At 49.8% G+C, this 57,671-nt stretch carries 51 protein-coding genes, 2 tRNA genes and 3 pseudogenes (2 of these 56 cut by a window edge); 37 read left to right on the top strand and 19 right to left on the bottom strand.

The window, feature by feature from the left end; all coding sequences use genetic code 11:
• The 6 genes from NZM05_03565 to glmM form a co-directional block, all read left to right on the top strand.
• Positions 1-772, top strand: partial view of an ATP-binding protein gene (locus tag NZM05_03565; protein ID MCS7012698.1) — the 3' end only. Its footprint begins 1,499 nt before the window's first position; the window shows 772 of its 2,271 coding nt (coding positions 1,500-2,271); its start codon lies off the left edge, out of view; it ends in the stop codon at positions 770-772.
• Positions 741-1,427: a response regulator gene (locus tag NZM05_03570; GenBank protein ID MCS7012699.1), complete on the top strand. Its 687-nt coding sequence runs from the start codon at positions 741-743 to the stop codon at positions 1,425-1,427. Before NZM05_03565 ends, NZM05_03570 begins: the two co-directional genes overlap by 32 nt.
• Before the next feature lie 6 nt (positions 1,428-1,433).
• Entirely contained in the window at positions 1,434-2,714 is a 1,281-nt protein-coding gene (hisD, locus tag NZM05_03575) for a histidinol dehydrogenase (GenBank protein ID MCS7012700.1), read from the top strand.
• The gene (locus tag NZM05_03580) at positions 2,711-4,174 is read left to right on the top strand and encodes an LptF/LptG family permease (GenBank protein ID MCS7012701.1); all 1,464 of its coding nucleotides are present in this window, start codon (positions 2,711-2,713) and stop codon (positions 4,172-4,174) included. The genes hisD and NZM05_03580 overlap by 4 nt, the downstream gene beginning before the upstream one ends.
• Positions 4,175-4,319: 145 nt before the next feature.
• Positions 4,320-5,396, top strand: coding sequence for an OmpA family protein (locus NZM05_03585; protein ID MCS7012702.1), 1,077 nt, complete (start codon positions 4,320-4,322; stop codon positions 5,394-5,396).
• Positions 5,397-5,471: 75 nt separating this feature from the next.
• Positions 5,472-6,884: a phosphoglucosamine mutase gene (gene glmM / locus NZM05_03590; GenBank protein MCS7012703.1), complete on the top strand. Its 1,413-nt coding sequence runs from the start codon at positions 5,472-5,474 to the stop codon at positions 6,882-6,884.
• A gap of 12 nt (positions 6,885-6,896) precedes the next feature.
• On the opposite strand, the gene NZM05_03595 is transcribed toward glmM, so the two are convergent.
• Together NZM05_03595 and NZM05_03600 are read right to left on the bottom strand one after the other, a co-directional pair.
• Positions 6,897-7,763: an ABC transporter permease gene (locus NZM05_03595; protein ID MCS7012704.1), complete on the bottom strand. Its 867-nt coding sequence runs from the start codon at positions 7,761-7,763 to the stop codon at positions 6,897-6,899.
• 37 nt (positions 7,764-7,800) lie between these two features.
• The gene (locus tag NZM05_03600) at positions 7,801-9,405 is read right to left on the bottom strand and encodes a DUF92 domain-containing protein (GenBank protein ID MCS7012705.1); all 1,605 of its coding nucleotides are present in this window, start codon (positions 9,403-9,405) and stop codon (positions 7,801-7,803) included.
• Between the two features lie 204 nt (positions 9,406-9,609).
• Here NZM05_03600 and NZM05_03605 point away from each other — a divergent pair, with 204 nt between their 5' ends.
• Positions 9,610-10,380 (top strand): GAF domain-containing protein, encoded by a 771-nt coding sequence (locus tag NZM05_03605; protein MCS7012706.1) that lies wholly within the window; start codon positions 9,610-9,612, stop codon positions 10,378-10,380.
• A 386-nt stretch (positions 10,381-10,766) separates the two neighbouring features.
• Here the strand turns inward: NZM05_03605 and NZM05_03610 are convergent.
• A pseudogene (locus NZM05_03610) lies at positions 10,767-12,143 on the bottom strand (phosphoglucomutase/phosphomannomutase family protein).
• 273 nt (positions 12,144-12,416) lie between these two features.
• Here NZM05_03610 and NZM05_03615 point away from each other — a divergent pair.
• Positions 12,417-12,755, top strand: coding sequence for a carboxypeptidase-like regulatory domain-containing protein (locus tag NZM05_03615; GenBank protein ID MCS7012707.1), 339 nt, complete (start codon positions 12,417-12,419; stop codon positions 12,753-12,755).
• A gap of 29 nt (positions 12,756-12,784) precedes the next feature.
• The gene (locus NZM05_03620; GenBank protein ID MCS7012708.1) at positions 12,785-13,969 is read left to right on the top strand and encodes a tetratricopeptide repeat protein; all 1,185 of its coding nucleotides are present in this window, start codon (positions 12,785-12,787) and stop codon (positions 13,967-13,969) included.
• Between the two features lie 125 nt (positions 13,970-14,094).
• Here NZM05_03620 and NZM05_03625 read toward each other — a convergent pair whose 3' ends face one another.
• Positions 14,095-15,078: an electron transfer flavoprotein subunit alpha/FixB family protein gene (locus tag NZM05_03625; GenBank protein ID MCS7012709.1), complete on the bottom strand. Its 984-nt coding sequence runs from the start codon at positions 15,076-15,078 to the stop codon at positions 14,095-14,097.
• 59 nt (positions 15,079-15,137) lie between these two features.
• Positions 15,138-15,881: an electron transfer flavoprotein subunit beta/FixA family protein gene (locus tag NZM05_03630; GenBank protein ID MCS7012710.1), complete on the bottom strand. Its 744-nt coding sequence runs from the start codon at positions 15,879-15,881 to the stop codon at positions 15,138-15,140.
• Between the two features lie 298 nt (positions 15,882-16,179).
• Here NZM05_03630 and NZM05_03635 point away from each other — a divergent pair, with 298 nt between their 5' ends.
• The 6 genes from NZM05_03635 to rho all read left to right on the top strand — a co-directional run bounded on the left by NZM05_03635 (position 16,180) and on the right by rho (position 21,338).
• Entirely contained in the window at positions 16,180-16,647 is a 468-nt protein-coding gene (locus NZM05_03635; GenBank protein ID MCS7012711.1) for a single-stranded DNA-binding protein, read from the top strand.
• Between the two features lie 151 nt (positions 16,648-16,798).
• On the top strand, positions 16,799-17,167 hold the full coding sequence (locus tag NZM05_03640; protein ID MCS7012712.1) for a hypothetical protein: 369 nt from the start codon (positions 16,799-16,801) through the stop codon (positions 17,165-17,167).
• A gap of 220 nt (positions 17,168-17,387) precedes the next feature.
• Entirely contained in the window at positions 17,388-17,690 is a 303-nt protein-coding gene (rpsT, locus tag NZM05_03645) for a 30S ribosomal protein S20 (protein MCS7012713.1), read from the top strand.
• A gap of 64 nt (positions 17,691-17,754) precedes the next feature.
• Positions 17,755-18,351: a Holliday junction branch migration protein RuvA gene (gene ruvA / locus NZM05_03650; GenBank protein MCS7012714.1), complete on the top strand. Its 597-nt coding sequence runs from the start codon at positions 17,755-17,757 to the stop codon at positions 18,349-18,351.
• A 48-nt stretch (positions 18,352-18,399) separates the two neighbouring features.
• The gene (locus NZM05_03655) at positions 18,400-19,701 is read left to right on the top strand and encodes a bifunctional folylpolyglutamate synthase/dihydrofolate synthase (protein ID MCS7012715.1); all 1,302 of its coding nucleotides are present in this window, start codon (positions 18,400-18,402) and stop codon (positions 19,699-19,701) included.
• Between the two features lie 362 nt (positions 19,702-20,063).
• Positions 20,064-21,338, top strand: coding sequence for a transcription termination factor Rho (rho, locus tag NZM05_03660; GenBank protein MCS7012716.1), 1,275 nt, complete (start codon positions 20,064-20,066; stop codon positions 21,336-21,338).
• A gap of 23 nt (positions 21,339-21,361) precedes the next feature.
• Here the strand turns inward: rho and ptsP are convergent, their stop codons facing one another.
• Positions 21,362-23,110 (bottom strand): phosphoenolpyruvate--protein phosphotransferase, encoded by a 1,749-nt coding sequence (ptsP, locus tag NZM05_03665; GenBank protein ID MCS7012717.1) that lies wholly within the window; start codon positions 23,108-23,110, stop codon positions 21,362-21,364.
• Between the two features lie 105 nt (positions 23,111-23,215).
• Between ptsP and NZM05_03670 the strand changes: the two genes are divergently transcribed.
• Positions 23,216-24,163 (top strand): hypothetical protein, encoded by a 948-nt coding sequence (locus NZM05_03670; protein MCS7012718.1) that lies wholly within the window; start codon positions 23,216-23,218, stop codon positions 24,161-24,163.
• A gap of 326 nt (positions 24,164-24,489) precedes the next feature.
• On the opposite strand, the gene NZM05_03675 is transcribed toward NZM05_03670, so the two are convergent.
• Together NZM05_03675 and NZM05_03680 are read right to left on the bottom strand one after the other, a co-directional pair.
• Positions 24,490-24,759 (bottom strand): YHS domain-containing protein, encoded by a 270-nt coding sequence (locus tag NZM05_03675; protein ID MCS7012719.1) that lies wholly within the window; start codon positions 24,757-24,759, stop codon positions 24,490-24,492.
• 81 nt (positions 24,760-24,840) lie between these two features.
• Entirely contained in the window at positions 24,841-24,978 is a 138-nt protein-coding gene (locus tag NZM05_03680; protein ID MCS7012720.1) for a hypothetical protein, read from the bottom strand.
• 153 nt (positions 24,979-25,131) lie between these two features.
• Between NZM05_03680 and NZM05_03685 the strand changes: the two genes are divergently transcribed.
• Positions 25,132-25,260: a hypothetical protein gene (locus NZM05_03685; GenBank protein ID MCS7012721.1), complete on the top strand. Its 129-nt coding sequence runs from the start codon at positions 25,132-25,134 to the stop codon at positions 25,258-25,260.
• A 25-nt stretch (positions 25,261-25,285) separates the two neighbouring features.
• Here NZM05_03685 and NZM05_03690 read toward each other — a convergent pair whose 3' ends face one another.
• Positions 25,286-25,519, bottom strand: coding sequence for a hypothetical protein (locus NZM05_03690; protein ID MCS7012722.1), 234 nt, complete (start codon positions 25,517-25,519; stop codon positions 25,286-25,288).
• Between the two features lie 114 nt (positions 25,520-25,633).
• Between NZM05_03690 and NZM05_03695 the strand changes: the two genes are divergently transcribed.
• Positions 25,634-26,389 (top strand): glycosyltransferase family 2 protein, encoded by a 756-nt coding sequence (locus tag NZM05_03695; protein MCS7012723.1) that lies wholly within the window; start codon positions 25,634-25,636, stop codon positions 26,387-26,389.
• A gap of 54 nt (positions 26,390-26,443) precedes the next feature.
• On the opposite strand, the gene NZM05_03700 is transcribed toward NZM05_03695, so the two are convergent.
• The 8 genes from NZM05_03700 to nagB all read right to left on the bottom strand — a co-directional run bounded on the left by NZM05_03700 (position 26,444) and on the right by nagB (position 35,163).
• The gene (locus NZM05_03700; GenBank protein ID MCS7012724.1) at positions 26,444-28,405 is read right to left on the bottom strand and encodes a methyl-accepting chemotaxis protein; all 1,962 of its coding nucleotides are present in this window, start codon (positions 28,403-28,405) and stop codon (positions 26,444-26,446) included.
• A gap of 47 nt (positions 28,406-28,452) precedes the next feature.
• Positions 28,453-30,252, bottom strand: coding sequence for a hypothetical protein (locus NZM05_03705; GenBank protein ID MCS7012725.1), 1,800 nt, complete (start codon positions 30,250-30,252; stop codon positions 28,453-28,455).
• A 42-nt stretch (positions 30,253-30,294) separates the two neighbouring features.
• Positions 30,295-30,906, bottom strand: a complete 612-nt coding sequence (locus NZM05_03710; GenBank protein MCS7012726.1) for a chemotaxis protein CheW — start codon at positions 30,904-30,906, stop codon at positions 30,295-30,297.
• A 31-nt stretch (positions 30,907-30,937) separates the two neighbouring features.
• Positions 30,938-31,306 carry a response regulator gene (locus tag NZM05_03715; protein ID MCS7012727.1) on the bottom strand — a complete coding sequence of 123 codons (369 nt, stop codon included), beginning with the start codon at positions 31,304-31,306 and terminating at the stop codon, positions 30,938-30,940.
• 14 nt (positions 31,307-31,320) lie between these two features.
• Positions 31,321-32,439 (bottom strand): response regulator, encoded by a 1,119-nt coding sequence (locus NZM05_03720; protein MCS7012728.1) that lies wholly within the window; start codon positions 32,437-32,439, stop codon positions 31,321-31,323.
• A 433-nt stretch (positions 32,440-32,872) separates the two neighbouring features.
• Positions 32,873-32,944: transfer RNA gene (locus tag NZM05_03725), tRNA-Gln, on the bottom strand.
• A 91-nt stretch (positions 32,945-33,035) separates the two neighbouring features.
• Positions 33,036-33,110 (bottom strand) — tRNA-Arg (locus NZM05_03730).
• Between the two features lie 100 nt (positions 33,111-33,210).
• A complete protein-coding gene (nagB, locus tag NZM05_03735) occupies positions 33,211-35,163 on the bottom strand; it encodes a glucosamine-6-phosphate deaminase (GenBank protein ID MCS7012729.1) in 1,953 nt (650 codons plus the stop codon).
• Positions 35,164-35,422: 259 nt separating this feature from the next.
• Between nagB and NZM05_03740 the strand changes: the two genes are divergently transcribed.
• The 4 genes from NZM05_03740 to NZM05_03755 all read left to right on the top strand — a co-directional run bounded on the left by NZM05_03740 (position 35,423) and on the right by NZM05_03755 (position 41,678).
• On the top strand, positions 35,423-38,485 hold the full coding sequence (locus NZM05_03740; GenBank protein MCS7012730.1) for a TonB-dependent receptor: 3,063 nt from the start codon (positions 35,423-35,425) through the stop codon (positions 38,483-38,485).
• 24 nt (positions 38,486-38,509) lie between these two features.
• On the top strand, positions 38,510-39,901 hold the full coding sequence (locus NZM05_03745) for a RagB/SusD family nutrient uptake outer membrane protein (GenBank protein MCS7012731.1): 1,392 nt from the start codon (positions 38,510-38,512) through the stop codon (positions 39,899-39,901).
• Between the two features lie 153 nt (positions 39,902-40,054).
• Positions 40,055-40,894, top strand: coding sequence for an acetyl-CoA carboxylase, carboxyltransferase subunit beta (accD, locus tag NZM05_03750; protein MCS7012732.1), 840 nt, complete (start codon positions 40,055-40,057; stop codon positions 40,892-40,894).
• Entirely contained in the window at positions 40,881-41,678 is a 798-nt protein-coding gene (locus tag NZM05_03755; GenBank protein ID MCS7012733.1) for a uroporphyrinogen-III synthase, read from the top strand. The genes accD and NZM05_03755 overlap by 14 nt, the downstream gene beginning before the upstream one ends.
• Positions 41,679-41,724: 46 nt before the next feature.
• Here NZM05_03755 and NZM05_03760 read toward each other — a convergent pair whose 3' ends face one another.
• Entirely contained in the window at positions 41,725-42,000 is a 276-nt protein-coding gene (locus tag NZM05_03760) for a BMC domain-containing protein (protein ID MCS7012734.1), read from the bottom strand.
• 161 nt (positions 42,001-42,161) lie between these two features.
• On the opposite strand from NZM05_03760, the gene NZM05_03765 reads away from it, so the two are divergent.
• The 11 genes and pseudogenes from NZM05_03765 to NZM05_03815 all read left to right on the top strand — a co-directional run bounded on the left by NZM05_03765 (position 42,162) and on the right by NZM05_03815 (position 53,314).
• Positions 42,162-43,340 (top strand): PLP-dependent aspartate aminotransferase family protein, encoded by a 1,179-nt coding sequence (locus tag NZM05_03765; protein ID MCS7012735.1) that lies wholly within the window; start codon positions 42,162-42,164, stop codon positions 43,338-43,340.
• Between the two features lie 81 nt (positions 43,341-43,421).
• Complete coding sequence (locus NZM05_03770) at positions 43,422-43,781, top strand: DUF3467 domain-containing protein (GenBank protein ID MCS7012736.1); 360 nt, start codon at positions 43,422-43,424, stop codon at positions 43,779-43,781.
• 236 nt (positions 43,782-44,017) lie between these two features.
• Complete coding sequence (locus NZM05_03775) at positions 44,018-44,530, top strand: NYN domain-containing protein (GenBank protein MCS7012737.1); 513 nt, start codon at positions 44,018-44,020, stop codon at positions 44,528-44,530.
• Between the two features lie 50 nt (positions 44,531-44,580).
• Entirely contained in the window at positions 44,581-45,324 is a 744-nt protein-coding gene (locus NZM05_03780; protein ID MCS7012738.1) for an HAD family hydrolase, read from the top strand.
• Between the two features lie 19 nt (positions 45,325-45,343).
• Positions 45,344-46,417, top strand: coding sequence for an endolytic transglycosylase MltG (gene mltG / locus NZM05_03785; GenBank protein ID MCS7012739.1), 1,074 nt, complete (start codon positions 45,344-45,346; stop codon positions 46,415-46,417).
• Positions 46,418-46,430: 13 nt separating this feature from the next.
• Positions 46,431-46,799 carry a histidine triad nucleotide-binding protein gene (locus NZM05_03790; GenBank protein MCS7012740.1) on the top strand — a complete coding sequence of 123 codons (369 nt, stop codon included), beginning with the start codon at positions 46,431-46,433 and terminating at the stop codon, positions 46,797-46,799.
• A gap of 54 nt (positions 46,800-46,853) precedes the next feature.
• The gene (locus tag NZM05_03795) at positions 46,854-47,189 is read left to right on the top strand and encodes a tetratricopeptide repeat protein (protein MCS7012741.1); all 336 of its coding nucleotides are present in this window, start codon (positions 46,854-46,856) and stop codon (positions 47,187-47,189) included.
• 33 nt (positions 47,190-47,222) lie between these two features.
• Positions 47,223-49,889, top strand: a complete 2,667-nt coding sequence (locus NZM05_03800; GenBank protein MCS7012742.1) for a hypothetical protein — start codon at positions 47,223-47,225, stop codon at positions 49,887-49,889.
• Positions 49,890-49,956: 67 nt separating this feature from the next.
• Positions 49,957-50,154, top strand: a pseudogene (locus NZM05_03805) (chaperone protein ClpB).
• Positions 50,137-51,282 (top strand): annotated as a pseudogene (locus NZM05_03810) (AAA family ATPase). Before NZM05_03805 ends, NZM05_03810 begins: the two co-directional pseudogenes overlap by 18 nt.
• Before the next feature lie 52 nt (positions 51,283-51,334).
• Entirely contained in the window at positions 51,335-53,314 is a 1,980-nt protein-coding gene (locus NZM05_03815; protein ID MCS7012743.1) for a M1 family aminopeptidase, read from the top strand.
• A 3-nt stretch (positions 53,315-53,317) separates the two neighbouring features.
• Here the strand turns inward: NZM05_03815 and NZM05_03820 are convergent, their stop codons facing one another.
• On the bottom strand, positions 53,318-54,604 hold the full coding sequence (locus NZM05_03820) for an NAD(P)/FAD-dependent oxidoreductase (protein MCS7012744.1): 1,287 nt from the start codon (positions 54,602-54,604) through the stop codon (positions 53,318-53,320).
• Positions 54,605-54,720: 116 nt separating this feature from the next.
• On the opposite strand from NZM05_03820, the gene NZM05_03825 reads away from it, so the two are divergent.
• From NZM05_03825 to NZM05_03840, 4 genes are all read left to right on the top strand, one after another.
• Positions 54,721-55,746 (top strand): glycosyltransferase family 2 protein, encoded by a 1,026-nt coding sequence (locus NZM05_03825; GenBank protein ID MCS7012745.1) that lies wholly within the window; start codon positions 54,721-54,723, stop codon positions 55,744-55,746.
• Positions 55,736-56,218, top strand: coding sequence for a hypothetical protein (locus tag NZM05_03830; GenBank protein ID MCS7012746.1), 483 nt, complete (start codon positions 55,736-55,738; stop codon positions 56,216-56,218). Before NZM05_03825 ends, NZM05_03830 begins: the two co-directional genes overlap by 11 nt.
• A gap of 84 nt (positions 56,219-56,302) precedes the next feature.
• On the top strand, positions 56,303-57,079 hold the full coding sequence (locus tag NZM05_03835) for an enoyl-CoA hydratase-related protein (GenBank protein ID MCS7012747.1): 777 nt from the start codon (positions 56,303-56,305) through the stop codon (positions 57,077-57,079).
• Positions 57,080-57,214: 135 nt separating this feature from the next.
• A protein-coding gene (locus tag NZM05_03840) for a glycogen/starch/alpha-glucan phosphorylase (GenBank protein ID MCS7012748.1) crosses the window boundary here: on the top strand, positions 57,215-57,671 show its 5' end (the start). It continues 2,069 nt past the right edge of the window; the window shows 457 of its 2,526 coding nt (coding positions 1-457); its start codon is at positions 57,215-57,217; its stop codon lies off the right edge, out of view.

The raw sequence follows: 57,671 nt of genomic DNA on the forward strand, positions 1-57,671 counted from the left end.
GATTGCGGCACACGACCTTAAAAACCCGCTGCAGGTCATTCTTGGCTTTGCGCAGCTGCTCAAGGGCAAGTTGGAGAATCCAGAACTGGCTGCTCAAATTGAGTCGGCAGCGCGCAAAATGCTAGCACTCATTAAAGAGTTGCTGGAGAGTACTGCCGTAGAAGCTGGACAAATCCAGTTAGACTTGCAGCCAACAAACATTGGGGCACTAGTAAAACTATCTGTCTCGTTCAATGAACCTGCGGCGGCGCAAAAAAATCAAACCATTCACTTTGAGGCCGCGCCGAACTGTTTTGCAAATGTCGATGCGAGGCGTTTTACAGAAGTCATTGATAACCTTATCTCAAATGCAATCAAATACTCCCCGTCGGGGGCTAACATCTACATAAGCGTAGCTCGGCTTCCGCTGCAGCACAGTCATCGACGCCGCAAAGAGGACTGGCCATGTGCGCTTCCTGAAAATGATGTGATTGAAATTGCCGTGCGAGATGAAGGGCAGGGGCTATCTGAAGAGGATATGAGAAAAATTTTCCGTAGATTCCAGCGACTTTCAGCTCAACCTACTGGCGGAGAGACCTCAACAGGCTTGGGCTTGTCCATCGCCAAAAGAATCGTCGAGCTGCACAGTGGTCTCATCTGGGCAGAGTCGGCTGGGCTTGGCAAAGGTGCAACCTTCTATGTGGCTCTGCCCGCCATGATGCCAATTGCAACCGATTCACCTGAACAACTGCAAGTGCAAAATGACCAAACCACGTCTTTTGATTGTGGATGACGATGCGGCACAGCAGCTCTTCTACCTTTCGGCTCTGTCTGGCTACAACCTCGAGATTGATGTGTCTTCCGACGGCTGGCAAGCGCTGCGCAAAGTCTCTGGGACGCAGTATGACCTCATCTTTTTGGACATGGCAATGCCAAAGATGTCCGGCATTGACTTTCTGAGTGCGGTGTCTGATATGCCAAATGTCGTGCTGCCTTTGACGATTGTCATTAGCAGTCTGAGTCAGAAAGAAAAAATGATGGAAGCGCTCTCGCTGGGCGCAAGTGCTTATTTGCTCAAGCCAGTTGAAGTGGCGCAGCTCAAAAGCCTTGTTGAAGACTATCTGGGCGCGATTGCGCCAGCTTCGCCTGCTGCAGACGTAGGGACTTATTCAAGCAAGCGGCCACTGCCGCAAAACCAAACTGCCTTTACGGCAGAGAACACAGCAAAAACCAAGCAAAGTCAATTTGATTCGCTCACGAAGGCAATGGCGACGATGGTGTTTCAGAAAATCACTGCCACGCTGGTCGTGGAAACACAGCTGGGCACCGCAGAGTTAAATTACTACCGTGGAAAGTTGCGCCATGTAAAGTTTCTAAACCAAACTGGCATTGATGCGCTAGAGACGCTGCGCAAACTACCGCCGATTTCCATTACCTTAGCACCATAGCCACAAGTGTTCAAAGTCATTGATTATCAATCGCCGGATTTACTGCAGGCGTTTCTTTCACGCCGCCACAGCTTTGACGTTGAAGCCGAGCAGCGTGTTAGAGGCATTATAGATGCTGTCCAAACTGAAGGCGATGCGGCTGTGCGGCGCTTTACCAAGGAGTTTGATGGCGTGGACCTGAGACGCTTTCGAGTTTCACCGAAGGCGCTGCAAACTGCCTTGAAAGCAGTGCCAAAGTCGCTCTTTAAGATTTTGGAGCAAGCCGCAGAGAATATCACGCGCTTCCATGAGCATGAGCTTGAAAAGAGCTTCTTCTATGATGATGGCGATGGCGTCGTAATTGGTCAAAAGGTTACACCAATTGAGCGCGCAATGTGCTACGTGCCCGGCGGCAAGGCCGTCTATCCCTCTTCGGTCTTGATGAATGTCATACCAGCCAAAGTCGCAGGGGTGCGTGAGATTTTCATTACATCGCCCGTAGGGGCATCTGGGCAAATTCATCCACACATTGCCGCAGCAGCAGCAGTCGTCGGTGTCGACTGCCTCTACCAAATTGGTGGCGCGCAAGCTATTGCAGCCTTTGCATTTGGCACAGAGCAAGTGCCAAAAGTGGATAAAATCACAGGGCCGGGCAACAAGTATGTCGCAATTGCAAAGCGGCTGGTATTTGGTGTGGTCTCAATTGATTCCGTCGCAGGACCGTCCGAGATTGCCATTATCGCTGATGAAACTGCTAACCCGACTTATCTTGTGCTAGATCTTTTTTCACAGGCTGAGCATGATGAAGATGCCTCCGCCGTGCTAATTACGCCGTCACGCCCACTGGCAGACGCTGTGCAAAAAGAAGCGGCACGCTGGCTTCCTAAAATGGCGCGTAAGCATATCATTCAAGCGGCTATCCAGCGCCACTCCGCAATTATCTTGGTAAAAGATTTGGCTCAAGCCTGCGATGCAGCTAACCAGCTTGCCCCTGAGCATCTTGAGGTGCAAACAGCGCAGCCATGGGAGTTGCTGCCACATCTCAGGCATGCTGGAGCAATTTTTTTAGGCGAACACTCGAGCGAACCCGTTGGGGATTACTTTGCAGGTCCAAACCACACGCTGCCGACCAGCGGCACTGCACGCTTTTTCTCAGCGCTTTCTACACGCGACTTTCTCAAACGCACATCGATTATCCATTACACCAAAGCACGCCTGATGAAAACAGGCGAGAGCATTGCGGCATTTGCCGATGCCGAAGCGCTGCAGGCACATGCTGAAGCCATACGGATTCGATTGCGCCAATGAAGATTCTAACCCGATACATCTTAAAGCAGCACATCGCGCCGTTCATCTTTGCCTTCTCTACGGTGATTTTCGTCTTCACGGTGCAATTTCTGACACGCACGCTGGATAGATTGGTAGGAAAAGGGCTACCGATTGAGACCATTGTAGAGCTGGTGGTGCTGCAAATGGCGTGGATGGTGGTGCTGGCTGCGCCGATGGCGTCGCTGGTTGCAACCTTGATGACCTTTGGCAACCTGACAAGTTCGCTGGAGATGACCGCAATTCGGGCGGGTGGCATCTCACTGTGGCGTGTGCTGGTCCCCGTAATGGTCGCAGGGCTGGTGCTGACCTATCTGGCTGAACGATTTGGCAACATTATCCTACCAGAAGCCAATCACCGTGCAAAAGTCCTGATGATGGATATCTCGCGCCAGAAGCCAGCCTTCGCCTTGAAAGACAATGTCTTTTCTGATATGATTTATGGCTATGCGATTATGGCACGCAAAACCGTGGACACCACGTCCAAACTTTACGGCATAACAATCTACGATTACTCTCAGCCGAACGTAACGGCGCTGATTACAGCTGATTCAGCGGAAATGGAATTTAGCAGCGATGGCAATCATCTGCTTATGACGCTCTATCAAGGTGAGATGCATGAAATTGACCGTGACACACGCCTCAGTTACCGCAAGGTGAGTTTCTACCTCCATCGTGTGCTCTTTGACGCTACAGGCTACAGCTTTGAGCGCTCTGATGAAAGCAGCGTCTCGCGTGGAGACCGTGAGCTTTCTGCCAGCGATATGCTTGCAATCTGCGATAGCCTAACCTTACACATCAAGGCGGCTCAGCAAACTTTCCAGCAAAACTTATCGGAGTTTTTGCGAGAGCTTATTTTGCCGAGTGCGCTTTTTCGTGATAGCTTGCGGGCACAGTTAGATGTCTCACCAGAGCATTTAAGCCGAGATGTGGACTCGGTGCTGACTGACCTCGCGCAGCACACAACCACAAATTTCTCATTGGATTCACTGGGCTATCTGCGCCGCATTGCAGGTGAGCGACGCGAGGCAGCTGTAGATTACGCCATCACGATACTGCGCAACAATATGACAGTAACATCCTCGGCGCTCTACACGATTGATAACCAAGAACTTGCAATTAGTGCCTATATGGTAGAAGTGCACAAAAAGTATGCGCTGCCGTTTGCGTGCTTTTTCTTCGTGCTGGTCGGCGTGCCGTTGGGAGTATTGGCTAAGCGGGGAGGCTTTGGCGTGGGAGCTGGTCTTTCGTTGATATTTTTTTTGCTATATTGGATATTCCTCATCGGCGGAGAGAAGCTTGCGGATCGGCAACTTATTTCTCCTGCTGTCGCGATGTGGAGCGGCAATGTTGCGATTCTTCTGGTTGGTATCGTTCTGCTTATTCGCGCTTCTGGTGTAGAACTAACAGGCTGGCGACGCACAAAATCCCAAACAATGTGATTTTTCACACAGCCTGACGCATGGCACTTTTGAATAGTCAGGCAAAATCGTCTATATTTGCGTTCGGTGTTAAGTCAGGTTAGTGCCGAAAGCCAATAAAACCAATACTTTTTCACATCTCCGTTAATACAAACGCGCAAAAACAATGAGTTACAAAAAACTCCTCTCATACTTCCTTTGCTCGACGGTGCTCAGCGCTATTGTAGCTGGGTGTGCTGCATGCAGTTCTGCGCCGATTCCACCACCCAGACCTGTTATCAAACTTTTTGAAGCAAAGTATAACATCATCGAAGAAGGAAAATCCACCACTATTTCTTGGGCAGTGGAAGATGCGGATACTGTAGAAATTAGCGAAATTGGATTTGTTGAAGCCTCTGGCTCTAAGACACTTCAGCCGTCTAAGACCACAACCTATACCCTACGCGCTTCCAAAGAAGGAATGGTTACTGAAATGCCAATTAGCGTTACAGTAACGCCACCGCCACCTGCACCCACCGTAACGCTATCGGCAAGCCCTACCAAAATCAAAGCAGAAGAAAAAGCTGTGTTGTCTTGGAATGCTCAAAACGCAGAGTATGTCGAGCTTCGTGAAGGCAATACGCTAATCGGTCTCTTCCAGCCAAAAGGCACATATGAGGTAGTCGGCAAAACCAAAGGCACATTGAACTATACCATCACGGCTTTTGGGCGAGGTGGAAAAGGCAATGCAAATGCTTCCATAGAGGTAACTGACTTTACAGTCGGCGATAAAATCGCTATCTCAATCAACTTTCCAACTGGTAGTGCGGTCATTCCTCGCTCTGAACTGCCAAAGTTAGACGAAGTAATTAACCTCTTGAAGCAAAAGCCCAACTTAGTGGTAGAAATCTCAGGCCACACCGATAACACGGGTGGTGGCAAGCCACCAGTTAAAGGCAAGAAGGAATCTGACGCTGCGTTTGAGAAGCGTCTGAAGCAGTTTGAAGAACGTCGCAAGAAGCAGAATCAAGCGCTTTCGCTGCGCCGTGCAGCGGCAGTGCGCACCTACCTTATTCAGCAGAAAATTGCAGCGCGCCGTATGACCGTGCGTGGGGCAGGTGAATCAGAGCCTGTTGCCAGCAATGATACCGAGGAAGGGCGAGCACAAAACCGCCGCATTGAGCTACGCGCTATTGGTACCCTGCAGGATATTGAAAAGCAGCGTGAGCGTGCAAAGCAGGTGCGCAAGCAAAGGGGGCAATAAAGTTCCTTAGGAAGGTGTCAAAGGCAAGTCATGCACTGACTTGCCTTTTTTGTTTCAACTTAGTGTTGGCGCAAGATGAGCTTAATGGTTAGCGTGTCGGGCATTCGTGGCATTGTCGGCGAAAGCCTGACGCCAAGTCTCCTATTGGATTATACCCAAGCTTTTGCCGCATGGCTCTATGAGCAGAAAAGTAGCGGCAAACTGGATTTGCAAGTCGGAGTGCCGAAGGTCGTCATCGGGCGCGATACGCGCCCAACTGGGCAAGCAATCCTTGACTTTGTGCAAAGTGTGCTGGTGCAGTGTGGGTGCAATGTAATCAATTTGGGCGTGGCAACCACGCCGACAGTTGAAGTGGCAGTGATAGCAGAACACGCCGACGGAGGAATAATTATTTCTGCTTCACACAATCCGCTGGAGTGGAATGCGCTTAAGCTGCTGAACCGCTCAGGCGAGTTTCTGACACCCGCTGAAGGAGCGCGTGTGCAAGCGCTGGCAGCCAGTCAGCAGTGCGTAACGGCACGCTGGAATCAGTTTGGCATTGCCGTATCCAACGCTGGGTATAGTGACTTGCACATTCAAAAAACACTCTCACTGTCCATCATTGACACGAAAAAAATTGCTGCGCGCCGCTATAGGGTGCTGGTTGATGCGGTCAATGGCGCAGGCTCAAGCATTGTCCCAATGCTGTGTGAGCGATTAGGTGCAGCAGAGGTCATCAAAGTGGCTTGCAACGGCAGTGGCATCTTTCCACGACCACCTGAACCAATTGAAGAGAACCTAAAAGAGACACAAGCACTGGTAGCGTATCACCATGCAGATATTGGTATTGTGGTAGATCCCGATGTTGACCGAGTGTGTTTTATCTGCGAAGATGGGTCGCTGTTTGGAGAAGAATACACACTGGTGGCCTGCGCAGATTTTTATCTCCATCACAGAAAAGGACCAGTGGTGAATAATCTATCCAGCAGTTTGGCGCTGCGCAGCGTTGCAGCAAAGCACGGTGTAAAGTGTTACAGTGCGAAAGTCGGGGAGGCAAATGTAATTGAAGTAATGAAGCAGGTAGGGGCGGTTATTGGCGGAGAAGGCAACGGCGGGGTGATTTTGCCTGAGCTACACTACGGCCGCGATGCCTTAGTGGGCATTGCACTCTTTTTGCAAGCTTTCGCTGAATATCAAGCTGATTCGCCGTCTAAGAAACTCTCAGACTTCAAGCGCACCTTCCCAGAATATCATATCGTTAAGCACAAGCTTTCATTTCCAAGCGGTGCGGATATTCAGCAGGCGTTTGCCCATCTGATTTCAGCCTCCCCAAATGCAAGGGTGATTACAGATGATGGGCTAAAGCTGGAATTTGAGCACGCATGGGTGCATCTTAGGAAGTCTAACACCGAACCTATTGTGCGCATTTATGCAGAAGCACCGACCCGACTGGAAGCAGAAGCGCTCGCACAACGATATAGCGGAATGCTCCAAAGCCTTGTATCATAAAGGCCAAACAGACTACTTACGGTAGGGCTTGCCAATTTCTTTCGGTGGAGTGGATTTACCAATAAAGCCAACCAGTGCAGCCAGCGTGATGAGATAAGGCAGTGCTTGCACCAGTTGCGTCGGCAGCGTTTCACTCTGAAGGTTCAGTTGCAAGGCTTCAGTGGCAGCAAAGAAAAGGCTGGCAGCTGCAGCACCGAGCGGCGTCCAGCGTCCAATAATCATCGCAGCAATTGCAATGTAGCCACGCCCAGCGGTCATTCCATCTGTGAAGCTGTGTTGCTCAAAGGCAAGGTATGCGCCAGCCAGCGCAGCCAACGCGCCTGAAATCAACACACCGCTGTAACGCATTGCGCTAACTGAAATTCCCAGAGAGTCAACGGTTTCTGCGCTCTCGCCAGTAGCACGCAAGCGCAAGCCAAACGCAGTGTGGTAGAATACGAAGTGAGAAAGTATCACCAGTGCGACAGCAGCAATCACAATCGGATTGAGAAGCGGTGTGGGCACATCAATCCCTGCAATGCGCTCTGAATTGGAGGCGCTGCCGAAGAGCAATTTTAGCGAGAACTTGGTCACCCCTACGGCAAGAATGTTAATAGCAATGCCGCTGACGATTTGGTTTGCCTTGAGCGTAATAGTAATGAAGCCGTGCAGCGCTGCAACCAGTGCACCGACGCTGATTGCAAAAAGCACGCCCCATACAGCAGAACCAGCGTAGTATTGCCCAATCACTGCACCAAATGCACCGAATAACATTAGACCTTCTACCGCCAAGTTAATCACGCCACTCCGTTCCGAGTAGGTCGCTCCTAATGAAGCAAGTAAATACGGCATCGCAATCCGCAGAACTTGAAGGAGAAAGATAGACGCAAGTTCAAGCATCGTTTTTCGATTCTACAGGCAGGGTTAATCGCTATTGCTACTTGAACAGAATGGCCAGGCCTGCGCCCGTTATGCCGCAGATGAAATTCACAAGGTCGTTATCCATCCAGCGGTATCCGCGTTGCAGTTCATTTTCAATGATGGTGCCATCTTCTCGGCGGCTATGCGTGCGTTCCGTGATTTTCTGGCGAATGGGGTCGTAGTATTGCGCTTGCATGGTAGCGCCTAAAAGGCTATCAACGAGACTGGCAAACAGCCCAGACCCCCCAACCAATGCAAAGGAATAAATGAGGCCTAATTTTTCCATCTTCTCGAAGTTTGAAAGCCAAGCGCTGGCACAAATGACAATAGCGCCTAAAAGCCCTCCCATTGTGCCAAGAAAAGTAATGCCGCCCGATGTGCCCGCAGGAACAGGCTTGAAGGTTAGAATTGAGACAGGTTTAGGATTGCGCACCATCGTGCCAATTTCGGTAGCCCATGTATCGGCTTGCACAGCAGCGATAGTGCCAAGGTAGCCAATGTAAATCACTTCGCGTAGGGCTTCGTCGGTTACAAAGGAATACCAAATCATCAGCAGCCAGCCGACACCGCCATTGGCGAAAACTTGCGCCATATCGCGCTGAGAGCCTTTTTCAAAGATGAGGTCGTATTTTTTCTTTTGCGCCTTGCCAATTTTGGAGAGAATTGAGGAGAGCACAAAAAAGGTCATAATCGGCACAGTCCAGACCCAACCGCCCATACTAAAAATGTTAGACGCCAAAAGAAAGGTAGCCGTAGAACCGCTGGCAGTGAGGAATTTGAGGCTCAGTGAAGCACGTGCCACAAACCCTGAAATTGCAACGCCCAAAATGATATTTGGCACAATCTCAGGACCCTGAATTTCTATAATTGCTAGCGGGTAGGCGACAGCCAGCGGCACAAAGAGGTTATCTGCGCCACCTGAAAGTAAGGACTCAGTTGCCGTTGCAATAAGCGCAAGTGCAATTGCAAACCCTAACACGCTGCCACTGTCCAAGACTTGCAACTTCGGCACATTTGGCATAAAGAAAAGCAAACAAAGGTAAATCGTCGCAAAACTCACAATGAACATGGTCAGCGACCCTTCAAGGGACTTGACCGTTGCAAACTTATACTGGTGCGGGTTTTTGATATTCTCACCCACAATGGCTGCAGCAGAATCACCCAAGCCTAAAACCAGCATAGCGGTCTGCATCATCCAAACATTTTTTCCCCAGCAAAGCAGCGTGAGCAGTAGAAATGCAATTGGAAAATACACTGTGCCGTAATTGCGTGACAGGTCGCTGGCCGACGCTCTCTCTTCGCCGTGCAGCGACTGCAACCAGCCAAAGCGGACCGCTAGCAAGTTAAACGGAATGAAAGCAGCAGGAATCAGTGCAGGAAAAAAGTTGGACTGAAAAAAGTACGGCGAAAAAAACACGAAGATTGCAGTGCCGATATGCACGATTTTTCGCGTGACTTTGGCAGGAATATGAAGCAGTTTTTTGAGCAATTCGCACACTGCAATAAGACCGACGATGAGACCCAGCGCAGTCAAAAATGCTGGCACATCTTCGGTAAGCGGTGAGCCAAGCGTCATACTTCCAAGCGATGTTGAAATGTCGTGTTCAGATGGTTTTTGCAAAGTTACTCGAACTTCCTGTGCTCACCAATTTGCACATAAAGTCAGGTACACTGGCGTGCTCTTGCCGTCCATCCCAGTTGTGCGCCTGCACCCTTACTTCTGTGCAAAGCCAATCGTAACACAATTGAAGCGATTTTGTGTAACTTCCAGCTTTCACTGTAAAACAGAAGAAACCACTCTGCCAATACTAAACAGACTTGCAAGATGCCGCACGCTATTCGCAGTGATTTGCTTAGCTCAGTTTATTTATTTGGGGAAATTGGCTGGGTAGAAGCCTTAGGGGTGCTAAGCCTATTAGGTGCGCTGATGTGGCTGTGTTCTCACCGCTTGACGAAGCTATTGCAGGAGAAACGCTCGTTAGAGCAGCAGATTGCTGAACGCATCACCGAGCTGCAAAGGCAAGCGCAGCACTTGCAAGCAGAGAACCAAGAGCTTCGTGCCTGTCTTGAAATCGGACATCGCATTTTGAGTGCAAACCGATTTGAGGTGTGCGTAGCCATTCTGTATGAACATCTAAGAAAGCTGATGGATACGGACGCATTTGGCATCGGTATCTACAACAGTGAAAGAGAGGAAATTACATATCAAGACTTTATTGATATGGGGGTTCGACTGCCTGCTTTGACTGTCACAATGAGCGATAAAGACCGCCCAGCAGTCTGGTGCATTCGACACCGAAAAGATATTTTGATTGGCGATTTTGAAAAGGAGTATCGTGCCTACATTGAGCAGCTACCCAAACCGCGCGCAGCAGGGCAGCCTAAGTCGCTACTCTTTTCACCTATTCTGGTTGGTGAGCGCGTGATGGGCGTGCTAACGGTGCAAAGCTACAAGCCAAATGCTTACACGCCTCAGAATTTGGAGCAGCTTAAGCGACTCAACCTCTGTGCCGCCTTAGCTATTGAGCGATGCGGTCTCAAGCAAGAGCCATCACCGGCAGTGGCGGCACTACTTGGTCAAAGCAAAGAAGCGTAAGCGTCTGTGCGACCAGTTCTGCAGGATAAGCTGAAGTGAAAGTGCGCTGCGGCGTTATCACACTGTAGTATAGGCAGCGTTTGAAAACCCCTCTCTGTTGCCCACACAGAACACTGCAAATTTCTCGCAGCAGCAAAACTTCACAGAGCAGAAATGCAGCGCGAAGCTCAATGCAGTTTGCGTCGCCTTGCGTTCTCAGCCATCTTCTCTTCTGTCTTTTGACCTTTTTGGGTCGAAGAGGGCTTTTTCGAGGTTGGCTTTGCGGCGGTTTTCTTGGTCTTCTTAGGCTTGGCTCGCTTAAATGAAACTTTCGCTTTCTTTTGCAACCCACTTTCCTTGTCTATGCGTGAACGCGAAGCCGATATCTGGGGTGAGAGGTTGCCAAATGCCAGAGCCGTAGCGAAATCCAACGCGCGTCGCACCTTCTCAGGGCTATCGGCTTCGCAGTAGAGACGCACGACAGGCTCCGTGCCACTTGGACGAATCAGCAGCCAGCCACCATTGAAGAAAAACTTATACCCATCGAGATTTTCGGCGTGGTGCACCGCCATGCCAGCAATCTCTTTAAGCGTGCCGTTAGCAAGTCTCTGCAGAAGAGCGGCTTTCTCGGCTTCCGTAAGTGTGGCATCAATGCGATCGTAGGTAAAGTAACCATACTCGGCATAAAGCTCCTCGACCAGTTGCGCAAGTGATTTTTGTCGCTCTGCCATAACCTGGGTGACCAGCAAGCCGATGTAGATACCGTCTCGTTCTGGTAGATGTGCAGTGATGCCAATGCCACCGGATTCTTCACCACCGATGAGAATAGGTCGCGTGGTCATCAATTTGCCCACATGCTTAAAGCCAATTGGCAGAGTGTGCAAGGTTAATTGATGTCGAGCGCAGATTTTACGGATCACCTCAGTTAGCGCATATGTGCGAGCGACTTCGCCGCGCAACCCTTTTTGCTCTACAAGGTGCTTAAGCAGAATTGAGAAAATTTTATGTGGGTCAACAAACTCGCCATGTTCATCAAGCATGCCGACTCTATCGGCATCGCCATCCGTAATGATAGCGACATCACAGCGAGATGACTTGTAAAACGGAATAAAGTCCTGAATGTAGTTTGGAATTGGCTCTGGGTTAATGCCATCAAAAGTGGGGTTTAGAGAGTTGTGATAAGTAACGACATTTGGAGGAGGCAACAGCTCTGCAATCAGCCCTTGTCCTGCTCCATACATTGCGTGGTGTGCAATGCGGAATCCTGCTTCTGCAATGGTCTGCAACGACAGTTCCTCTGCCAGACGGTTGCGGTAATAAGTGCGAATATCAACCAGCTCAATGCGTGCAGCAGGGGAGGTAGGCACGTTTGAATGTGCGTCAGTAAGAAAGCGCTCAATGTCTGCAATAGTCTCTGGAAGCGCAGAGCCGCCGTAGTCAGCCTTGACTTTGAAGCCATTGTAGAGTGGTGGGTTATGCGAAGCGGTGATAACAATGCCGCCTGCTAACTGCTGGTCGCGCACATAAAGCGAAACGGCTGGAGTAGGTGTAAAAGAACTGGCAAGATGTACCTTCAAGCCCTGCGAGGCAAAAATGTCAGCAGCAAACTGCGCAAATCGGTCCGACATAAAACGAGTGTCATACCCAATAGCGATGCCATTGTGGGCTTTTGGGTGCGTGCGAAAATATGCAGCGCTAGCCAGTGCTGCACGCCTTACATTCTCAAAGGTAAAATCTGCAGCAAGCACGCCGCGCCAGCCGTCTGTGCCAAATTTGATATGCATACAGGAATGAGCCAAGTTGAAAAAAGCATAGTAAATCTACGAAAACAAGTCGGTTTGTCTCAGAGAGTAACCTTACTGATGTGGAAACTGCATTAGAATCACCCTGCTCGCCCTTTGAGGAAGCAATGCAGAGCATAGTCAGTGCCTACCGTAAGACACACTTAGCGGTATGCTGCGGGCTGGCTTGAAAAGTTATGCCGTTCTTCTTATACTCTGCCGTCAAGCAACGCACTTTGGCAAACCTCTAACAACAACACAGCAAAGCAAAGGAAGATGAACAGGGTGCTTTTCATCGCAGGAACTTTTCTTGCTTTTATCTCAACTGCATCGGCGCAAGAGAGAACCATATCAGGGATTGTGACTGCCGCAGACGATGGCTGCCCGCTTATTGCAGCAACTGTAGAAGTCAAAGGACGCAACCTTTGCGTGAAAACCAATAAAAATGGCTGCTTTACAGTCAAAGTAGATGGGGAAGCGACGCTGGTGGTCAAATACAATGGTTTTAAGACTCAAGAAGTGCCAGTGCGCCATAGAACCTTGATTGAGGTGGTGCTTCATAGTGAAACTGAAGTCAATGAGCAGGCACTTCTGCTCCAAGAAAGCGAGCCGTAATGCGAGTTACAAAAAGCAAGCAAGGAGCTATGATGAGGGCAAGTGTGAAAACGGCGGTATGCATTCTGGTGATGTGGGTAGGTGGTGCAGAAGCAGTATGGTCACAAACTGAGGGAATGGTCCGCACACTCACGCCAGAGCAAAATCAAGCACGATTGGCACGCTGGCGTGCAATTCGTGACAGCCTAAGCATGGTGATTCGCCAAACGCCAGAAGAGTGGAGCGCTTGGGTCAATCGTGGATTTGCAAACGCGCAGCTTGCACAGTTTGAGGAGGCAATTGCAGATTACGATAGGGCACATCAGCTTGCACCAAATGAAATTAGTGTGCTCCTGCATCGTGCATCACTATACTTTTCGCTCGGCAAGTATGCTGAAGCGCGCCAAAATCTCGATGCAGCAATTGAGCAAGACCCGAAAAATGCGGAGCTGTTTTACTACCGCGGTCTCTGCAAAGCAAAGCTGAAAGATGACACAGGCGCTATAGACGACTTCACCAAGTCTATTCGTCTGAAGGCCAGTCCCCTAACTTACTATGAGCGCGGCCTTGCGAAGGCACGCTTCCGTCGGTATAACGAGGCAATCTATGACTTCGATAATGCCATTGAACTGGATAGAAAATTTGCTTTCGCTTACTACGCTCGAGCGCGTGCAAAGCTTGCGCAAGGTCAGCAAAGTGAAGCCGTGCTTGACCTCACACGTGCGCAACTTTTAGGCTGCGAGCCAGCCGCATATCTCCTCAGCCAGATCATTGAGAAGTCGGAAACGCTGGATTCGCTTCGTATCTACGTCAATCCAGAAATCACCATAACAGCAACCAAAGAAGAAATTCGGCGGGCGACAGAGAACACAAGAATGCTGGCGCAAATGAGCGTTACAGCACTAAGCACCACAAACTACCGAAACCCGCGCAGCAAACTACTCAGCACAGGCACAGCGCTATTTAACTCAGGCATTGCCATCAACGATAGCGAATGCAATGAGCAACTGGTGCAAACGCGCGGGGCAACGCAGGTGAGCATCTTTTGCCTCATTCATCTACTAAAAAAGCAGGCGGCTTATATGAACGATGCCAAAGTAACCAGCCTAATTAACCAACTCTCAACGCTGGTGGCGATGTTCGAAGACCGGGCGATTGACGAGCGCCAGTTTCTGACCGAAGTGCAGTTCTACATCACAGAACTGGATAACTACATGAAGAAAAAGAAAAATTAGCGAGTTGGCCTTTGTGAACAGAAATTTGGTAAAGGGTGCATGGCGGGGTAGGCAGTGCTGCAAGCTGAAAAAGCTCACGCCAATCTTCTTGCTTGAATCTTGACCTATCCCGCCATCAATTGCGTTTAGTGTTGCGAGAGCAGCTTTTTGAACTCTTCGGTCAGTTTCGGCAAAGTCTCCTCTACTGTGCCAACAATACCATAGTCGGCAACTTGAAAGATTGGGGCATCTTTATCTTTGTTGATGGCAACAATGACTTTTGAGGACGCCATTCCTGCCAAATGTTGAATAGCACCAGAAATGCCGCAAGCGATGTAGAGTTTAGGTGAAACAACCTTGCCAGTTTGTCCAACTTGCTCAGAGTGTGGTCGCCAACCCGCATCAACAACAGCACGGCTTGCACCTACCGCAGCGCCAAGCACGCTAGCCAGTGCTTCAAGGTTCTGCCAGTTTTCTTTACCGTCGCCTTTGGGGTCGCGTAGACCGCGTCCGCCGCTGACGACAATATCCGCTTCGGTAACATCTAACTTGCCAGCTGATGCCACAATCTCCTTGACAATTGCACGCAAGTCGGTCTCGTCTGGGTTGTAGGTTGATGTAACCACCTCTGCCGTGCGGTCTGGGTATGTGGCAATCGGAAAGACATTCGGGCGCAGGGTCAAAATCTGAATAGGAGTGTCTAACTGCACCGTTGCAATCGCTTTGCCAGAGTAAGCATATCGCTTAGCGAGAAGGCGGTCACCCTCAACTTGAATAGCAATTGCGTCGCTCACCAGCCCAGCCGCCAAGCGAATAGATAGGCGCGGAGCAAGGTCTTTGCCCATTGACGTCGCAGCAAGCAAGACGATTGAAGCAGATTCTTCCTTTACGACCCGTGCAAGAATCTTAGCATATGCAGTAGGCGCATAGTGTTGCAGGGAGGGATGCTCAAAGAGAAAAACCTTTGTAGCGCCGTATTTGCCTAAACCAGTTACCGCTTCATGCAGCGAGCTGCCTATTGCGACGGCATACACATCGCCTGCAAGTTCTGCAGCTTTTGAAAGTGCTTCAAGTGAGGCACGCTTTAGCACGCCATTTCGCTGCTCAATGAAGACAACAGCTTTAAGCATAGCGATTTTTAGTTAAGCGTTGAAAGTGATTGCAGAGTGTAATGTGGCAATTCGATTACTCAAACCACATTGGCTTCACGGTGCAATTTTTCTACCAGCTCTGCTGGTGAGCTTAAAATTTTTCCGGGCTGCTTCTCTGCCGGCTTCTCAAGGCGAATCAGGCGAACGCGAGACGACTCGGGCGGAGCAATTTCTACAGTCTCAATGGGTTTCTTTTTGGCTTCCATAATACCCTTCATATTTGCAACGCGTGGCGTGTTCAGCCCCTTTTGCGCCGTCATCACGAAAGGAAAGGCTACTTCCACGATTTCTTTCCCACCTTCAATTTCGCGCTCAATAATGGCGGTCTTGCCGTCAGTCTGCATAGAAACTGCGACCGTAACGGCTGGCAGTTCCAAGAGTTCGGCTAACATTGGACCGACCTGTGCATCATTGAAGTCGGTCGATTCCTTGCCCAGAAGAATAAGGTCTGGAAGCCCGCCGAAATGTCGTTTGATTGCTTCCGCCAGCACGCTGGCTACGCCAAAAGAATCTTTCACGGCTGACTTGATAAGCACAGCTTTATCTGCTCCCATCGCAAAAGCTTTTCGGATATTAGCTTGAAAGTCATCGCCCCCGACGCTAAAGAGCACAACCGTGCCACCAAATTTCTCCCTTAGCTTCAAGGCTTCTTCAAGAGCAAACTCATCGTAAGGGTTGATGACGAAGTTTACGCCTGTGCTATCAATCTGCTGCTGGTCGGAAGCAATCTTGACGCGAGTAGAAGTATCTGGCACTTGGTTTAGGCAGACTGCAAAATTCATAGCTGCTATAAAGTTTTGAAAAATGTTGAAAAATGTGCGGCGCAAAAATACATAAAAATCTGAGAGTGCAACGCGCTACCTGCACTGGAGAGAGCCAAAGGCAAGTAAGCCGCACAGCCCCGATGGCACGGATTTGCATATTGCAATTATGAAGGCAGGAGCACGCAAATGGCAACAAGTTCGCTTCGGACTCTGCCTTTGAAAAAGGAAAGTAAGGTATCCAAAGAACTATCATTGGCAAATTGTGGCAAAAAGTTTATTCTTCGCAATCTTTCCGAACAACAAATTTTGGACGACTATGGCACGGGGACTCAATAAAGTCATGCTGATTGGGCACTTAGGTAACGACCCAGAGGTGCGGACGACAAGAGATGGCACACTAGTAGCGAATTTCAGTGTGGCGACCAATGAATACTACAAAGAAAATGGCGAGCTGAAGGAGCGCACAGAATGGCATCGAGTGGTCGTATTTGGAAAATTAGCAGAGACTTGTCGCCAGTATCTCAAAAAAGGCAAGCAGGTCTACATTGAAGGACGCTTGCAGACGCGCAGCTGGGAAGACAAAGAAACGGGTAGAAAGAATTACATCACGGAAATTGTCTGCTTAGATATGCAGATGTTAGGACCGCGTGGCGATGGCAGCAGTGAAATGTCATCTGCAGAGATGAAAGAAGAGTTTCCACCAGAGACGACCGCGCCACTGCCGAAGTCTGTGCCACCACCTGACGTAGTGAGCACACCACAAGTCGATGATTTACCCTTTTAAGGGAATGCGCACCACTGCGCTTTGCTATGTTGGACTGCAAATTATAACCGTGCTTCTCTGCGCCTTGCCACTACGGGCGCAGCTCAAGCCCTGTTTTGTGATACACTCTCACGCTGAACAGTGTGCGCCTGAGCGGTTTGTTGCGTGTAATATGCTTGGGTCGCTTGAAAAGTGGTTACCAGATAGCCTAAGCGTTCAACCGCAGGGCGTGCGCACCTATATTTCATCTGCGGCATTGAAGGCATGGGCGTTAAAACAGGACTTTTGGTTTAGTCGTGATAAAGTGCAGCATGTGGCGGCATGTTTCTTTGTAACCTTCTCGACCCGCATTGCTGCAACAGCCGTGCTGAACGTGGAGCGCAAAGCGGCAAATGTCATGGCAGGTGGAATTGCGACCTTTGTAGGCTTTGTGCGCGAGGTAACGGACGATTACCAGTATAACAACATTTTCAGTGGCAAAGATATGGTTGCAGACTTGTTAGGCATGCTCTTAGCCATGTTGCTGCTGACACTTATCTAAGGCGGAGAGCAGCGCGACCAAAAGTGATGACAAAGCGTTTGCAGCAGGCGCTTGGCTGAAGCATGTATGTGAATGCACAAGCGTTGCATACTTACCTTCGAAAGAAGAAAGAGCTACCGCTGGGGAGGTTTTTGCAATCCGAGAAAGTTACTGTATTTTTGCCGCTCTATTTTCAAGGTTTGGTTTCTTCAACGCAAAACTGTCTTGGAAGGAAAAGTAGATGCCACAGCATAAATCGGCTGAAAAGCGCGTGCGTCAGTCGAAGCGACGCAATGCTTACAATCGTGCCCACAAAAGGGAAGCCAAGCAGCTGATTAAAGCGGTTCAGAGATTGGTGGCGGCAGGAGCGCCTCAGGCTGAAATCGAGCAAGCCTATCGTGCAGCAGCACGCAAGCTCGACCGTATTGCGTGCAAGGGAATTATTCACAAAAACAAAGCCGCACGCCATAAGTCTGCTTTGGCAAAACTGATTAACCGCCACACTGCATCAGTTGCGACGGCTGCGCCCGCATCACAATCGTAGGAACGTCGCCCACATTTCGATAAGAGGCATACATCGATGCCTGAATCTGAGCCGCTATGCGGTTATGCTTGCGTATCTGATTGGCACGCTAGTAGAAAAATCGCCCACTGAGGCAACGGTAGAAGTTGGCGACCTTGGCTTCAGCGTTCAAATTTCTGCAACAACCTATGCACAACTGCCTGACCTCAACCAGCGTGTCAAGCTCTTCGTGCATCTTTTTTTCCGAGAAGAAACATTTGTGCTCTATGGCTTCGCCAGTGAAGAAGAGCGTCTGATCTTCAAGCTACTGTTGGGCGTAAGCGGCATCGGCCCCAAAATGGCACAAACAATCCTTTCTGGGATAGAAGTGCCGCTCCTACGCGAAGCTATCATCGGCAATAACCTTTCGGCTCTAACAGGCATTGCAGGAGTAGGCAGAAAAACTGCTGAACGGATTGTGCTGGAATTACGCGATAAAATGCTCAAATTAGACCTGAAAGCCACGCCAGTTGCAGTTCAAACAGATTTGCAGCAAGCCCGCAACGACGCCTATTCCGCCTTGCTGGCACTGGGCTTTGCAAAACCAAGTGCAGAAAAAGCGTTGCGGGCCGCCATCGCAGAGAAACCCAATGCAAAAACAGATGAGCTGATTCGGCTGGCGCTAAGGCATATTCAAAAGTAGTGACTGGCAACCAAGTGAGAAGATTGTTTTTTTGGAATTGGTGAGGCAATGACCTATCAAGAGGCAATTGACTTTCTCTACCCACTGCACCGCTTTGGAATGAAAATGAACTTGGAGAACATTACTGCACTCTCCAAGTTTTTGGGACAGCCGGAACGGCAACTAGGCACAGTGGTTCACATTGCGGGGACAAACGGCAAGGGGTCAACGGCAGCATTTGTGGCATCAATCTGTCAAGAAGCAGGCCTAAAGACGGCACTTTACACCTCGCCGCATGTGGAGCATCTCACGGAGCGAATCCGTATCAATGGGAAAATGATCCCTGCAGAACGACTGGCGGAATACACTGCTCACCTAAGAGCCAAAATTGAGGAACTCGGCGCCACGTTCTTTGAAGCAATGACAGCGATGGCGTTCAGGTATTTTGCAGATGAGCAAGTCGACGTATCAGTGGTAGAGGTTGGAATGGGTGGTCGGCTTGATGCCACAAACATTGTGTCGCCATCTTACTGCTTGATTACGCCAATTGACTTTGACCATCAAGAATGGTTGGGCAATACGATTGCGCAGATAGCGACGGAGAAAGCGGGCATTATCAAGAAAGGGGCTAAAACGCTGGTAGCACGCCAGCACTTAGATGCAATGGAAGTGCTGGTAGCAACGGCACGAATGTGTCAGTCGCCAATTACCGTAGCGCCAGCCGTCTCACGCCTCGAGTATGCTGCCTCGACACTGGGCGAGTTGGGGGTGCATCTCTGGACACCTGTGCGCAACTACTTCGGACTGCGCACACCGCTTTGGGGAAACTATCAAGCAGAAAACTTGCGACTGGCAGTGCTCTGTGCCGAATCAATGGGAATTGCGGAGCGGCCGATTCGCAACGGTGTGCGAAATGTGCTCTACAACACAGGACACCGCGCACGCTTGGAAATTGTTTCACGCTCACCGTTGATTATCTTAGATGTGGCGCATAACCCCGATGGAATGATGAAAACCGTGCAAGCACTGGAGCAGCATCGCACAGCGTTTGGACACCTGCATATCGTCTTTGGGGCTATGCGTGATAAGGATATTAACGGAATGGTAGCAGCCCTAAAGCGAATTGGCTACAAGTTCTATCTTGCCTCGCCTGCTAATTCCCGTGCTGCTCACGTGGAGGAGCTGGCGAAAATCTTCTACGCCGATACGCTGCCATTTCGAGTCTTCGAGAGCGTGGAGCAAGCATTTCACGCAGCTAAAAGCGAAATGCAAGGCGATGATGCACTGCTGGTAACTGGTTCATTTTATTTGTCGGGAGAAGTAGCGCGTCTCTTGCACACTGAGCGCCTTGCAGCAAGCGAGTCGGCGTAGTGGAAAGCAACCTTTGCGTGCATTTTGCGAAAATAAAGCTTGGAAACTTGTTTGTCTCAAAATTGTGATTATATTTGTTAGCGTAACATTGAAGTAGTTTCTTCAACGCTCTCTTTCACGAGTCTGCATATACCTGCGCTACAAGTTGAAGCAGCTTTGAAATTGCGTAAAAAAGTTTCTGCAAACTGCATCCTATTTTGAGCGCTCTGTTAATAGCAGAGCAAGGTAACTTATCCGCAACTGTTGTAACAACTCACTAATCCTAATTCGGAAGAATTATGTCTGCAACGACCACTGCAAACAATGCAACAACCGCCGCAAGTAATGCAACAAGCACGACAACGAGTGCAACTCTGAACGGTCTGGATATCACGACTTTGCAGAAGAAGAAAGTCGCTGAGCTAACGGTGATTGCAAAGGAAATGGGTATTTCCACAAGCGGGCTGCGCAAAGATGAAATCATCTACAAAATCATTGAAGCGCAAGCCCAAAAGATTGAAAGCGCGCCTGAGACGGCTGCAACTAATGTCATCACCAACACAGGCGTGCTGCAGATTATCTCTGACGGCTACGGCTTTCTGCGCTCTCCAAACTACAACTATCTTTCCTCGCCCGACGACATTTATGTGTCGCCTTCGCAAATCAAGCGATTTAATATGAAAACGGGCGATACGGTGCGTGGGCAGGTGCGGGCCCCCAAAGAAGGGGAGCGATTCTTCGCACTACTGAAAATTGAAAGCATCAACGGCTTAGAGCCAGAAGCGATACGCGACCGCATCAATTTCGATAACCTCACGCCGCTGTATCCAAATCAACGGCTGCGCCTTGAAACCACGCCGAATGAAGTCTCTATGCGCATTATGGACATCTTTACGCCAATTGGCAAGGGGCAACGTGGGCTAATTGTAGCGCAGCCAAAGACAGGCAAAACCACACTGCTGCAAAAAATCGCCAACAGCATCGCCAAAAATCACCCTGAAGTCTATCTCATCGTGCTGCTAATTGATGAGCGCCCTGAAGAGGTTACAGACATTGAACGCAACGTGCAAGCTGAAGTCATCAGCTCTACCTTCGACGAAGAGCCAGATCGGCATGTGCAAGTCGCTGATATGGTGCTCGAGAAAGCCAAGCGTTTGGTAGAAGCACGCCGTGATGTCGTCATCTTGCTGGACTCTATTACACGCCTTGCGCGAGCGCATAACACGATTATCACACATTCTGGCAAAATCCTCTCCGGAGGTATTGATGCCAACGCGTTGCATAAGCCGAAGCGGTTCTTCGGCGCAGCTCGCAATGTGGAAGAGGGAGGGAGCCTGACAATTATCGCCACTGCGCTGGTCGATACGGGTTCGCGTATGGACGATGTGATTTTCGAAGAGTTTAAGGGCACTGGCAATATGGAGTTGGTGCTCGACCGTCGCTTAGCCGACCGACGCATCTTCCCAGCAATTGACATTCTAAGGTCAGGCACACGCAAAGAAGAATTGCTGGTCTCGCAAGAAGAGCTTTCACGAATGTGGCTACTCCGCAAGTATCTTGCAGACAAGACGCCGATTGAGGGAATGGAGTTTATCTTGGAAAAGATTGAGAGCACAAAGAGCAACAAGGAGTTCTTTAAGCTGATGAATGCAGGCTAAGTGGCAGCTAAGGTGCGGCTAAGTCAGAGTTGATAGTGAGCTTTGAAAGTGCGCAAGGTTTGTTCAATTTCACTCGCAGTGGCAAGTTTTAAGCACTGAGCGGCAAGGTCTTTGGCGTCGCTAAGATGCGTGCGTGAAATCACGTGTTTGATTTCAGGAATGTTGGAGCTAGCGACGCTGAACTCTCGCAGCCCCAATCCCAAGAGCAGAGGCGTGACCAGAGCATTGGCAGCCATTTCCCCACACATTGACACACGGCGGCGGTATTTGCGTGCCGCTTTGATAATGCGGGCAATCATACGCACCAGCGCAGGGTGCACACGGTTGTAAAGGCTCTGCACCACTTCATTGTTGCGGTCAACGGCAACCGTATATTGCATCAGGTCGTTGGTGCCGATGCTGAAAAATTCCAGCTCTTGCGCCAGTTCCTCAATCATCTCAACGGCAGAGGGTACTTCAATCATTGCGCCCAACATGAAGGGTTGCTTAGCCAAAAGTTTTTGTTTTCGAAGATCGCTTTCAACCTTTGACAAGACTTTCTTAACGGCACGCACTTCCTCTACCGAGGAGACCATTGGAATCATTACTTGGATATTGCCGTGCTGATTAGCCCTAAGCAAGGCACGCAGCTGATTTTCCAAAAGCTCAGGGATATCGAGCAAAATGCGCACGCCGCGCCAACCCAAATTAGGATTGGCTTCTTTGTAGGATGCAAAGAGGAATTTATCGCCTCCGACATCAAAGAGCCGCACGGTAAAAGGGCGTGGAGCCAGCTCAGCAGCAATTTGTCGGTAGTAATCTGTTTGTTCCTCTTCACTAGGGGTGTCGCCCCCTGCGATGAAAAGCGTTTCGCTACGGAAAAGACCCACGCCTTCCGAGCCAAATTTTTCTAAGGAGGGCAGCTCTTCTTTGAAGTCAATGTTGGAATAAATGTAGATACGCCGCCCGCAGGCAGTTTTGGTTTCGCTTTTCGTAAGACCAGCACTCAGTGCAGTAAGTTTGCGTTTGGCTTTGCGTTCATAAAGTGCCAGTGTCTCAGGAGAAGGGTGAAGCACCACATTGCCGTCGTAACCATCAATCAGAATCATCTCGCCAGTGCGCACCTTTTCGGCAATATCGTGTAACCCCACTACCATTGGCACACCAAGCGACTGGCAGATAAGAGCGGCATGGGAGGTAGCGCCGCCGCTTTCGGTGGCGCAACCGAGCATTTGTTGGCGGCTGAAGAGAATCACATCAGCGGGGGTCAGCATCGTGGAAATCACAATAGAACGCTCAGGAATGCGAGAGATAATTTGACCTGAACGCAGGTTGCGAATGATACGCTCTTTCAAGTCTTGGAAGTCATCGACGCGCTCGCGGAATAAGTCTTCATTGGCGGCTAGCATCGCTTGTTGATACTTGGTGATTTCCTCGCTGGCAATCATTTCAGCGCTGCGCCGTTCCTCGCGAATCCGCTGCTCTATTGTCCGAATGAAAAGTTCATCGTGCAGCATCATAATTTGTGCAGTAAAAATCTCCGAGTGGGCTTTGCCGATCTTTTGCTCGGTAATCAACGCAATTTTCTCGAGCTCCTTCTCAGAGCGCTTGAGAGCGAGGTGCAGACGCTCAATCTCTGCATTGAGGTCATTGACCGCTTGGTCGTGGCTATGAAGCGTGATTTTGCTGCGCTCAAAGACATAAATCGTGCCACTGGCAATGCCCTTTGAAGCAGGCACGCCGTTAAGGAACACCTCGCGAGGCGGTTGAGCAATGAGCGCTTGACTTTCCATGAGTGCGCACAGATTCTTTGCGGAATATAGGCACGAGGGTAAAATTTTTCTACGAACGGTTCAACGGAAGTTTGTAACTTCGGCGTAACGATCCTTAGAGCATCAATGAGCCAGGCATCTATCCCTAACAAAAACTCACGAAAATCTGCCTCTAAGGCTGCTATGCGCGCCGCCGAAGTCTTCAGGTCTGAGCTGCAAGTTGTGGAGCGAGCAGCGCAGGTATTGAAAGATTCGTCCTTGCGCTATGAAGACTTACTGCGTGAGTACAGAACGCTGGCGCAAGAGTATCACCTTCTGTTGCAGGAAGCAATCAAGATTACCAAAGTAGGTGATACTATGCAGGAAAAACTCCTCAAAGCGCAAGAGCAACTTCAAGACTTGAATGCGAAGTTGTCCGAAGCCAATCTCCAGCTCTCTAATGAAAGAGAGCGCTCAGAGCAGCTGTTGCGCAATATTTTACCCAAAGCTATTGCCGAACGAATGAAGCGCGGGGAGACGACTATTGCGGATTCTCACGACGAAGTAACAGTGTTGTTTGCGGACATTGTGGGCTTTACGCAGCTATCGTCCTCAACCTCGCCTGAATTTGTGGTAGCGATTCTCAACGATGTTTTTGCCTACTTCGATGACCTGTGCGAAAAGTATGGGCTAGAAAAAATTAAGACAATTGGCGACTCCTACATGGCGGTAAGCGGAGTGCCTGAAGCGAAGCGCGATCATGCGATTGCAGCGGCTGAAACGGCTTTGGAAATGTTGGATAGTCTCAATAAGCTGGAGTTAGCCCGAATGGGACATCTCAGTATGCGCATTGGACTTAGCACGGGAAGCGTAATTGCAGGCGTCATCGGGAAAAAGAAATTTATCTACGATCTCTGGGGCGACACGGTCAATATTGCCAGCCGAATGGAGTCACAGGGCGTAGGCGGTAAAATTCAAGTATCCGAATCTTCCTACAAGCTACTGCGGCATCGCTACATTTTTGAAGGCCCAGGCAAAATTCACGTGCGTGGTATCGGTGAAATGCTGACTTACTTTCTCATCGGGCGAAAGTAGAACACGAAGTAGAAAGTCCGTTCTGTCGTTCCCCAGAGCTGCAGGAAAAAGAAAGGGACGCCTTGTAGGGCGTCCCTTTGGCTGAATAGGCGGATGTGCTCTGTTAGTCGCAGCAGCAGCCCTGTGCTGCACAGCTGGTGGTCTCGCAGCAACCTGAATCGCAACAAGCGTCGCATATATCACACACACAAGCTGGGCAGCAGCAGTCTGTTGCCACTGCATGAGCTTCTCTTGCTTGAATCGAGGCAAATAGACCTGTAACAATAAGTGCTAGTGCAGAAACCAGCATCAAAATTCGCTTACGCATTTTGAAATCCTCCTTTGATTTATTGAGCTGAAGATTTGTCGGTTCCAATAAAGGTCTCGCCATTGTCGCTGAGGTTGGCCGCATATTTAGCAGGGTCAGCAGAAAATTTTCGATCGCAGCCATTGCAGCAAAAGCCATAGACTTTGCCGCTATATGAAACCGTCTGCGCCTTTGGGCTGACTGGTTTGCCCATCACGGGGCAGACTTTGTTGAATGGCTTCGTGACATTCTTGTCTGCTGAGCAGCCAATCAACCAGAGCGGAAGCAAGACAGAGATAAGCACTTTCATCTGAAGAATGGTTGACGTTCACAATCTGCGAAAAAAGGTGCGCGATGCACGTAGGAAGATGAGTGAAGAGAAAAGGAGACATCAAATGAGCAAGGTAGCGCACCGAAGATAAACAGGCGGGTTAGCTATCCAGTCTAAGAAGCTATGCCGTTCAGGGAAACAGACAGGTGCATCTATCGGATAAGCAAAGGCATGCGACACAGGCTTAATAGCCTGCAAATCAACGCTAAACGTAGCTGGCTGAGTGGCGTATAAGCTGAAAAAGCAATCTACCGTGAAAACACAGTCGTCACAACAAGGCCCATCATTTGACTGAACAGGGTTATGAGACGCACTGGGACTTTCGCAGCATCCACAGCTATCTTGGCAGGTATGCGACGAAAACAAACTGCAACCGACGGCAGCGACCACGCTACCGAAAAGAAGCACTCCGGCTATGACAATCACAAACAAGGGTCTGCCTGCCAAACGCATTTTCATCAAGAAATTTTCCGAATATAGACCGCGCAGCTAAATTTAGCAAGCACTATCTTTTGGCTCTTTCAGTCTCACGCTCTTTTTCACGCTCTCGCCGCTGCAAGCGCAATTCTTCATAGATGTTGATGAGTTCGTTGTATATGCCAATGCTGATAATAGTTGGTGCCCATAGACCAATAAAGATGCCCATCGCTTCGTGATTCGGACTGGTGCCAAACAGGAACATATAGACGGATAAAAGAATGGAAAGTCCAGCGGCGGCAAAGTAGTAAATTGGTTTCATAGTGGTTTTCTCGTTCCCGCAGAGGGCGCAGTATTACGATGTGTTGTTCTCATTACGGAAAAAGCGAGGCAATTTACAACTTGAAACGGTCTCTCAAAACCAGTGCTGTAAGCGATGATTCTGGGAAAAAAAATTGTGGTGGTGCTGCCTGCTTACAATGCAGCGCGCACATTGGAGCGCACCTATCAAGAAATTCCACACGAGGTAGTCGATGAAGTGATTTTGGTTGATGACGCAAGCCAAGATGATACGGTGGGTGTGGCACGGCGTTTAGGAATTCGGCATATCATTCAGCACGAGCGCAACAAAGGCTACGGCGGCAATCAAAAGACTTGCTATGACCGTGCCCTATCACTGGGTGCAGATGTAGTGATTATGCTTCACCCTGACTACCAATACACGCCGAAGCTTATTGTGCCCATGTCTTACATCATTGCAAGTGGACTATACCCAGTGGTATTTGGGTCGCGCATTTTAGGAAAAGGGGCGCTGGTGGGAGGGATGCCGCGCTACAAGTATGTAGCGAACCGCATTCTGACCTTCACACAAAACCTACTAATGAATCAAAAGCTCTCCGAATACCATACAGGCTACCGCGCATTTTCCAGAGAAGTGCTGTTGGCTGTGAACTATCACGCCAATTCAGATGATTTTGTCTTTGATAACCAGATGGCAGCACAAATTTTGTTTGCAGGTTTTCAAATTGCAGAAGTAACCTGTCCAACTAAATACTTTCCTGAGGCGTCGTCTATTAATTTCGTGCGCAGTATCAAGTATGGTTTAGGAGTATTGTGGGTATCGTGCCAGTATGCGCTTCAACGTGCAGGGGTAGCACGGTTTAAGCTGTTTGAACCTCCCTCATCGGATTAAAAATGTCGTAGCATGTGGTGTGAACTAAGGAAGGCAAGAAGCCTACTTGAGAGATTAGCGCAACACTTGCACGGTTTCAGCCATTTTGAATTGCCGAATAGCGTTTTGCAGTTGCTCCGCTTGGTTGATAAGGTCTTGCGAGAGCTGAGTAATCTCCTCTGATGCGGTCTTGTTCTTCAAAGCGGTCTCTGAGAGAGTTTCAATTGCTTTGAGCACTTTCTGTCCAGTCGCACGCTGCAACTCTGTTTGCTCCATCACTTGTGAAGTGCGAATCGTCATATCGGTGGTCTTCATCGTAACTTGCTGACCGCTGCGCATTTGTGCGTCAATCAACCCTGATAGGCGGCTCATAATGCCGCTCGAGCGCGAGTAGAATTGCGTGATGCGGTCTAAGGTCTTTTCTGCATCTTTCACAATCGCCATACTATCTAATGCAGCTTGGTTGGTCTCGACCACCGTATCGACGACCTTTAACATATTCTGACGAATTGTAAGAACCATTTCTTGAATTTGCTGAGCTGTAGCAGAGGACTGTTCTGCCAAGTTCCGAATTTCAGACGCCACAACACGAAAACCTTTACCAGCTTCGCCTGCGATAGCAGACTCAATAGAGGCATTGACCGCTAAGAGGTTGGTTTGCTTTGCAGTGCGCGCGGCAATATCAGTGGTAGCTGTAATTTCTCGTGTGTTGCGCTCTAAGACTTGAATTTGGGTGATGAGGTTCTCAAGCCGTTCTGAGATGCCTAAAATCGCTTGGCTAATTTGCTCAATGCCAAAGCGCCCGCCTTGCACTTCATTGATGACCTGACTGAAGACTTGATTCGCATCTTGAATGTTACGGGCTGCTTCTTGCACTGTGCTGATAAGGTCTTCAATAGCAGTGCGTGTTTCCCTGACATTGATAGTCAGACCTTGCACATCTTCGGTTACCGCATTAAGCGAAAGGCTCATTCGCCCAATGTTTTGCGACACGTCTTTGACGATGAGACTCTGATTTTCTGCCCCTTTTGCAATGCTGGTTGCGGTATTGCTAATGTCCAAGGCGACCTGATTGAGTTTCATCGTAAGGTCAACAATTTCCCGCACAGTGTCTTTGACACTATCGACCAGCGTATTGAAGTATTCAGCAAGCTGACCTAATTCATCAGGCTTGTCGTAGACGAGGCGTTCAGAAAGATCACCTTGTGCGACTCGGGCAGCCGTGCTGGTAAGTTTCTGCATCGGCTCCGCGAGGTTCTTGCGAAGGGTAATAAAGAGAAGCCCAATAAGCACGCCGCCGCTTAGCAGAACTGACAATGCGAGCGCCAGTGTATCATTCAGAGAGCTTTGTGCAAATGCTTCAACGGGTACAAGAATTGAGACAGCGCCACGTAAGTCCCCAACTTTATAGCCATATCCTGTCTCATAGTTTTTCTGCACGAATTCTGGTGCAACTTCTTTTTCACCATGGCAAGTAAGGCACTGCCTTTTGACGATAATAGGCTGCGTGTAGCGGATAAAGTTTCGGCCGTTAATTTGAGCTTCGCTCCAAATTGCAATTTCCTTTCGCAACTCTGCTTCAGGCAAATTGCGGGAACGATTTTCTATGATGCTTTTCTGCAGGGTAGCTAAAAGACTTTCTTCTTCGTTGCTAGCAGGCTTGTTTCGCACATTGCGAAAGTTTTGCGTGATTTGCCGCACTTCGTAGCTTTTCAGCGTGTCTTTCAAGTCTTTAGCGACTCCGAAAGGAGCGGACTCAGACTTGCGTGCAAGGCTCGGGTTATAGTGAATCATCATCAGTAACTCACGCGTGGAATCGCTCAAGACAGCGCGGGATTTAACAAACATGTCGGCGTTATACGCCCACATCTCTTGAAGTGTCTCTGCAACTGAGACGATTCTTTGTTCAAATTCGAGCTTCGCTCGACTGGAGTAGCGGTTGTAAGCAATAGAGCCAATCACAACGAGCGTGACGGCTGTTGTGACAGAGAGCAATGTAATAAGTCGCCGGTCAAGACGGTTTTTAGGTCCCTCCATATTACGCAGTTTGGGCAAGCAGTCGGTTGCAGTCGTGCTGTGCTTGCTTAAGTGTTGACTTTGGTCAAAACAGGCATTCGCTCAAACCGGTAGCCCAGAGCTTTCATTGCTTTTACCATTGCTTCAGTTTCGCGCGTAACTTGCTGCTTGACCTCTGCAAGCGATTTGCTCGAGATACCGATTTCAACATTGAAGTAATCGAGCACCGCTTTGCTAAGTGACTCTAAGCGACTTTCTGCCTCACCTTCTACGACCAGACCTGTGATGCTCTTCTCATCGGGGGTAATAGCATAGCGGAAGCTGAAGTCAATAAAGTTAAGGATGTTTGGATTCTGGACACTGCGCACATCAGTTGAGCGGTAGCGCTCAATGAAGTCTCGCACCACAATATCGGGGCGGATTTTGTTGGCGTCTTGTAAAATTTCGGCAAAAGCTTTGGTGTATTCAATGCGCAGAGTGCTGTTGCGGAATGGCACATCTGCCTTCATGGCGTCCATTCGCTTTTGCCAGAGGTCAATCGTGTCAATGAACTTCTTAAAACGCTGGTTTTCCAGCTTCATTCGTGCAACTTCATCTTTCTCTGTCAGCTCTTTCTTGTCAGGGGTCTCCAAGCGCGTTCTAAGCTGCTTCATATCCGATTTGAAGCGGCGCTCCATAAACTTTTCAGCATATGCAGCGTCTTTCTTGCGCAGTGTAAGCAGAAAATCAACGCCGTCGTTCTCGACAAGTGGGAGTGGCACCTTGATGTAGCGGCATGCCTCATCAAGCCGATTGACATCAATGTAGAAATTGGCTAGAGCAATTTGGTATGGGTAATAGTTGATGTCTGAGGCAAATGCCATCAGCCAGTAAAATTCCTTGCGTGTAGGGTTCGTCTCCTTCTGTGCGCGCTCTTTCCAGTAGAGGCTCTTTTGTGATTTGTCTTCTGGGGCAGGAACTTTCAGTTTTTTGAACAATCCAGCTTTGATGTAGGCTGGCCCGCCGATGCCTTCGCGCTCAATAAGTTTATCGATTGCGTTCTTGATGTCTTGGCGCATCTTTTCTTGACCGGGCAGTGGTTGCTGGTCGAGAGCATTGTAGAAGTGCATCACCGCGCTGAGCTTGTGCTCGACTTGTTCGTCGCCCTTAGTCACTCTGGCTTTCTCAAGGTGGTCGTAGGCTACACGGTAGTTGCACTCAAAGAGGATTTCATCTTGGCGACGCACAATAGCATCGGAGCGCTTGCCGACACCTTGTTTGAAGCGGATATTAAGTGCAAGTGCAACAGATAATGCTTTGAAGTAATCTTTGTTGCGGTAGTGCTGCTCGACCTCAAACATCTTAGCTTCTTCATCAATACCTTGCTCGAGTTCCTCGTCGATTTCCAGCACGATTCTGTCGCCGTCAATACGGAACATCTCATCTGCGTTGGTATTGAAGACAGCAGCAGCAGTTTTCTCGTCTTCTAAGATGTCGCCCAACACGCTTTCAAGGTCTAAGCCGAGCACATTATCGGCGCCAGCATCGCTGTCGTCTTCAAGAAGGGAAGCAGGTTGTTGGGTGGAAGTAGCGGTAGCGGGCTGGCCGGGCGCAGTGGATTTTGCAGAAATGGTCGTTGCGGCAGGCTTCTCTTCGCGCTTCGGCTTTTCTTTAACGACCTCATCTAAGATACCAAGATACTCCTTGAGCTTGACGTCGCTAATTTTGGTGTTGCGCACATAGTCAAGGAGCTTTTTCTGCTCCTCGTAAAGTGTTCGAAGAAAATCGTTCTGACTGTCAGCTTGGAGAGCTTGTTCCAACTCTACCACATTTGTTAGTAGCTTTTCAATCAATTGCGCTCGGAGCGCTGCGCTTTCTCGTGTTGTCATTGTTGTAATGCAAAATTTTGAGTTCGGACCAGTTGCACGCTATCACTGAAACTGCATAAGCTCTTTGGTGCGGAGCAATTTTTCTGTGTCAATTAGAATTACATCATTGCTGCGTCCCTCTTCGCCGGGTCGGGTAAAAAGCCCACGAGAGAACGGTGCGATGTGGGTGAGCTCACCGTCAGCAGCATTGATTTTAACTAAGTCTCTTTCAGAGACTCGGAGCACGTCTAGCACTGAGTCAACAATAAAACCAACTGAATATAGCTCACCACGTACGATAATCATCTTTTCGGCGGCGCGCTCACGGCGTGTTTTTTGGCGACGCGGGCTGAGGCCCAAAATCTTATACATATCGACGACAGAAGTAATTTCACCGCGCACATTACAGATGCCTAAAATGTAGTCAGGAACACCAGGGACGGATGTGATACGAGGCACTTCGAGGATACCTTCAATATCAATGACGCGAAAGGCAACTTCTCTGTCGCCCATCAGCACTGCGATATACTGCTCTTTCTCCTCTTCGCCTTCTTGATATCGAGCTTTATCGGCTTCCAGCTCGCTAAGCCATTTTGCCGCATCGCTATCAATCGTGCTCAAGTCCTCAAGGCGAATTTCGCCACCTGGGCCTTTGCTTGCCTGCAACTCTGACATAGACACGCTTGCTCATCATTTCTTTGACGCATTAGGACGGCGCGAGTGCTTTATTGACAGCAGCGACCAGGTCGTCTTCATTGAACGGCTTGACCAGATAGGCCATTGCCCCTTGCTTCATTCCCCAAAACTTGTCACTATCTTGATTTTTGGAGGTAATCATAATAACGGGAATCTTGGCAGTCTCAGGCATTTTCTTCAGATTGCGGCATACCTGAAACCCGTCTTTTTTGGGCATCACCACATCGAGCACAATAATATCTGGCTTGAGTTGAATAGCCTTTGCCTCGCCCTCTTCACCATCACTTGCCTCAATGATAGAGTAGCCCAGTGCGGTCATAACCTTTGCGATAATGGTGCGCTCTACGGCACTGTCATCAATGATAAGGACTTTCGGCATACCAAATAGTGGTTTTAATTGGCTGCAACAGGTTCTGTCTTTTTCAGGAAGCGTTCTACGACTTGCAGCAGCTCGCCATCTTTGAACGGCTTAGTAAGATAGTCATTTGCACCTGCATGCAAGCCTAAGTTCTTATCAATTTCAGCATCTTTGGCAGAAAGCATCACAATAGGAGCATCTTTGATTTTCTCATACTCGGCATCGGTGCGAATCGTTTTGCAGATTTTCAGCCCTGTAGTGTCAGGCAGCATGACATCCAGCAAGATAAGATCAGGCTGATGTTGCAGGGCTAGCTCAAGTGCGGTCTTACCATTTTCAGCAGTAATCAAGCTGTAGCCTGTCTCTGAGAGTGCCATCTGAATGGTTTTCAGAATCACTTTGCTGTCGTCAACAGCCAGAATCTTCTTGCGTGTATCTTTTTGCGGTTCGACGATTTCAACCCACTTGCCATCAAGCAACACGACCAGACACTTTAGAACGGTTACTTCTTCCATTCGGAGCTTGAGAGCCAGTGTCTTAATATCGGTCTTGCCGTCAATTGCCAAGAAGACTTTCCATTCCGCCAGCTTGAGTGAGATTTCATTTTTCTCCTCTTCACCGCGCTTCGTAATGCGGGGGACAGCATCGAGATTAGGAATGCGTTGGCGCACCAATTCCAGCTCATCGACTTTCACGGAAGCCGAAAGCATAATGCTTTGAATATCAACGCCGTGGCTTAGCCCTTGAACAGTCAGCGGAGCATCGGGGTCGAAGGCCACCTTTGCACTTTTCTCTTGCAGCAACTCTGTAATAACCCGTTCAATCTGAATGCGAATAGCTTTGACGAGCTTTGGCGCATCGACTTTCTTCATAGCCAGAAGAATTTGCTCAATGCGCTTGTCACGGTGCTGCTTTTGAAGTGCAATTGCTTGGTCTAAGTCGGCGCGTGAAATCATATTCTCCTCTAAGAGAATAGCGCCTAAGTCTTCACGACCTGTATCAACGGCAATCACAAGCCCGTTGCGGAAGAAGACTTTCTTCTGAACACTGCCATCGTCAAGTGTAACAATCATTGCGCCAGTTTTCTTCATCTGGCGAATGAGTTGTAGCATCTCTGTAATCGTCCAGCCCTTGATATTTCCGACAAATGACATACTGGCCCAAGTTTTCGTGAGGTGCGTTCAGTGATTAGTCAGTTTGATGCGTTTGATGCGTGCTGCGCTCAGGCACAATATATACTTGGTACTGCAAAATATCAAAGGCATACAATGCAGGTGCAGCGTAAAACAGTGTAGGTGTCGTGTTGGAGGTATGCTTGCAATGCTTAATGTAGCATACAATGCTCTGAGCATATTCGAACAGCGTTGAAGGCTTTGCTGTGCAGCTTGTCAGGGTCAAAGTCGCTGGTAAAATTGGTGGCGACACTCTATAACCAGCGAGTGACGGCTGACACCAATTTGAAACCAGCTTACGAGTTTCGGTGAAGTTTTGCGAAAGGGTTAGTTGCGAAAGGTAACGGTGGAAACCTGCACTTTTGAGTCTTTTGCGGTTTTGGGGTTAGGTGAAAGGATATTACGAAAGGTAAAGTTGAGGAGGCAGGATTCGAACCTGCGGTAGCCTGATCCAGAGTCAGGTGCCTTACCACTTGGCTACTCCTCAATCGCTCAAGCAGCTTAGAGTCGCAGAGCAATCCGCACTGCTTAGCTCTTCACCTAATCTACTCTCTCGAGAATACTGGAAAAACCTTATGTGCACCCGTGAGGACTCGAACCTCAGACCTTCTGATCCGTAGTCAGATGCTCTAATCCAACTGAGCTACGGGTGCAAAACCAAAAGGACTTAAAGATATAGCATTCGACCAGTTTTTCAAAATACGCTAATTGCAAGTCAAGTTTCCAGCTAACAAAATCAGAACCGCACCCTGCTTAGAATCGCCAGCGAACAAACGCTTCAATCGCTTCGTATTCAGGAAGACCCAGTTTGTCATAAAGTCTTGCCGTGTTACGGTTACGATCTTCAGCACGCTGCCAAAACTCACGACTGTCAGCACCAGGAAAGCGAGCGCTGTCTTTCTGCGACTGATGCTTGAAAATTGCGCGGCGCTTACGCAACAGTTCATCAGGACTGAGCGGCACTGCCATCTCAATTTCCGATAAATCCCACTCTTGCCATGCACCACGATACAGCCACACATAACAATCTTTCATCCACTCGTGATGCTTGATGCGCTCAATCGCACGAAATAGCGCGTCCAAGCAAACGCGATGCGTGCCGTGTGGGTCAGAAAGGTCACCTGCAGCATAGATTTGATGTGGCTTAACGCGCTCCATCACGTCAATCATGATTCTAATATCTTCTTCACTGAGTGGCTTTTTCTTGACACGACCAGTTTGGTAGAATGGTAAGTCCAAAAAGTAGATACGATCTTCTGGAATGCCACAATACCGACAAGCTGCTTTGGCTTCGCCACGCCGAATCAAAGTCTTGATTTTTTGAACGGCTTCGGAGTCTATATCGGTCGGCGCTTTCTTGCGAAGAGAGTCAGAGACTTCCTGATAGATTCTTTGCGCAGCCTCGCTGCCTTGCAAACCGAAAAGCTCGTTGAAGTCACGCACGAAATCAGCAAAGCGAATGGCATCTTCATCAAACACGGCGATGTTACCAGAGGTTTGGTAAGCAACATGCACCTCGTGTCCCTGCTCAACCAAGCGAATGAGTGTGCCGCCCATTGAGATAACATCATCATCGGGATGCGGACTGAAAATAAGCACGCGCTTCGGGAAAGGTTTGGCACGCTCAGGGCGGTGACTATCGTCTGCGTTAGGTTTTCCGCCCGGCCAACCAGTAATCGTGTGCTGCATTTGATTGAACACATCTATGTTAATCGTGTAAGCAGGGCCGCGTTCAGTCAGCAAGTCGCCCATTCCATGCTCACGGTAGTCTTCATCGGTAAGTTTAAGAATAGGCTTCTCCAACGTTTGCGATAGCCACACAACGGCAGCACGTGTGAGCTTGTCTGTCCAGTTGACTTCACCGAGTAGCCAAGGGGTTTTAATGCGTGTCAGTTCCGCAGCAGAGGCAGTGTCAAGCACAATCGTTGCATTCGGGTGCTCTTGCAAAAATGAAGCAGTTACACTTTCCGTGACAGGACCCTCGACCGCTTTTCGAACAATGCTGGCTTTGCCCTCACCCCATGCCATGAGGATAATGCGCTTTGCTTGCAAAATAGTGCCTACGCCCATCGTAATTGCCTTGCGCGGCACATTTTCTTCGCCGAAAAAGTCGCTGGCAGCATCAAGACGCGTGATACGGTCGAGCGTAACAAGACGCGTGCGGGAGTCTTTTTTAGAGCCCGGCTCATTGAAACCAATGTGTCCTGTGCGACCGATGCCCAGAATCTGGAGGTCAATACCACCCGCAGCTTGGATTTTGCCCTCATACATCGCGCAGTAGTCTGCCACTTTCTCGCGCGGCACCGTGCCATCAGGAATGTGAATGTTCTCGGGCAAAATGTCAATGTGGTCAAAAAGGTGTTCGTGCATAAAACGCACATAGCTCTGCAGCGAATCGGGCTGCATAGGGTAGTATTCATCAAGATTGAATGTGATGACATTTTTGAAGGACAGGCCCTCTTCACGGTGCAAGCGCACCAATTCTTCATAGACGGTAACGGGGGTTGAGCCTGTTGCTAATCCGAGCACTGTAGGTTTGCCTGAGGCGGCTTTCTGGCGAATAAGATCAGCAATTTCATTTGCAACTGCACGAGAAGCCGATTTCGAGTCGGGATAAATGACTGTAAAGATCTTTTCAAGGCGACGCATCTCAGGACTGGCATAGAGTGGCTCTGCCACGGTCGCATCAGAGAACTGCAGCATCATATCACTAAGTAAGCGGTTGGTTAAAGAGAGAAGTTTTGCTCTAAAACTCTACAACAGTAGTGCGAAATTTAAGGGAATTATGATTTTTCAAACAAAGTGTTATTTTCGCCGCCAAACATAAGGAGAAAGGTGAGCAGGCAGTTAGCTTATCACTCCATAGTAATCAAGTTGTGTAGTCTGATGTCATCTTCTCAGAAGCAAAGCCTCAGGCGTGGGACAACGGGGTTCCCCTTTAAGCACCTTTTCTTCCAATTAATCTATGCAACTCAAAAAACGAGGAGACAGCAATATGATGCAGTTCAGTTGGCTTTGGCGAAGTTGCAACTTCGCACAACCCCGACGCACATTTCTCCCCAGTCTGTTGCTTCTAATGCTCTGGCTCTTGCCCTCACTGGCTTTGGCACAGCAGCTTCGATACACCATTAGCGGAAAAGTGCTCGAAAGCGGCACTCGCCAACCTGTGGCAGGCGCAACGGTGCGTATTGAGAACACCGTGCTGGGCACACCGACCGACCGAGACGGTAACTTTACACTCACTGCCTCGCTGCAGCCCGGTACTTACACCCTTAGCGTAAGTTATATTGGCTTCAAACGCCGACTGGTTCGCCTGACGCTCGGCGACAACAATCAGGTTAAGCTCGAAGACATCTTGCTAGAAGAAGATGCGGCACGTGCTGAAGAAGTGGTAGTAACAGGCACTTCCACGCTCACCAGCAAAAAAGAGCTCGGCAATGCCATTTCAACCGTAACAGCACGAGAAATTCAGAACGGCGCTGCGCAGCAAATCGACCAAGCATTGCAGGGGAAAATTCCAGGGGCGATGATTAATCAAAATTCAGGTAACCCGGGCGGCAGCATTTCTATTCAGCTACGCGGCGCCAACACCATTCTGGGTAATACGGAACCGCTCTACATTATTGATGGAGTCATCGTCAACAACGACCGTAACGTGCTGCTCAACTTGGGCGGCTATGTGCAGAACCGCTTGGTAGACTTGAATCCAAACGATATCGAGCGCATTGAGGTGGTCAAAGGGGCCGCAGCGGCTGCAATTTATGGCTCGCGTGCCAACAATGGCGTCATTCAAATTTTCACCAAACGCGGCTCAGCGGGCGAACCAAAAATTGAATACAGCACACGCTTCAATTTTGACCAAGTGCGCAAGCGCTTGCCGATTAATGACTATCCATTCCTAGACCCAGTTGGCACTCCGAATCCGCGCCCAACGCAGCGCTTTGACTACCAAGATTTCTTCTTTCAGAACGCATACGGCACGGAGCAGTATCTCTCTGTCTCAGGCGGTTCGGGTAACACAAACTACTTTCTTTCAGGCTCTTATCTGGGCAACCAAGGTATCATCAAGGGCACAGCGATTCAACGCACCAGTGTGCGCGGTAACTTCGACCAGGTCCTGACCAGTTGGGCACGCGTCTCACTGAACCTCAATTACAACTATACCGAAACACAAGACAAGGCTAACAATGCGACTTCTGGCAACGATGGGGTGCTGGTAGGTTTTGTCTTTGGCAACACGGCAATAGACCCGCGCCCGAATGCACTGGGCGAGTATCCCAGCACCCGAAGTGCAACAGGCATTGCACTAGCAAATCCGCTTGAAGTCATTGACCGCTTCCGCTACACACAAGCGACCAATCGTTTTGTAGGCAGTGCGCGACTGGATATTGCGCCTTTCGACGGCTTTAGTGCCGATGCCACATTTGGCTATGACACTTACACCCAAAATGGCACGATTTCCATTCCGCCCGGAAATACTTCATTTGACTTCCGCAACGGCTTCCAGCGTTTCGCCACACAGAGCGTGCGTCAAGTCAACATTGACATCAATGCCCGCTACTTCCGTGAGCTGACTGAGTGGCTGAAATCCACAACGCTGGTCGGCGGCACTATGCAATACGATGAGACGGACATCTTAGGCTCACAAACCATCAACACCACACCGAATGTTGAAATCGTCGGTGGCGGCGTAACCACCGTCGCAAGCGAGACCCGTGATGTAGCGCGCACAATTTATGGCGCATTCATCCAGCAAACCTTTGGTGTAGCTGACCGATTTTTTCTCACAGGAGCAATTCGGATGGATGCCTCATCGGTCTTCGGAAAAGATGAACGCTTCCAATTTTTCCCGAAGGTCAGTGCGTCATATGTGCTGTCTGAAGAACCGTTCTGGAAAGAATCAGAGATTGCAAAGACGATAAACAATGTCAAACTGCGTGCTGCACTGGGCTTTTCAGGCGGTCTGACAGTCATCGGTGCATTCGATCGCTTCACGAACTACTCACCGACCACCTACGACGGCAAAGCAGCGATTTTGCCCAGCGCGCTGCTTGGCTCACCAACTATCCGACCAGAACGCCAGCGCGAAGTAGAAGTAGGTATTGATGCAACATTCCTCAACGACCGTATTGGCATTGAGCTAACATATTACGACAAACTGCTGACCGACCTACTCATTCGCCGCAACATTGCTGCATCGACGGGGTTTAGTCAGCAGCTCGACAATGTGGGCACAGTCTCCAATCGTGGGCTGGAAGTGCTACTGCGCACAACACCTGTGCAAACCAGTGATTTGCGCTGGGACGCAACGATTAATTTCTTCTTCAATCGCAATGAAGTCATTGATACCAAAGGTGGCATCATTGCGCTGGGTGTTTATGGCTTCTCTTCAGCCATTAATGGTTACCCGCTGGGAGTATTCTACGCCAGTGCCTACAAGCGCGATGCCAACGGTAATATTCAGTTTAGTCCCGATGGCGTGCCGCTTCGGCAGCTCAATCCTGATGGCACGGTGCAGAACAAGGTTATTGGCGACCCTAACCCAGACTGGCAGGCAACGGTCATCAATGAGCTGTCGTGGCGAGAGTTTTCGTTTCGTGTGCAGATTGATATTCTGCAAGGGCGACAAGTGCTGAATTTTACCAATCGCAATGGCGAGCAGAACCAAGTGCTGGCTGGCTACCGTGATGTGCTGGAAGGCAAAAAACCAGCAGGCTACTACACCAATCCACGCTTTGCAGTTGAGCCAGAGAATCCCGGTGTGTTCCGCATCATTGAACACTGGGTGGAAGATGGCTCATATGTCAAGATTCGTGAAGCTTCGCTGTTTTACAACTTTACCAATTTCTTCGGCATCAGAAGTGGGCAAATCGGCTTAATCGGGCGCAACCTGTTCTCGTTTGACCGCTACAACGGCTACGACCCTGAGCTGAATGCCTTTGCTCGGCAAGGGGTGCCAACAGGCGCCGATGATACGGAAACGCCGATTCCGCGCAGTCTCTCTATTGCGCTTCGCATCAACTTCTAACCAGATGAACGGAGGAATTCGAGTATGACACACTTCACTTCAAAGCGAGCACTTTCCCTTTCTGCGACGCTTCTCAGCATTGTGCTCTCTACATGCCTCTTTTTTAGCTGCACGCTTGACCCCGTCAATCCAAACGCCGTAACCGAAGACAAAGCGCTAACAACGCGTGATGGCATTTTCAACACGGCGGTCGGCTTGCAGCGCTTCTTTGCGGTTGATTTGATGTCAGCCATCATTCGCACGCCCGGCACCACCAGCCGTGAGCTGGCTATTACACGCACCTTCATTAACCTCACTGACCTTGAAGCGGGCGGACAGGGTCTATCGAACGAAAACACCGACATTTTGGTGCTCTTTCAGAACCTTTGTCGCGCAATTGAAATCAGCAATCAGCTTATTGCGGCCACGCCCAGCGTAACTGCTATTCCTGACAGCACACGCAATGGTATTCTGGCAATTGCACATTTGCATAAGGCGATGGCACTAAGCTACTTCATTCAGTATTTCGAGCAAGCACCGATTAACACAGATCGCCGAGAGCGGGCGGTGTATGCGCCACGCGCGCAAGTGTTAGCCGAAGCCTTACGCTCGCTTGACCAAGCTGAGCAACTTTTTGCCAGAGGTAACACAGCTCAACTGCGTGCAAATGTGCTAAGCTCTGGGTTGGATATGGTAAATACCATTCGCGCCTTTCGAGCACGCTGCCACTTGATGGCAGGGAACTATCAAGCAGCAATTGATGCAGCAAATAGTGTCGACCTGACAGCACGCTCGCAGTTTGTCTATGATGCCGTCAGTCCTCAGAACATTATGTGGCTCAACATTCTGACAGTAGGCGCAGGTGCAAACACAGCGGCAACCTCATATGCCTGCCGCGACAGTCTCGGCCTACCACCGCAGTTCTTTGAAGTAGCGGATAGCACTCGACGCAATTTCTTCTTAGGCTCGGTGCTCCGAACGCCAGCAGTGGGGGCCGCTGCACCACAATTTCACCATCGCAATCACTTGGGCTTTGGAGCACTGAACAATTCACCCATTCCAATCTATCGGCCTATTGAGATGATTCTCATTCGTGCCGAAGCAAATGTGCGGCTGGGGCGACTGGCAGACGCCGTAGCAGACATCAATCGCGTGCGGCAGAAGACAGGGCTAAACATTGCCTTCAATATCGGTGCAAATCCAAACCCTTACACAGGACCGCAAACCGAGCGCGCCTTGCTGGATGAAATTTACAAGCAACGCTGCATAGAGCTATATCTGTCTGGCTTACGAATGGAAGATGCGCGCCGCTTGGGCATCCCGGGTCCGCAGCCCGGACAGCCAATTCCCTCAACCACGCGCACACGAAACTTTTATCCTTATCCACGACGCGAGCGCGATAACAATCCAAACACACCGCCTGACCCAGTAATTTGAAATCGGAACATCGGTGGGATTTGAGCAGAGACCGCGCTCTTGCCAACTTAGGCAAGAGCGCTTTTTGTTGAAACGCATGCCGCCCAAGCAGAAAATTTTTCAGGAAACCGAACACCGTATTATTTTCCTTCGCCTTAAAAACAGTAGCGCAATATGGCCTGGTATAAGCGAGCAAAACCAGCAATTCTCACTGAGCAGAAGCGCGATACGCCCGAAGGACTCTGGACAAAGTGCGACAACTGCGGGGCGATTATCCACCGCAAGCAGTTGGAAGACCATGTCTACACCTGCCCTGAGTGCGGCTATCACTTTCGCATTCCGCCGCAGAAGTATTTCGAGATTCTTTTTGACCGAGAAAAATTTGAGGAAATCGATGCGCACTTAAAGTCTGCTGACCCTTTAAACTTCGTGGACACGAAGCGCTACATTGACCGCATTGAGACAACTATCAAGAAAACAAAGGTGATGGATGCCTGTCGCACGGCGATTGGCACAATCGGTAGTCGAACCTGCGTGGTATCTGCAATGGATTTTGGCTTTATTGGTGGCTCAATGGGATCGGTGGTCGGCGAGAAAATTTCACGTGCGATTGACAAGAGCATTGAACTGAATGCACCACTCATTATTATCTCCCAGTCAGGTGGTGCAAGAATGATGGAAGCGGCACTCTCTCTGATGCAGATGGCGAAAACGGCTGCAAAGCTAACACGCCTCCATGAGCGCCGAATCCCGTACATTTCCTTGATGACGGACCCTACGACAGGCGGCGTAACCGCTTCATTTGCGATGCTAGGCGACTTTAACCTTGCTGAACCCGGCGCACTAATTGGCTTTGCTGGACCGAGAGTCATCAAAGAGACCATCCGTCGTGAGCTACCTGAGGGCTTCCAGAGCGCTGAATCCGTTAAAGAGCACGGCTTCATTGATTTCATCGTGCCAAGAAAAGAACTCAAGCAAAAGATTGAACAATTGCTGAGCCTTGTTTGCGACTGATGAGCATTCAACCGCACCGCAAAGTGAAGCCACTGTAAAAACAGTTCTCATTACACGCCCCAAAGCACAAGCAGCTGAACTGGTAGAGGCACTCAGTCGGCTGGGTTGGCGCTGCGAGCTTTTCCCGACAATCGAGATCCGTCCGCTCGGGGCATGGCTTGCCATGCCGCCTTCTCTGGGCGACTACGACAGCATCATTTTCACGAGCGCAAATGCTGTGGAGCACTTTCTTGGACCACTGCAGCAAATCAAATCAAACGAGCAGAGAGCGTTGCAGTATGCGGCAATTTATGCCATTGGCGAAAAGACCAAAGCGGCACTGGAAAAGTTTGGCATAACGACTGCCGTTGTGCCCCAGCAGTCAAGTGCGGAGGGACTTTGTGCGTTACTGAGGCAAGGGGGTGTTACAGGCAAAAAGTTTCTGTTTGTGCGCGGTCGGTCAGCGCGCCGGCTTATACCAGCGTGTATTGCTGAAATGGGCGGTATATGCGAGGAATGTGAAGTGTATGAAACGGTGAAGCCTGAAACAGGGGACTGCGACCGCATTCGCACGCTGATAGCCGACGGAAAAATCAATGTGGTGGCTTTTGCCAGTCCCTCCGCTGCACGGCACTTTTTCGAACTGTGTGGCACGGTTGCACCATCCACTAAGCTGGCCGCTATTGGCGAAACGACGGCTCAAGAAGTGCGGCGACTGTTCGGACGCATTGAGATTATGCCAGATACCCCAAGCAGTGAAGGTTTGGCACAAGCAATCGCCAGTGCCTTCAGAGACTGGCAGTGAGAGGGTTTCAACTTGCTACATAACGAGGCCTGCTCCAGGGTAGGCATTACTGCTCGAGCTTCTTAAGCAAAAGATACAGATGTGGATGGGGCTGCTCGAGCGTGTGTGCAGAAACCAGCTCGCCAGCGCGCTGAGCGGCAATCGCCCCTGCTTCCACTGCTCGCTTCACTGCTGGCAATTCACCAGAAACGACAATTGCAACATAGCCGCCGCCAATCAGCTCCTTGCTGACTAAATCTACGCTGCCAGCATGCAACATTGCGTTAGCCGCTTCCAGAGCGCCAACAAACCCTTTGGTCTCTACGATGCCTAGTGCCATCATACCCGAGAAAAGTTTTTTCGGAATTTGATGTCAAAGCTACAAATAAAAAACATCGCTGCTGCTTGTTCAGATGAGGGAAGCGGTAGATTCGCAGTGCAACCTTTGAGATGAAGCGTCAGGCAAAATTTTGTAACTTGCTGAAAAGGAGCGTTCAAAACACAATGAAGAAATTTGGCTTTACGACGCGCGCTATTCACTATGGGCAAGAGCCTGATGCAGCGACTGGTGCAGTAGTGCCGATGCTGTCTATGGCAACAACCTATAAGCAAGATGGCATCAATCAGCCGCGAGGGGGCTTCGAGTATTCACGAGCGCAAAATCCAACCCGCGCGCAGCTCGAGAAAGTGCTGGCAGGGTTAGAGAATGCGACATACAGCAACGCATTTGCTTCAGGTTTAGCGGCGCTAGCAGGCTTGATGAGCCTCTTTGTGCCAGGCGACCATATTATCGCTGGTGACGACCTCTACGGCGGCACAGTGCGCTACTTCAATCAAGTCCTCGCAAAATACGGGCTGACGTTTTCATATGTGGACACCACAAACTTGGATGCCATAGAGCAGGCGATTACACCAAAGACCAAGCTGATTTACTTGGAGTCACCAACGAATCCAATGCTTCGTCTCTCCGACCTGGCGGCGGTGGCAGAAATCGCAAAGCGCTATGGGCTGCTAATGGCGGTGGATAACACGTTCGCAAGTCCGTATTTGCAAAATCCACTGGATTTCGGAGCCGATGTGGTGCTGCATAGTTCAACCAAGTATCTTGGTGGACACTCCGATATTGTGGGTGGCGCATTAATGACCAATCATCCGCAGCTCTACGAACACTTCTGCTTTCAGCAAAAAGCAGTTGGCGCAGTGCCTTCACCATTCGATTGCTGGCTGTTGATGCGCTCGGTCAAAACCCTTTCGCTACGGGTGCGAGAACAGTGCCAAAATGCGCAGGCAGTGGCGGAGTTTCTGTCGGAACAAGTGGGGATTGAGAAAGTGTATTACCCCGGCCTACCCTCTCATCCGCAGTATGAATTAGCCAAGCGCCAAATGCCAAGAGGATTCGGTGGTATCGTGTCGGTAGATTTAGGTTCTCGTCGCCGTGTAGAGACCTTCATCAAACACTTAGAAATCTTCACCTTTGCAGAAAGTTTGGGCTGTGTGGAGAGCTTGGTGTGCTACCCATGGGAGATGACGCATGCAGCGGTGCCCGTAGAGCGCCGCTTGCAACTCGGACTCACCGAAGGCTTAATTCGGCTCTCGGTAGGCATTGAGGATAAAGAGGATTTAATTGCTGACTTGCAGACCGCACTGGCAAAGACCTTGCCTGAAACACAGTTAGCACGCTAACAGAGTTTGGAGAGCAATACGATTGTGGCGACCTAATGTGCTGCGTCCACAGCAGCAGAGGCTAGCACACCGTATTGCGCAATGAATGACAACTCAATCAAAGAAGAAACGATGAACCCTGAACAACCGCAGCAACCGATTCAAATCAATATTGAGGTTGATGAAAAGACTGCAGAAGGCATTTATTCAAACTTTGTGTTAATCAATCACTCACCTGCAGAATTTGTAATAGACTTCACGCGGCTGTTGCCCGGCATTGCGAAAGCGAGGGTGAGTGCCAGAATTATTATGACGCCGCAGCATGCAAAGTCGCTACTCTTTGCGCTGCAAGATAATATCCAGAAGTATGAAAGCGTCTTTGGGCCGATTAAAATGCTGGGTGAAGAACCGTCACAGACCCAGATGGGCTTTCGCATTGACGGAAAAAACAAGCCATCGTGAAAGAAAGGAGTGCAAGAGCAAAATTACCAGCCGCTTTCAAGGTGCAGGGGCTATGGTAAGCGTCCTCCAATAGAGGCGTAGTGTATGCTATCTTGAATTGCGTTACTTCGCTGCTTTCTGCAGCAGAGGGAAAGGCACGCTGCGGAGTCGAGCAAAGGTCGGGCTGTAGAGCAAGATGCCTTAGAGAGGTCTTTCGTATATTGCCTCCGCATAGCAGCAAAATGATGAGCATGTAGATGAGACGCGTGGTTGTTGATGGATATAACTTGGCGCACAAGTTGGGCAAAAAGCTCTCGCGGCAGACCTTATCCAGTGTTCGCAGCGAGCTTGAGCAAGCATTGCAGCGCTATGCGATGCGCTATAACGCCAAAGTAACGCTAGTCTACGATGGGCGTGGTGTGATAGGGCGCTCGGAATCGTTGGGCATGCTGGAAGTGGTTTTTACGCCTTCTGGAGAAAGCGCAGATAAGCACATCAAAGCGCTGATTGACCAAGCGCCCTCGAAGGCAAGTCTGACTGTAGTGAGTTCAGACTGCAGCATTCGGCACTATGCAAAGGTGTCAGGAGTCGCAAGTGAGTCGGCTGAGACATTTCTGGAAGCGTTACGGCATGTGGTCTTGCCGCCAGAAGAAAAGACAGTCCCAGAAGCCAAACCAGATGACTTAGATGCGAAGCCGAGCCAGCTGACTGATGAAGAAGTAGAGGAATGGAAAAAACTGTTTGGCGCATCAGTGCCGAAGAGTAAGTAGCACTGCACGGTGTTGAAAAATCGACCTGAAGGTAAAGTTGCTTTTTTGCTATGAAAAATTCTCAAGCTATTCTCTTCAGCCTTGATGTGCTCACCAAGCAGCGAACCGAATGTGAAGAAACGCGTGAGCTGTATATGGAAATTTCGGCGGCACAATTTCCTCATCTGCATAAACATCTGGCACTTTATGACATTCAAAAGATTGCGGAATCATCGCTCATCGTGTTCAATGCATGCGTAGAGCAAACGATGATGCGCGACTTACGAGCGCCGAATCTGGCGGTGATTGTGGGGCGAGCTATTGCACAGGCCCTGCATCGTGAAGCCACAATTGAAGAGATTACAGAGGTGATGATGGTGGCGCGACGAATGATGAACTTTTCACTCTCACGGCGCTTTGCTGCCTGTCTGATTGCTTTGCAGAAAAGCGGGTATATGCTGGGGATTGTTGCAAATAGCCCTCTTTCGGCTTTTATTTTGGCTGATGCATTTGAAGATATGGGGATTGTGCGCCGATTCGAGACCATCATTACCTCCAGCGATGCGGGATACTTTAAGCCCAGTCCCAAGATTTTCCAGCTGGCAATCGAGTCTATGCGGTGCGCTGAGGAAAATGTAATTGTAGTCGGCTCCAACTTGGAGCGAGACCTTTTGCCTGTAGAGCAGATGGCTGTCAAGAAAGTGTATATCAACAACTACCGAAAACGGCAGCGCTTGCCCAAAGGATTTTATCGCCTCTCTGCCTTAGAAGAACTCCCCTCGCTGGATATGAAGAAACTCTCGCGAGGCGATTAGCGCTCCAACAGCTACGACCATGCGCATCTTTTGGAGAATCGTCTCAAAACTTCTTTTCCTGCTCTTTATGCTGGGTGTGGTGGCACTGGCATTTGCATATATGTATCTCTTCAAATCGTCGCTCAACTCCGTGCACTACGATCAACCCAAGCTGGTTAAAATTCATCGTGGGATGACTTTTTCGCAAATCGTGTCGGAACTGCAGAAAGAGGGCGTTATCAAGCATGCGCTTCCTTTGCAAATTGTGGCACGCTTTATGCCAGAGCTAACCAACATCAAGCCTGGGCGATACTATATTCCAAGCGGAATGACCAGCGTCGAGCTGCTGCGTTTTATGTATTCACGCAAGCAGGATGAGGTGCGCATTCGCATTCCAGAAGTCTCGCGCGGTGCACAGGTGGCGCAAATTATCGGGCAAAATCTGGATATTGATTCAGCAACCTTTATGCGTGCCTTTACCAGCAAAGAACTGCTCCGAGAACTGGGCGTCGATGCACCGAACTTTGAAGGCTACTTTCTTGCTAATACTTACAACCTGCCCTGGTCTTCGACAGCCGAAGATGTAATTCGCTTCTTTGTGAAAGAATTGCGCAAAGTGTTTAACGATAGCTTGCGAGAAGTGGCGCGTAAAAGGGGGCTAACAGAAGTAGAAGTCCTAACGCTTGCGTCTATCGTGGAAGCAGAAACGAGCTTACCATCGGAGCGCCCACTGGTGGCAAGCGTCTATCTCAATCGCTTGGAGAGAGGTATGCTGCTGCAAGCAGACCCAACTTTCATCTATGCAGCTATGCTCGAGAACGACTACGATGGCAACCCTAACAATCCCAAACACCGCAAGCGCGACTCGCCCTACAACACATATCTCTATCGCGGACTGCCGCCCGGCCCAATTGGCAACCCAACCAAAGAATCTATTTTGGCGGTGCTTAACCCTGCTAAGACACCCTATCTTTTTTTTGTCGCAACTGGATACGGCGGACACCGATTTGCTGAGACCGCTGAAGAACACGCAGCCAATGCCGCACGCTACTATGCACGCCGCAAAGAGCTGCGCGATAGCCTCAGAGCCTTGCAGCATGCATTAGACAACTAAAAAACCGACTACTATGGCACGCTCGCTCTACAAGGATGACTGCATTTTTTGCAAAATCGCAGCAGAAAAAATCCCGTCGAAAAAAGTGATAAGCACGGACAAAGTTGTTGCCTTTCACGACATTAATCCTGTTGCACCCGTGCATATTCTGATTGTCCCGAAAATTCATATTGAGACGCTGAACGACCTAACTGCTGACGATGCAGAACTGGTCGGGAGCCTATTTATCGCTGCAAAAGACATTGCCAAGTCGCTAGAAATTGCGGAGAGCGGATATCGAACCGTTGTGAACTGCAACCGTGAGGGTGGACAGACGGTCTTTCATTTGCATGTGCATCTTATTGCAGGTAAGCCAATGGGCTGGCCGCCGTTCCCGATGTGATGTAATGAAAGGTGGAATTGCTATTTTGCAGGCACAAAAAATGCCGTATCTTCTATGGCAACGGAGAACTTGCGCATTGCACAGCTAAGAAAGTTTTTGGAAAAAGACCCGAACGATTCATTTTCACGCTATGCGCTAGCGTTGGAACTTCTGAATGCGAACCAGTTGCAAGAGGCGCAGAGCGAGTTTGAAACCTTGCTCCAAAACGACCCAAACTACACGGCAACCTACTACCATTTGGGAAAACTTTACGAAAAACAAGGTCATCCTGAAAAAGCCAAGGCACTCTACGAAAAGGGAATTCTCCTAACGCAGCAGCAAGGAGATGCACACGCTAACAAGGAACTGCGTGAAGCGCTCTTTATGCTGACAGGGGGCGATGACGATTGAGGCGCATAAACTAAACCCAAAAGGAGCAACTCTATGAAACGCATTTTCTCTTTTGCCTTAGGGATGTTCTTTCTTTTTGCGCTTCAAGTCGGACAAAGCCAAGCGCAGGAGCGGCAGCTTACGGTAACAACCTCGCCTGCTAAAGAAGGAGAACCTTTTGAAATTCGTATCGGCCCGCCACAAGACCTCTCCATTAGCCGTGCAGTCGCACGCATTCGCATCTATGGTACATCGGACTATCGTGTCGTGGAGGCTCAGCCTGAGGGGAATGTGTTTGTAGTGCGCATTCCAGGCGACGAAGTCGAGCCACCTGCGATTGAGTTTTATGTGGTGGCACAAATGGTCGATGGCTCAAGACTAACCTACCCTGCCATTTCGCCAGAAACCACACCCGCCAGTGTAACCGTCACTCCAAAGCCTGAAGACCCGAGATTGATTCTCATCTCGCCAGAGCGAAATGCAGTAGTTTCGGAAGATGAGCTAATCATCTCGTTTTCATTTTATCGGATAAGTGACCAAGTGGACCGCAGCAAAATTCAGCTGTTCTACGATGGCGTAGATGTGACGCAGCGCGCCGTGATTTCAGAGAACATGATTACGTATGTGCCCGACCGCCCACGTCCGGGACGAAGCAGAGCAGCGGTGGTGGTACGGAATGCCGAGGGCGTGGTCATTGCGACAAACACCGTGGTCTTTACGGTGCTAAGCCGCACGGAGGTGGGCGTGCCACAGCTTAGCGAGGCAGAGAAAAGAAAAGTGCGCTTTACTTCGCAGAATGCCGCAGAACTGCGCAGCGAGCGCATTAACGATTCTACGATTAACTATGCCCGTCTCAACCTGAGCTTTGATGCAACGCTGAATTTTGTCGAAGTAGGGGCGCAAGTCTATGTCACAAATGAAAACCAAGCATTTCGCCAGCCTGCCAATCGCTTCTTAGGGCGACTAAGCATTCCATTTTTGGAAGTAAAGGCAGGTGATGTCTTCCCTGAATACACTTACTACCTCAGCAATGGGGTGCGGGTGCGCGGAGTAGAAGTAACAGCGACGCCAGGTCCTATACGTGCCACAGTGCTGGTCGGCAATGCAGCCGAAGCCGTTGAGGCACAGTTCATCGGTGGGCGCGTAACGATTCCTGTTACACCTTCGCCTGGGCGATTGGATTCTATTAACGCGCTGTTGCAGCGCGGCTTTGTGCGCATTGATTCCAGTGCAGCAGGCGAGACATTTCAGCAGCGCACCGCTGTAGGCGCATTTGCACGCAATATGTTTGCAGCCGTAGCAGGCTTCAACACCCCATTTGTGCGATTTAACTTGCAAGTATTACGCGGCAGCGACGACATTACAGGGCTAAACCGATTGCAGATTCTCAGTCGTGGCGTGGCGCCGCAGCAAAATGTGGCAATTGGTGGCAGTATGAAGGTTATTCCTGTGGCAGGTCTTGCAGAGATTTTTGCTGATTTTGGCTTCTCGCTCACAAATCGCGACATCACGGACGGCAGCTTGTCGCCAAGAGAGCTGGATCAATTGACGGGTAATGTGGGGCTTGCTAATCGGCTGCAGCTCATTCCGATTATTGGCAGTTACGACAATCTGACGCGGATTATCACAATCAATAAAAACCTGACGCCGCTCCTACCGATTGACCTTTCTTCACTGGCTTTCCGAGCAGGCGGAGAGCTGACCATTCGGGAGATTGGCAACACGCTACGTGCGGAGTATCTGCGGCAGGGGGCGCAGTTTAATTCATTCGGACTAGCATTCTACTTACCTGATGTGCAAGGCTTCCGCGTAAGCGACCGTTTGCGCATTTGGGACAACCGCATTTTGCTTTCTGCGGCGTTTGAATCACTCAGCGACAATCTCTTGCGCCAACGCGATCGCGTGCTGCGCACAGGGGGCACACTGGACGCAACAACTACTCGCTCGCTCTTCCGATTTGGCGGTGCATATTTCCCAACAGATGACTGGCCTAACATTCGCTTGGAGTTTCAGTTGCAGAACAACAAGAACAACATCCCAGCGACTTTTCGCGACAGTGTTGGCGCTGGAGCGACCGCCCGCCTTGAGAACATTAGCGGACTGGCGCTTCAAAACGATAACTCAACTATCACGGTCGTAGCTGACCTTCAGAAAACCTTTGTCATCAAGGAGCAGCCTCTTTTGAACAGCGTAACGGCGGGGCTGACAGCGATTGTTTCCAATCGCAGAGATAACCGCGACCTCACGCTTCGGTCAGGCGTGCTATACTCGCCAGCAGATAGCGAGCAAGTCTCGCAAGACTTCTCAAGCCGCTCAATTACGCTGTCAGGCATTTTTGCCTTTAGCATTCCGCTGCGTCTGAATGTGAATGTCACTAACCAGCTCAGTGAATTTTTTGTCTCAGATATGGTGCAAGTAGGTGGCACAATGCGAAGGGGGGCAGCGCTCCGCTCACAAGCCTTTACTTCAATCGACATATCCGCTGGCTATGGTTTTGTCAATAACACCTTGCGCCCGACGGCACGCTTGAACCTCATCTTTGGCAATTTCCCACGCGCACAGATAGGGCTGAATGTGCTTTATGATGTAACGCAATCTATTCAAGTCTCGGGTGATGTAGCTGCCTTTTTCGTGCAGGCGGCTAATGTGAATGGCGTAGCAGTTCGTCAAACAACTGACCTGATTGCGGCACTACGCGTGCAAGCGGTGTTTGGCAATTAGGCAATCAATTTGCTGAGCGATTTCGTAGAAGCCATAAGGCAAGTTTGACCGAAGGAGGAAACAAACGATGAACTTTAATCCGAACAAATTTACGCTGCGTGCGCAAGAGGCGTTCCAAGATGCGGCGGAGAAAGCCAGTCAAAATCAGCATCAACAAATAGAGCCAGAGCATCTGCTTTGGGCATTGCTATCCAAGCGTGAAAACATTGTCTTCCAGCTTTGCGAAAAGATGGGCGTGCAGACCGAGATGCTGCTGTCCATTTTGGAGCGTGAAATTGACCGATTTCCAAAAGTAACAGGCGCATCGGTCTCAGGACAGTATTTGTCGCAAAACCTTGCCAAGATTCTCGATAGCGCTGCGAGCATTGCTGACTCAATGAAAGATGAATTTATCGGCTCGGAGCATCTCTTTTTGGCAATGGTTGACTCGCAGCACAAAGTGGGGCGCATTCTGAAAGATGCCGGTGCAAGCCGCGACAAAACGCTGCAAGCCTTAGCCACCATTCGTGGCGCGCAGCGCATCACCGACCCAAATGCCGAAGACCGTTACAATGCGCTAAAAAAGTATTCACGCGACCTCAACGACCTTGCACGCAAAGGCAAGTTAGACCCCGTGATTGGACGCGATGAGGAGATTCGCCGTGTACTGCAGATTCTCTCGCGCCGCACGAAAAACAACCCTGTGCTGATTGGTGAGCCAGGTGTCGGTAAAACGGCAATCGTCGAAGGCATTGCGCAGCGCATTGTAGCAGGCGATGTGCCTGAGAATCTCAAGACCAAGCGCATTCACGCGCTGGATGTCGCAGCGTTGGTAGCAGGCACGAAGTTTCGCGGCGACTTCGAAGAACGGCTCAAAGCAATTGTCAATGAAGTGCAGCAGTCAGACGGCGAAATTATCCTCTTCATTGATGAAATCCATTTGCTGGTAGGCGCGGGAGCAACGGAAGGTGGCTCAATGGATGCCGCAAATATTTTGAAACCAGCACTTGCGCGTGGTGAGCTTCGTGCAATTGGTGCGACCACGCTGGACGAGTATCGCAAGTATATTGAAAAAGATGCTGCGCTGGAGCGGCGCTTCCAAACTGTGTTCGTGCAAGAACCCAGCGTAGAAGACACGATTTCCATCTTACGCGGGCTAAAAGAAAAATACGAGATTCATCACGGCGTGCGCATCACCGATGCGGCGATTGTAGCTGCCGCTGAACTCTCAAACCGATACATCTCCGATAGATTCTTGCCTGACAAGGCAATTGACCTGATTGATGAAGCGTCTTCCAAGTTGCGTCTGGAAATTGACAGCGTGCCAGAAGAGCTGGATAGGATTAATCGAGAGATTCGTCGCCTTGAAATCGAGCGCGAGGCCTTGAAACGCGAGCTGGAAGCAAGTAAAACTTAGTGCAGCAGCAAAGCTGTGGATAGCAAACGCACACATTGCAAGGCTAACGATGAAAAACTGGGCTGCTGCGCTCTGCTGCACAGTGTTAGTTTGCGGTGCGCTTCACAAGGCGCAGGCGCAGTGGCTCGAAAAACCGCTGTGCGATTGTGTGCGACCGCTGAATGTGCCGCATACTCAGGCGCGTGCCTCAGCGCCAGCAAAGCGACCTATTGACATTCTGCACTACGCGCTCTCGCTCCGGCTCACAATGCGAGATGGAAGACTGCAAGGCGTCAATCGCATTCACATCTGTTCATGGGTCAATGAGCTGCCACGTATCTCGCTCTCTGCGGCAGCGCTCGTAATTGATTCCGTGCAATTACCGACTGGTGAGCGCCTTTCGTTCCAGCACCAAGGTGATTCGCTGCATGTCATCTTACCTGTGCCAGCGCAACAGGGCGACACGATGACCTTGATGGTGCATTATCACACTAATGCAGGTCGGCGCGGCTACTACTTCTACACGGCGCAAGAATCAGGCAGCGAACCGATTGCTTACACAATGTCGCAGCCTTATGATGCCCGATACTGGATGCCCTGCCTTGATGAACCAGATGACAAAGCAACAGCTGAAATCTCCATAACAGTACCAAGAGGATTTATTGCCGCATCAATTGGTCGCCTAACGCATGTTGAGCAGCAGGGTGAGGAGACGACTTACCACTGGGCAACACAGTGTCCAGTTGCAACTTACCTAATGTGCGTAACGGTCTCTCGCTACGTAGTGCTGAGAGAAACATATAGGCGGGCAAGGCAAGGTGAAACGCCAGATGGGCGAGCGGTGGCGTCGCTGCAGGATACTTTGCCAATTGAACACTATGTCTGGCGAGAAGATTCGCTCAACGCAGTTGGGTTTTTCCAAAATCTGAGGCGAATGATTGAAGTGTGCGAGACGACTTTCGGCATTCCATATCCTTTTGAGAAGTATGGGCAAGCCGCTGTCCGTCCGTTTAGATATGGTGGAATGGAGCATCAAACACTCTCGACGCTCAACCGGAATTTGCTCTGGAATGAAAACTTGATTGTGCACGAGCTAGCACACCAGTGGTGGGGTGATATGGTAACTTGTGAGTCGTGGCGCGACCTTTGGCTCAACGAAGGCTTCGCCACTTACACCGAAGCACTCTGGCAAGAGTATTTGAATGGCAAGGAAGGCTTGAGACGCTATATGCGCGCTCGAATCCGACCGCATCTATGGCAAACGTCTATCTACAATCCGTCACCACTCTTTGGCGATGTAGTCTATGGCAAGGCTGCATGGGTGCTCCAAATGCTGCGCGGCTTAATGGGCGATGAACGCTTCAGAGCATTGCTCAAGCAATACGGCGAGCGGCATAAATTTGGCAATGCCAACACAGCTGCGTTTCAGCAGATTGCTGAAGAGATCTATGGTGGCAAGCTGGACTGGTTTTTTCAGCAGTGGATATTTGGGACAGGCATTCCGAAGCTGGAATATGCTTGGCAGAAGCGGCAAGAAGCAAGTGGCTGGCGAGTAACTGTGCGCATTCGTCAAACGCAGGCAGAGCCAGTGTTCAAGCTGCCAATGGAATTACAGCTCTATGCTGCAGATGGGAAGGCAGTCTTCAAGCGCACGATGGAAAGCCGTGATACCACTTTTGTGCTACATGCAGCAAGCGAGCCGCAAATGCTGGTGCTGGACGAGGACGAGTGGATACTGAAAGATGCAACCAATCTCACTGACTTATTGGAGCAAAGCCAAACAGGGCGACGCTTCAAGCTGGAACAAAACTACCCCAATCCATTTAATCCGACTACCACGATTCGGTATGAACTGCCGAGTTTTGCCTTCGTGCAGCTAAGGGTGTATGATATGTTAGGCAGAGAGGTGGCAACGCTGGTGAATGCACGCCAAGCGGCTGGGCGCTACGAAGTGGTGTTTGATGCAACAGGGCTGCCAAGCGGGATGTATGTCTATCGCTTGGTCGCAGGCAATTGGCAGGAAAGCAAAAAGATGATGCTGGTAAAGTGAACGCTAATCCCACCTTAGACTGTGTGCGGCACTTTTACCCGCAAGCCAGCCAGTAGAGTAGGCTGCCTGCAAGTTGAATCCGCCAACCTCACCTGCAATATCGAGGACCTCGCCAGCAATGAACAAGTTAGGCACCAATCGAGACGCCATCGTTTTAGGGTCAATCTCACGAAGTGAAATGCCACCTGCCGAGACTTCTCCACGCTCAATCGGCACTGCCTGTACGGTGCCAAGCGGATAAGCTTTGAGCACGCTAAGCAAATTCTTTCGCTGCGCCTTAGAAAGGTTGTGCCACTTTTGCTCTAACGAGATGCCTGAGGCTTCAAGCACAAACGGAACAATGGCGTTAGGCAAAGGGGCTTCCAGAAAAGTTCGAAGTGCCTGCGTAGGGTGGCAACGCTGCATCTCCAGTAGCTGCTGCTCTAAAGCTTCGACTGACAGTGCAGGGAAGAAATCCACATACATTGTGACCGATGATTGTTCCAGTGCTTCGGCGACATCACGTGAAATGGAAAGACAAGCTGGCCCTGAGAGACCTTGATGCGTGAAAAGCACATCATCGGTGCGCTCAAAGGTTTGAGAGGGGCTTTTGGCAATCAATCTCACATGTCGAAGCGAGACACCGACAAGCTCAGGATGAGGTGGCTGAGCCAAATAAATTGGTGCGAGTGCAGCACGCAGCGGCACAATCGTATGTCCAAGTGCAGCGGCAAAGCGAATGCCATCGCCAGTTGTGCCGGTTTTGGAGTAGGAGACGCCGCCTGTAGCGAGAATTAAAGCGTGTGCTTGGAATCTAAGCGCACTAAGATGCACACAAAAGGTCTCGGCCTGCCGCTCTACGCTAAGGGCACGGGCATTTGTAAGCACTTCAATGGAATGGGTGCTTAAAAGGGCTTCAAACACGGCAACGACATCGCTTGCCTTGCCAGAGAGCGGGAAGATGCGGCCGTTTGGACGCACATAAGTCGCAACACCGTGAGAGTGAAGCCAGCGAAGCACATCTTGGTTGGTGAAGGCGTAAAAAGCAGGTTTGAGAAATCGACGTTCAGCAGGACGCAAAAAGCCTTTCTCGAGCACGTGCATCATCTCACCTGCGTGGGTGATGTTGCACTTGCCGCCGCCTGAGATACGAATTTTGATGCCAAGCTGTGTGTTACGCTCAAGTAGGGTGATGTGCGCATCGCTATCTGCAACGCCAAGTGAGCGGAGATGCTGACGTGCGCTAATTGCAGCGCACATACCTGCTGCACCACCACCGATAATTACAATGTGCCGTGAGCGCGTTTCCATTCAGAATTTTGTGGCAAAATATGTCAAAAATCTTGTGAACGTGCGCCTAAGAGGCATTTGGTCAGGCGCAATCTCTGTCGCAACTTTGCAATTACAACGAACCTTAACAACTAACAATGAGTCTGTCGAATCTTGGCTTGCAGCCTTCAGCCAGCGAGTCCGTTGAGATGGAAACGCTGTATCGTTACGATATTTCGCTGGTAATTCCGCTCTTCAATGAAGCTGAATCGCTGCCTGAATTGGTGGCACAAATTGCTGACTCTATTGCCAAAAGCCAGCTGAGCGACTTGTTCGGGCATAAACCGACCTACGAAATTCTCTTCATCAATGATGGCTCGAATGATGGCTCCGACCGTGTTATCAAAGGTCTTATGGCACAATACCCTGAAATTAAGCTCATTTCTTTTCGGCGAAATTACGGCAAATCAGCTGGGCTGGATGCAGGCTTCAAAGCGGCACAAGGCAAGTATGTGATCACAATGGATGCAGACTTGCAGGATAATCCCTACGAAATTGAGCCACTGATTCGCAAGTTGGAAGAAGGCTACGACCTTGTAAGCGGCTGGAAAAAGAAACGCTACGACCCTATCACGAAGACACTGCCTTCTAAGCTCTTCAATGCGGTAACACGCACGCTCTCAGGTGTGCCACTGCACGACTTCAATTGTGGCTTGAAAGCCTATCGCAATGAAGTGGTCAAGTCGCTGCAAATTTACGGTGAGATGCATCGCTACATTCCTGTGCTGGCAAGGTGGAATGGCTTTCGAGTGGGGGAGTTGGTAGTCCAGCACCGTGCGCGCAAGTATGGTCATTCCAAATTTGGCATAAGCCGATTTTTCAATGGTTTTCTGGATTTGCTCACAGTGATGTTCATTACCAAGTATATGAAGCGTCCGATGCACTTTTTTGGAATGGCCGGCATTGTGTCATTTTTCATCGGCTTTGTGATTAGCGGCTACCTTGCTTTTGAAAAACTTGCCTTTGATGCCAGCGTGAGCAATCGACCGCTGCTGCTCTTAGGCGTGATGCTCATCATTTTGGGGGTGCAGCTGTTTGGTATTGGATTGCTTGGCGAAATGATTACCAAAACATACCTCCAAGCTGAACCCTACCTTATCAAGGAAAAAGTAAATGTGGATTAAACCTCGACTCGTCTGGCTGGCTCTGGTAGCTCTGAGCAGTTGCACTGCACCGCTCGGTGAGAGCGTTTCACCAGTGGTGGAAAATTTTACGGAGACCGATGCAGCGGGCAATATCTTGCGGGTTGACCCTGACGACTGGCGCATTCAAGAGCGGTTTCGCAATGAGGTGCGAGTAAGACCTGCGTTTCCAAATCCAACGCCTAACGGCATTGTCTCGCTCATTGTGGAATTTAGCGCCAGTGCTCCGATTGGTCGGATTGATGTGCTCACCACAAACACGGCTGGTAACCCGATTTTTGTTGCCCGGCTTGATGCACTACGCGCCTTCGGCATAGAGTTTTATCGCATAAACCTAACACCAGTTGCCGTAAGCGGCAATCTCTCGGAAGTTCGCGGACGGCTCTTTCGCCTGCGACTCTTAGACCCCTTCGGCAACTTGATTACATATGGGGACGTCAAATTTGCAGAGTAGCGCGTATGCTGAGCTGACCAAGACAATTACGAGAGTTGTGCAACCCTGCTCTAATTTTTCGTAACCAAAAAACAGTCTCACCAAATGTCTTACACCTATCTTCTCTTATCCAAAGAAGAGGCGCACAAAATTGCGCTGGTCACGTTCAATCGTCCAGAAGCGCTCAATGCGTTCAACTTTAAGTTGATGACAGAGCTACTGGATGCGTTGGAGACACTCGATAAAGATCCATCTGTGCATGCTATTGTGCTAACTGGCAATGAAAAAGCCTTTGCAGCAGGCGCAGACATCAAAGAGTTCGCAGCACGAGGCACTGCACAAATGCTACTGGAAAATCCATTGGAAAAATGGCAGCGCATTGAAAAGCTCTCCAAGCCACTGATTGCAGCGGTCTCTGGCTTTGCGTTAGGCGGCGGTTGCGAAATAATGCTGATGTGCGATATGGTGATTGCGTCTGAGACAGCAAAAATTGGGCTGCCTGAAATTAACATTGGTGTCATACCAGGTGCAGGCGGCACGCAGCGCCTAACGCGCATAGTGGGCAAATTCAAGGCAATGGAACTAATTTTAACTGGGCGAATGATCGATGCTAAAGAAGCTCTCGAGTTAGGGCTGGTTACGAAAGTGGTGCCTGCAACGGAGTATTTGGAGGAGGCTAAGAAGTTGGCGCGTGAAATTGCCGCTAAGTCGCCTGTAGCAGTGCGCACTGCCAAAGAAGCAATTCGGGCAGCCTTGTCTGGACTCGAAGAAGGTTTAGCCTTTGAGCGTAAGAGTTTTTACTTGCTCTTCGACACAGAAGACAAAAAAGAAGGTATGCAAGCCTTTCTCGAAAAACGCAAGCCTGAGTGGAAAGGACGCTAAATTCTGGCTGCGTCGCTAACTCGGTGCAAAGTTTCTCATTTTGAGAGAATTCGCCTATCTTTTGCCGCAAGTCTCTCAGCTTTTTTGCGGCTGCGAAGTACACCTGCATCACAATTAAGTAAAAGGAGTGTAACTATGCCCTTCAAGAAACTTGGCACACCGACGCGCAACTTCTCTGCGAAACCCGGCTTACAAGAAGAAGATTTGCAAACGCTGAAAACTTTATTTGCACAGCATCTCAAGTATTCTTTTGCCAAAGATGAATACACGGCTACGCCACGTGACTGTTACAACTCACTTGCACTGGCAGTGCGCGATGCGCTGATTGACCGCTGGATTGAAACGCAGCAGACGTACTACCGACAAGATGTCAAGCGGGTCTATTACCTCTCGATGGAATTTCTCATTGGGCGCACATTAGGCAACGCTGCCCTGAATTTGGGGCTAAGCGATGAAGTGCGAGAGCTGATGGTGCAGTTAGGCTATAAGCTGGAAGAAATTGAAGAAATTGAACCTGATGCAGGCTTGGGCAATGGCGGTCTCGGACGCTTAGCCGCTTGCTTCCTCGATTCAATGGCGACGCTAGGAATCC

It is taken from the genome of Chloroherpetonaceae bacterium (assembly GCA_025056565.1).
GTDB lineage: Bacteria > Bacteroidota > Chlorobiia > Chlorobiales > Thermochlorobacteraceae > Thermochlorobacter.

Coding starts and splice junctions, on each gene's coding strand:
- accD (MCS7012732.1), top strand. CDS start 40,055: ATGGCCTGGTATAAGCGAGCAAAACCAGCAATTCTCACTGAGCAGAAG.
- NZM05_03635 (MCS7012711.1), top strand. CDS start 16,180: ATGGCACGGGGACTCAATAAAGTCATGCTGATTGGGCACTTAGGTAAC.
- NZM05_03835 (MCS7012747.1), top strand. CDS start 56,303: ATGTCTTACACCTATCTTCTCTTATCCAAAGAAGAGGCGCACAAAATT.
- mltG (MCS7012739.1), top strand. CDS start 45,344: ATGCGCATCTTTTGGAGAATCGTCTCAAAACTTCTTTTCCTGCTCTTT.
- NZM05_03705 (MCS7012725.1), bottom strand. CDS start 30,252: ATGACAACACGAGAAAGCGCAGCGCTCCGAGCGCAATTGATTGAAAAG.
- NZM05_03615 (MCS7012707.1), top strand. CDS start 12,417: ATGAACAGGGTGCTTTTCATCGCAGGAACTTTTCTTGCTTTTATCTCA.
- NZM05_03670 (MCS7012718.1), top strand. CDS start 23,216: ATGAGCCAGGCATCTATCCCTAACAAAAACTCACGAAAATCTGCCTCT.
- NZM05_03605 (MCS7012706.1), top strand. CDS start 9,610: ATGCCGCACGCTATTCGCAGTGATTTGCTTAGCTCAGTTTATTTATTT.
- NZM05_03745 (MCS7012731.1), top strand. CDS start 38,510: ATGACACACTTCACTTCAAAGCGAGCACTTTCCCTTTCTGCGACGCTT.
- nagB (MCS7012729.1), bottom strand. CDS start 35,163: ATGATGCTGCAGTTCTCTGATGCGACCGTGGCAGAGCCACTCTATGCC.
- NZM05_03620 (MCS7012708.1), top strand. CDS start 12,785: ATGATGAGGGCAAGTGTGAAAACGGCGGTATGCATTCTGGTGATGTGG.
- NZM05_03780 (MCS7012738.1), top strand. CDS start 44,581: ATGAAAAATTCTCAAGCTATTCTCTTCAGCCTTGATGTGCTCACCAAG.
- NZM05_03625 (MCS7012709.1), bottom strand. CDS start 15,078: ATGCTTAAAGCTGTTGTCTTCATTGAGCAGCGAAATGGCGTGCTAAAG.
- NZM05_03760 (MCS7012734.1), bottom strand. CDS start 42,000: ATGATGGCACTAGGCATCGTAGAGACCAAAGGGTTTGTTGGCGCTCTG.
- NZM05_03595 (MCS7012704.1), bottom strand. CDS start 7,763: ATGCTTGAACTTGCGTCTATCTTTCTCCTTCAAGTTCTGCGGATTGCG.
- NZM05_03580 (MCS7012701.1), top strand. CDS start 2,711: ATGAAGATTCTAACCCGATACATCTTAAAGCAGCACATCGCGCCGTTC.
- NZM05_03640 (MCS7012712.1), top strand. CDS start 16,799: ATGCTTGGGTCGCTTGAAAAGTGGTTACCAGATAGCCTAAGCGTTCAA.
- rpsT (MCS7012713.1), top strand. CDS start 17,388: ATGCCACAGCATAAATCGGCTGAAAAGCGCGTGCGTCAGTCGAAGCGA.
- NZM05_03695 (MCS7012723.1), top strand. CDS start 25,634: ATGATTCTGGGAAAAAAAATTGTGGTGGTGCTGCCTGCTTACAATGCA.
- NZM05_03675 (MCS7012719.1), bottom strand. CDS start 24,759: ATGAAAGTGCTTATCTCTGTCTTGCTTCCGCTCTGGTTGATTGGCTGC.
- NZM05_03790 (MCS7012740.1), top strand. CDS start 46,431: ATGGCACGCTCGCTCTACAAGGATGACTGCATTTTTTGCAAAATCGCA.
- NZM05_03765 (MCS7012735.1), top strand. CDS start 42,162: ATGAAGAAATTTGGCTTTACGACGCGCGCTATTCACTATGGGCAAGAG.
- NZM05_03700 (MCS7012724.1), bottom strand. CDS start 28,405: ATGGAGGGACCTAAAAACCGTCTTGACCGGCGACTTATTACATTGCTC.
- NZM05_03655 (MCS7012715.1), top strand. CDS start 18,400: ATGACCTATCAAGAGGCAATTGACTTTCTCTACCCACTGCACCGCTTT.
- NZM05_03585 (MCS7012702.1), top strand. CDS start 4,320: ATGAGTTACAAAAAACTCCTCTCATACTTCCTTTGCTCGACGGTGCTC.
- ptsP (MCS7012717.1), bottom strand. CDS start 23,110: ATGGAAAGTCAAGCGCTCATTGCTCAACCGCCTCGCGAGGTGTTCCTT.
- NZM05_03775 (MCS7012737.1), top strand. CDS start 44,018: ATGAGACGCGTGGTTGTTGATGGATATAACTTGGCGCACAAGTTGGGC.
- ruvA (MCS7012714.1), top strand. CDS start 17,755: ATGCTTGCGTATCTGATTGGCACGCTAGTAGAAAAATCGCCCACTGAG.
- NZM05_03815 (MCS7012743.1), top strand. CDS start 51,335: ATGAAAAACTGGGCTGCTGCGCTCTGCTGCACAGTGTTAGTTTGCGGT.
- NZM05_03685 (MCS7012721.1), top strand. CDS start 25,132: ATGCGACGAAAACAAACTGCAACCGACGGCAGCGACCACGCTACCGAA.
- NZM05_03820 (MCS7012744.1), bottom strand. CDS start 54,604: ATGGAAACGCGCTCACGGCACATTGTAATTATCGGTGGTGGTGCAGCA.
- NZM05_03630 (MCS7012710.1), bottom strand. CDS start 15,881: ATGAATTTTGCAGTCTGCCTAAACCAAGTGCCAGATACTTCTACTCGC.
- NZM05_03715 (MCS7012727.1), bottom strand. CDS start 31,306: ATGCCGAAAGTCCTTATCATTGATGACAGTGCCGTAGAGCGCACCATT.
- glmM (MCS7012703.1), top strand. CDS start 5,472: ATGAGCTTAATGGTTAGCGTGTCGGGCATTCGTGGCATTGTCGGCGAA.
- NZM05_03825 (MCS7012745.1), top strand. CDS start 54,721: ATGAGTCTGTCGAATCTTGGCTTGCAGCCTTCAGCCAGCGAGTCCGTT.
- NZM05_03830 (MCS7012746.1), top strand. CDS start 55,736: ATGTGGATTAAACCTCGACTCGTCTGGCTGGCTCTGGTAGCTCTGAGC.
- NZM05_03570 (MCS7012699.1), top strand. CDS start 741: ATGACCAAACCACGTCTTTTGATTGTGGATGACGATGCGGCACAGCAG.
- NZM05_03740 (MCS7012730.1), top strand. CDS start 35,423: ATGCAACTCAAAAAACGAGGAGACAGCAATATGATGCAGTTCAGTTGG.
- NZM05_03710 (MCS7012726.1), bottom strand. CDS start 30,906: ATGTCAGAGTTGCAGGCAAGCAAAGGCCCAGGTGGCGAAATTCGCCTT.
- NZM05_03800 (MCS7012742.1), top strand. CDS start 47,223: ATGAAACGCATTTTCTCTTTTGCCTTAGGGATGTTCTTTCTTTTTGCG.
- NZM05_03770 (MCS7012736.1), top strand. CDS start 43,422: ATGAATGACAACTCAATCAAAGAAGAAACGATGAACCCTGAACAACCG.
- NZM05_03795 (MCS7012741.1), top strand. CDS start 46,854: ATGGCAACGGAGAACTTGCGCATTGCACAGCTAAGAAAGTTTTTGGAA.
- NZM05_03720 (MCS7012728.1), bottom strand. CDS start 32,439: ATGTCATTTGTCGGAAATATCAAGGGCTGGACGATTACAGAGATGCTA.
- NZM05_03690 (MCS7012722.1), bottom strand. CDS start 25,519: ATGAAACCAATTTACTACTTTGCCGCCGCTGGACTTTCCATTCTTTTA.